Annotated in this window: 46 protein-coding genes (1 of these 46 running past the window's edge); 20 read left to right on the top strand and 26 right to left on the bottom strand. The window is 66.0% G+C overall.

Annotated elements, in window-relative coordinates; genetic code table 11:
- The 4 genes in view from AD89_RS0103255 to AD89_RS0103240 are tightly spaced (each overlapping or abutting the next) and all read left to right on the top strand, a layout consistent with a single transcriptional unit that may run on beyond the window.
- Positions 1–526, top strand: partial view of a DUF4129 domain-containing protein gene (locus AD89_RS0103255; protein ID WP_025777173.1) — the 3' portion only. It extends 158 nt beyond the left edge of the window; 526 of the gene's 684 nt are visible here — the last part of the coding sequence; its start codon lies beyond the left edge, outside the window; the stop codon is at positions 524–526.
- A complete protein-coding gene (locus AD89_RS0103250) occupies positions 523–1,782 on the top strand; it encodes a DUF4350 domain-containing protein (protein ID WP_025777172.1) in 1,260 nt (419 codons plus the stop codon). Before AD89_RS0103255 ends, AD89_RS0103250 begins: the two co-directional genes overlap by 4 nt.
- Positions 1,779–2,804, top strand: coding sequence for an AAA family ATPase (locus AD89_RS0103245; protein ID WP_025777171.1), 1,026 nt, complete (start codon positions 1,779–1,781; stop codon positions 2,802–2,804). Before AD89_RS0103250 ends, AD89_RS0103245 begins: the two co-directional genes overlap by 4 nt.
- Positions 2,805–4,091 (top strand): DUF58 domain-containing protein, encoded by a 1,287-nt coding sequence (locus AD89_RS0103240; RefSeq protein ID WP_025777170.1) that lies wholly within the window; start codon positions 2,805–2,807, stop codon positions 4,089–4,091. It abuts the gene before it with no gap.
- A 31-nt stretch (positions 4,092–4,122) separates the two neighbouring features.
- Here the strand turns inward: AD89_RS0103240 and AD89_RS0103235 are convergent, their stop codons facing one another.
- On the bottom strand, positions 4,123–5,121 hold the full coding sequence (locus AD89_RS0103235) for a stage II sporulation protein M (RefSeq protein ID WP_025777169.1): 999 nt from the start codon (positions 5,119–5,121) through the stop codon (positions 4,123–4,125).
- A gap of 112 nt (positions 5,122–5,233) precedes the next feature.
- On the opposite strand from AD89_RS0103235, the gene AD89_RS0103230 reads away from it, so the two are divergent.
- A complete protein-coding gene (locus AD89_RS0103230) occupies positions 5,234–6,070 on the top strand; it encodes an RDD family protein (RefSeq protein ID WP_025777168.1) in 837 nt (278 codons plus the stop codon).
- On the opposite strand, the gene ahcY is transcribed toward AD89_RS0103230, so the two are convergent.
- From ahcY to AD89_RS0103215, 3 genes are all read right to left on the bottom strand, one after another.
- Positions 6,064–7,524: an adenosylhomocysteinase gene (gene ahcY, locus AD89_RS0103225; RefSeq protein WP_025777167.1), complete on the bottom strand. Its 1,461-nt coding sequence runs from the start codon at positions 7,522–7,524 to the stop codon at positions 6,064–6,066. The two genes, AD89_RS0103230 and ahcY, sit on opposite strands and share 7 nt — an antisense overlap.
- Before the next feature lie 95 nt (positions 7,525–7,619).
- Positions 7,620–9,104, bottom strand: a complete 1,485-nt coding sequence (gene manB / locus AD89_RS0103220; protein WP_025777166.1) for a hypothetical protein — start codon at positions 9,102–9,104, stop codon at positions 7,620–7,622.
- Positions 9,101–9,478, bottom strand: a complete 378-nt coding sequence (locus tag AD89_RS0103215; protein ID WP_081770318.1) for a DUF3499 domain-containing protein — start codon at positions 9,476–9,478, stop codon at positions 9,101–9,103. Before AD89_RS0103215 ends, manB begins: the two co-directional genes overlap by 4 nt.
- Positions 9,479–9,566: 88 nt before the next feature.
- Here AD89_RS0103215 and AD89_RS0103210 point away from each other — a divergent pair, with 88 nt between their 5' ends.
- Positions 9,567–9,929 (top strand): metallopeptidase family protein, encoded by a 363-nt coding sequence (locus tag AD89_RS0103210; protein ID WP_025777164.1) that lies wholly within the window; start codon positions 9,567–9,569, stop codon positions 9,927–9,929.
- Between the two features lie 66 nt (positions 9,930–9,995).
- Here AD89_RS0103210 and AD89_RS0103205 read toward each other — a convergent pair whose 3' ends face one another.
- Genes AD89_RS0103205 through AD89_RS20630 form a run of 3 tightly spaced genes read right to left on the bottom strand, consistent with a single transcriptional unit; the run spans position 9,996 to position 14,988 of the window.
- Positions 9,996–11,453, bottom strand: a complete 1,458-nt coding sequence (locus AD89_RS0103205) for a DUF5719 family protein (RefSeq protein ID WP_025777163.1) — start codon at positions 11,451–11,453, stop codon at positions 9,996–9,998.
- On the bottom strand, positions 11,450–14,551 hold the full coding sequence (locus tag AD89_RS0103200) for a glycosyl transferase (protein WP_025777162.1): 3,102 nt from the start codon (positions 14,549–14,551) through the stop codon (positions 11,450–11,452). The genes AD89_RS0103205 and AD89_RS0103200 overlap by 4 nt, the downstream gene beginning before the upstream one ends.
- Positions 14,548–14,988: a WhiB family transcriptional regulator gene (locus tag AD89_RS20630; RefSeq protein ID WP_369864242.1), complete on the bottom strand. Its 441-nt coding sequence runs from the start codon at positions 14,986–14,988 to the stop codon at positions 14,548–14,550. The genes AD89_RS0103200 and AD89_RS20630 overlap by 4 nt, the downstream gene beginning before the upstream one ends.
- A gap of 349 nt (positions 14,989–15,337) precedes the next feature.
- Here AD89_RS20630 and AD89_RS0103190 point away from each other — a divergent pair, with 349 nt between their 5' ends.
- From AD89_RS0103190 to AD89_RS0103175, 4 genes are read left to right on the top strand one after another with little or no spacing between them, the layout of a single operon-like run.
- On the top strand, positions 15,338–16,465 hold the full coding sequence (locus AD89_RS0103190; protein WP_025777160.1) for a coenzyme F420-0:L-glutamate ligase: 1,128 nt from the start codon (positions 15,338–15,340) through the stop codon (positions 16,463–16,465).
- A 44-nt stretch (positions 16,466–16,509) separates the two neighbouring features.
- Positions 16,510–17,202, top strand: coding sequence for a hypothetical protein (locus AD89_RS0103185; RefSeq protein WP_025777159.1), 693 nt, complete (start codon positions 16,510–16,512; stop codon positions 17,200–17,202).
- The gene (locus AD89_RS0103180; RefSeq protein ID WP_025777158.1) at positions 17,190–17,960 is read left to right on the top strand and encodes a CoA transferase subunit A; all 771 of its coding nucleotides are present in this window, start codon (positions 17,190–17,192) and stop codon (positions 17,958–17,960) included. The genes AD89_RS0103185 and AD89_RS0103180 overlap by 13 nt, the downstream gene beginning before the upstream one ends.
- 12 nt (positions 17,961–17,972) lie before the next feature.
- Positions 17,973–18,635, top strand: a complete 663-nt coding sequence (locus AD89_RS0103175; RefSeq protein WP_025777157.1) for a CoA transferase subunit B — start codon at positions 17,973–17,975, stop codon at positions 18,633–18,635.
- Positions 18,636–18,807: 172 nt separating this feature from the next.
- Here AD89_RS0103175 and manA read toward each other — a convergent pair whose 3' ends face one another.
- The 8 genes from manA to AD89_RS0103135 form a co-directional block, all read right to left on the bottom strand.
- Positions 18,808–20,127: a mannose-6-phosphate isomerase, class I gene (gene manA / locus AD89_RS0103170; protein ID WP_025777156.1), complete on the bottom strand. Its 1,320-nt coding sequence runs from the start codon at positions 20,125–20,127 to the stop codon at positions 18,808–18,810.
- A gap of 291 nt (positions 20,128–20,418) precedes the next feature.
- Positions 20,419–23,223 (bottom strand): NlpC/P60 family protein, encoded by a 2,805-nt coding sequence (locus tag AD89_RS0103165; RefSeq protein WP_231488396.1) that lies wholly within the window; start codon positions 23,221–23,223, stop codon positions 20,419–20,421.
- A gap of 265 nt (positions 23,224–23,488) precedes the next feature.
- Entirely contained in the window at positions 23,489–25,009 is a 1,521-nt protein-coding gene (locus tag AD89_RS0103160) for an LCP family protein (RefSeq protein ID WP_025777154.1), read from the bottom strand.
- Positions 25,010–25,344: 335 nt separating this feature from the next.
- Positions 25,345–26,493 (bottom strand): acyl-CoA dehydrogenase family protein, encoded by a 1,149-nt coding sequence (locus tag AD89_RS0103155; protein WP_035319754.1) that lies wholly within the window; start codon positions 26,491–26,493, stop codon positions 25,345–25,347.
- Between the two features lie 38 nt (positions 26,494–26,531).
- Complete coding sequence (gene purE, locus AD89_RS0103150; RefSeq protein ID WP_025777152.1) at positions 26,532–27,059, bottom strand: 5-(carboxyamino)imidazole ribonucleotide mutase; 528 nt, start codon at positions 27,057–27,059, stop codon at positions 26,532–26,534.
- A 67-nt stretch (positions 27,060–27,126) separates the two neighbouring features.
- The gene (locus AD89_RS0103145) at positions 27,127–28,329 is read right to left on the bottom strand and encodes a 5-(carboxyamino)imidazole ribonucleotide synthase (protein ID WP_081770317.1); all 1,203 of its coding nucleotides are present in this window, start codon (positions 28,327–28,329) and stop codon (positions 27,127–27,129) included.
- 14 nt (positions 28,330–28,343) lie between these two features.
- Positions 28,344–29,534 carry an alkaline phosphatase family protein gene (locus tag AD89_RS0103140; protein WP_051505008.1) on the bottom strand — a complete coding sequence of 397 codons (1,191 nt, stop codon included), beginning with the start codon at positions 29,532–29,534 and terminating at the stop codon, positions 28,344–28,346.
- Positions 29,534–30,121, bottom strand: a complete 588-nt coding sequence (locus AD89_RS0103135) for a DUF5998 family protein (protein ID WP_025777149.1) — start codon at positions 30,119–30,121, stop codon at positions 29,534–29,536. The genes AD89_RS0103140 and AD89_RS0103135 overlap by 1 nt, the downstream gene beginning before the upstream one ends.
- 80 nt (positions 30,122–30,201) lie before the next feature.
- Here AD89_RS0103135 and AD89_RS0103130 point away from each other — a divergent pair, with 80 nt between their 5' ends.
- The 3 genes from AD89_RS0103130 (at position 30,202) to AD89_RS0103120 (ending at position 36,598) form a co-directional block, all read left to right on the top strand.
- Positions 30,202–32,874, top strand: a complete 2,673-nt coding sequence (locus AD89_RS0103130; RefSeq protein WP_025777148.1) for a bifunctional acetate--CoA ligase family protein/GNAT family N-acetyltransferase — start codon at positions 30,202–30,204, stop codon at positions 32,872–32,874.
- A gap of 277 nt (positions 32,875–33,151) precedes the next feature.
- Entirely contained in the window at positions 33,152–33,706 is a 555-nt protein-coding gene (locus AD89_RS0103125; protein ID WP_025777147.1) for a TetR/AcrR family transcriptional regulator, read from the top strand.
- Positions 33,707–33,853: 147 nt separating this feature from the next.
- Positions 33,854–36,598, top strand: coding sequence for a DNA gyrase/topoisomerase IV subunit A (locus AD89_RS0103120; protein ID WP_025777146.1), 2,745 nt, complete (start codon positions 33,854–33,856; stop codon positions 36,596–36,598).
- A gap of 6 nt (positions 36,599–36,604) precedes the next feature.
- Here the strand turns inward: AD89_RS0103120 and AD89_RS0103115 are convergent, their stop codons facing one another.
- Positions 36,605–38,161: an adenylate/guanylate cyclase domain-containing protein gene (locus AD89_RS0103115; protein ID WP_025777145.1), complete on the bottom strand. Its 1,557-nt coding sequence runs from the start codon at positions 38,159–38,161 to the stop codon at positions 36,605–36,607.
- The gene (locus AD89_RS0103110; protein WP_025777144.1) at positions 38,161–39,033 is read right to left on the bottom strand and encodes a biotin--[acetyl-CoA-carboxylase] ligase; all 873 of its coding nucleotides are present in this window, start codon (positions 39,031–39,033) and stop codon (positions 38,161–38,163) included. Before AD89_RS0103110 ends, AD89_RS0103115 begins: the two co-directional genes overlap by 1 nt.
- Before the next feature lie 67 nt (positions 39,034–39,100).
- On the opposite strand from AD89_RS0103110, the gene AD89_RS0103105 reads away from it, so the two are divergent.
- Together AD89_RS0103105 and AD89_RS18030 are read left to right on the top strand one after the other, a co-directional pair.
- Positions 39,101–40,681, top strand: a complete 1,581-nt coding sequence (locus AD89_RS0103105; protein ID WP_025777143.1) for an acyl-CoA carboxylase subunit beta — start codon at positions 39,101–39,103, stop codon at positions 40,679–40,681.
- Positions 40,678–41,052: a hypothetical protein gene (locus AD89_RS18030; protein WP_025777142.1), complete on the top strand. Its 375-nt coding sequence runs from the start codon at positions 40,678–40,680 to the stop codon at positions 41,050–41,052. The genes AD89_RS0103105 and AD89_RS18030 overlap by 4 nt, the downstream gene beginning before the upstream one ends.
- Before the next feature lie 8 nt (positions 41,053–41,060).
- On the opposite strand, the gene AD89_RS19180 is transcribed toward AD89_RS18030, so the two are convergent.
- From AD89_RS19180 to AD89_RS0103085, 3 genes are all read right to left on the bottom strand, one after another.
- The gene (locus AD89_RS19180) at positions 41,061–41,756 is read right to left on the bottom strand and encodes a TetR/AcrR family transcriptional regulator (protein WP_025777141.1); all 696 of its coding nucleotides are present in this window, start codon (positions 41,754–41,756) and stop codon (positions 41,061–41,063) included.
- A gap of 60 nt (positions 41,757–41,816) precedes the next feature.
- Positions 41,817–42,614, bottom strand: a complete 798-nt coding sequence (locus tag AD89_RS0103090; protein ID WP_025777140.1) for a carbon-nitrogen hydrolase family protein — start codon at positions 42,612–42,614, stop codon at positions 41,817–41,819.
- A gap of 152 nt (positions 42,615–42,766) precedes the next feature.
- Positions 42,767–43,963 (bottom strand): MFS transporter, encoded by a 1,197-nt coding sequence (locus tag AD89_RS0103085; protein WP_025777139.1) that lies wholly within the window; start codon positions 43,961–43,963, stop codon positions 42,767–42,769.
- Between the two features lie 118 nt (positions 43,964–44,081).
- On the opposite strand from AD89_RS0103085, the gene AD89_RS0103080 reads away from it, so the two are divergent.
- On the top strand, positions 44,082–45,755 hold the full coding sequence (locus AD89_RS0103080) for a DUF885 domain-containing protein (protein WP_025777138.1): 1,674 nt from the start codon (positions 44,082–44,084) through the stop codon (positions 45,753–45,755).
- Between the two features lie 13 nt (positions 45,756–45,768).
- Complete coding sequence (locus tag AD89_RS0103075) at positions 45,769–46,533, top strand: GntR family transcriptional regulator (RefSeq protein ID WP_025777137.1); 765 nt, start codon at positions 45,769–45,771, stop codon at positions 46,531–46,533.
- Here AD89_RS0103075 and AD89_RS0103070 read toward each other — a convergent pair.
- The 6 genes from AD89_RS0103070 to AD89_RS0103045 form a co-directional block, all read right to left on the bottom strand.
- The gene (locus AD89_RS0103070) at positions 46,434–47,249 is read right to left on the bottom strand and encodes an aspartate/glutamate racemase family protein (protein ID WP_025777136.1); all 816 of its coding nucleotides are present in this window, start codon (positions 47,247–47,249) and stop codon (positions 46,434–46,436) included. The two genes, AD89_RS0103075 and AD89_RS0103070, sit on opposite strands and share 100 nt — an antisense overlap.
- A gap of 13 nt (positions 47,250–47,262) precedes the next feature.
- Positions 47,263–48,780 carry an NCS1 family nucleobase:cation symporter-1 gene (locus AD89_RS0103065; protein ID WP_025777135.1) on the bottom strand — a complete coding sequence of 506 codons (1,518 nt, stop codon included), beginning with the start codon at positions 48,778–48,780 and terminating at the stop codon, positions 47,263–47,265.
- Between the two features lie 330 nt (positions 48,781–49,110).
- The gene (locus AD89_RS0103060; protein WP_231488393.1) at positions 49,111–50,601 is read right to left on the bottom strand and encodes an MFS transporter; all 1,491 of its coding nucleotides are present in this window, start codon (positions 50,599–50,601) and stop codon (positions 49,111–49,113) included.
- A gap of 143 nt (positions 50,602–50,744) precedes the next feature.
- Complete coding sequence (locus tag AD89_RS0103055) at positions 50,745–52,028, bottom strand: MFS transporter (RefSeq protein WP_025777133.1); 1,284 nt, start codon at positions 52,026–52,028, stop codon at positions 50,745–50,747.
- 88 nt (positions 52,029–52,116) lie between these two features.
- Positions 52,117–53,496 (bottom strand): LLM class flavin-dependent oxidoreductase, encoded by a 1,380-nt coding sequence (locus AD89_RS0103050; protein WP_025777132.1) that lies wholly within the window; start codon positions 53,494–53,496, stop codon positions 52,117–52,119.
- A 57-nt stretch (positions 53,497–53,553) separates the two neighbouring features.
- Positions 53,554–54,885, bottom strand: coding sequence for an MFS transporter (locus AD89_RS0103045; RefSeq protein WP_025777131.1), 1,332 nt, complete (start codon positions 54,883–54,885; stop codon positions 53,554–53,556).
- Between the two features lie 294 nt (positions 54,886–55,179).
- On the opposite strand from AD89_RS0103045, the gene AD89_RS0103040 reads away from it, so the two are divergent.
- From AD89_RS0103040 to AD89_RS0103030, 3 genes are read left to right on the top strand one after another with little or no spacing between them, the layout of a single operon-like run.
- A complete protein-coding gene (locus tag AD89_RS0103040) occupies positions 55,180–55,710 on the top strand; it encodes a flavin reductase family protein (protein ID WP_051505006.1) in 531 nt (176 codons plus the stop codon).
- A gap of 58 nt (positions 55,711–55,768) precedes the next feature.
- The gene (locus tag AD89_RS0103035; RefSeq protein ID WP_025777129.1) at positions 55,769–56,845 is read left to right on the top strand and encodes an Rv2578c family radical SAM protein; all 1,077 of its coding nucleotides are present in this window, start codon (positions 55,769–55,771) and stop codon (positions 56,843–56,845) included.
- A gap of 46 nt (positions 56,846–56,891) precedes the next feature.
- Positions 56,892–57,614 (top strand): DsbA family oxidoreductase, encoded by a 723-nt coding sequence (locus tag AD89_RS0103030; protein ID WP_025777128.1) that lies wholly within the window; start codon positions 56,892–56,894, stop codon positions 57,612–57,614.
- Positions 57,615–57,671 lie beyond the last annotated feature (57 nt).

The following is a 57,671-nucleotide window of genomic DNA, read 5'->3' as shown; positions in this document are numbered from 1 at the left end:
TGCCGCCCTCGGCGCGAACTCTCCTTGGCTGCTCATCGTCGTCGTCCTCGCACTCGCCGTGCTCATCGCCGGAATCGTCTGGCGCGTTCGTCGGGCAGGATTCCGTCGTGTCGGCGTCCCGCTGTCAGCATTCGATCCGGTCGTGGCCCACCCTGAACCGGGCCCGTGGCGCGAGAGCGCGGCCCGGGCCGCCCGCAGCGGGGACTTCGAGACCGCGGTCATCGATGAATCCCGTGCGATCTTCGCGGTCCTGTCTCTCAAACAGATCGTCTCGCTCGAGTCCTCTGCCACGGCGAGTGAGATCGCCCGCTCCGCCGAGGCGGCCCTGCCCGAACACGGTCCCGCCGTCCACGGGGTGGCCGAGGTCTTCAACGACCTCCGCTACGGAGAGGCGACCGAGAGGCAGGCCCGTGCGAACCGCCGCCTCGACGAGGTCTTTGCGGATCTGTGCGCACTCGACCGGAGGCTGAGCGCCCTGCCGATCCGCCACCGCCAGGACGCAGGCCGGCAGGAGGCACCGGCATGAGCGCACAGTTGGACCTCGCCGCCCGCGGCACGCGCTCGACCGTGCGGATCCCGCTGCGTGCTCGACTGCGTTCGGCTTCGGTGTGGATCGTCGCGGCCTTCGTCATCCTCATCACCGTCATCGCGCTCGTGCTGCTGACCGGTGATGACGAGTCCGCAGAGCCCCTGCACTACGACTCGACGGAGCGCACCGGCATGAAGGCCCTCGTCGAGACCCTGCGCGACCATGAGGTCGATGTCACCACCACCGAGGATCAGGAGCAGGCCCGCACGGCCGCGGCCCGCCCCGACACCACCCTGCTCATTCCCACGAACACCGCTGCCCTGTCGCCCGGAGACATCGACGGCCTCCAATACGCCCTGCGCACCCACGGCAACCGGCTCGTCCTCGTCGACCCGGGTCCGACGATCTCGGAGTTCACCGACCGGATCACCGTCAACGACAATCTCAGCCCGCTGGCGAACCCGGATGCCACGTCCCCGGCGGCCTGCGACTCTCCGCCGGCCCGCAGCGCCGGTGCCGTGACCACTGGCGAAACCGAGTACGCGGAGACGACGAAGGGCACCGACGGGATCACCGCCTGCTACCCGTTCACCGGTCCCGGGGTCGATGAGATCGACGGCGCCGAGGTGGCCCCCGGGTCCGCGCGCGGACAGTTCGTCACCGATACCGGCAGTTCCGCGCCGCTGACCGTGCTCGGCAATCGCAATTGGGTGACCAACGAGCACATCGACGACGAGGGCAACGCCTCCCTCGTGCTCTCGCAGCTGTCCCAGACGCAGAACCTCGTCGTATATTATCCGACCTTCGGAGGCTCCGGTCAGCAGCAGACACCTCCGTCGACGATCGATTTCGTGCCCGGCTGGTTCCTCGCCGGAGTCCTGTGGCTGGTGCCCTGCCTGGTCGTCCTTCTGCTCGTCATCGGGCGCCGATTCGGACCGCTGGCCCTCGAGCACCTGCCGGTCATCGTGCCCGCTGTCGAGACCGTGCACGGCCGGGCCGCGCTGAGCTCTCGCAGTCACGATCGCGACGGGGCTCTGCACACTCTGCGGACCGGTGCGCTGCTGCGCATCGGCCGACGGCTGAGCCTCGGCCCCGATGCCCGCACCCCTGACATCCTCGCCCGTATCGCAGCCGCCACGGGAGCCGACCCGGGCCGACTCCACCACGTCTTCGTCTCCGCGTCGGCGCACACCGACGCCGAACTCACCGACCTCGTCCATCAGCTCACCCAGATCGAAAGTGAGATCCCATGACCGAACAGCCTCAGGAACCGATCGCGCAGCAGACTCCGGCCGTCGACCACGCGCAGACCCCGCCGGCGGAGCCGGACCCGGTCCGGGAGGCGTTCACCGGTGTCCGCGCCGAGATCGCCAAGGCCGTCGTCGGCCAGGACCAGGCAGTGACGGGGATGCTCATCGCGCTGCTGTGCCGCGGGCATGTGCTTCTCGAGGGGGTTCCCGGAGTGGCGAAGACCCTGCTCGTGCGCAGCTTCGCCGCCGCGGTCAGCCTGGACAGCTCGCGTGTGCAGTTCACGCCCGACCTCATGCCCAGCGATGTCACCGGGTCGTTGGTCTACGACGCGTCCGCCTCCGACTTCTCATTCCGGCCCGGCCCGGTGTTCACGAACATCCTCATCGCCGATGAGATCAACCGCACTCCGCCGAAGACCCAATCGGCTCTGCTCGAGGCGATGGAGGAACATCAGGTGTCCGTCGGCGGCCGCTCCCGGAAGCTGCCCGAACCGTTCCTCGTCGCGGCCACACAGAATCCCGTCGAATACGAAGGCACCTATCCGCTCCCGGAGGCCCAGCTCGACCGGTTCCTGTTCAAACTCGTCCTCGACCTGCCCGAGCGGGATCACGAATTCGAGATCCTCGACCGTCATGCCAGGGGCTTCGATGCCGGGTCCCTGACAGCGGCGGGTCTGCGCCCGGTCGCAAACGCCGATCTCATCGCCCGGGCTCGCGACGCGATTGCCACGATCTACATCGCCCCGCAGATCATCACCTATATCGTCGATCTCGCCCGAGCCACCCGCCAGACCCCGTCTCTGGCACTGGGAGTCTCGCCCCGTGGAGCGACGAGGATGCTCGGCGCCGCCCGGGCGCATGCGTGGCTGAGCGGCAGGCACTATGTCACCCCCGATGATGTCAAGGCCCTGGCCCATATGTCGCTGTCGCACCGGGTGATTCTGCGCCCCGAGGCGCAGATGGACGGTCTGGACGTCGGTCAGGTGCTCGATTCGATCATCGCCACCACCGAAGTGCCCCGCTGAATGACACCCCGCCTGTTCCTGCTCGCTGTCGTCGGCCTCGTGCCTGTGATGCTGGTGCCCACATGGCCGACGGCATCGATCGTGGCCGGGGTGATCGTCCTGGCCGCGGTCCTCGACTTCGTCCTCGTTCCCCGGATCCACGGCTTGGAACTCCAGCGCACCCCGGGACCGATGGTCCGCCTCGGCGATGGCACCCACTGCACTCTGACCCTGATCAATGGGACGAACCGCCGCCTGCGCCTCCACGTCCGCGACGCCTGGGCGCCGAGTGCCGGGGCCGTCGCGACCCGCTCCCACCATGTGCTCGAACCCGGTGAGTCGGCAGAGGTGACCACCGAGCTGGAGCCGACGAGACGAGGTGCACTGCCCGGCGATCTGGTGACGGTGCGCAGCCGCAGTGTGCTCGGACTGATCCACCGGCAGAAGAGCATCGATGTTCCCGCCTCGGTGCGGGTCCTGCCGCCGTTCGTGTCTCGGCGGGAGCTGCCGTCGAAGACCCAGAAGCTGCGCGAACTCGAGGGACGGTCCGCGGTCATGATCCGCGGAATGGGCACCGAATTCGATTCGCTGCGCGACTATGTCGACGGTGACGATGTCCGGTCCATCGATTGGCGGGCCAGTGCTCGCGCTCAGGACCTCGTGGTCAAGACCTGGCGACCGGAGAAGGATCGACGCGTCGTCATCGTCATCGATTCCTCCCGTTTCGCCGCCCGTCGCTGTGGCGAGGGCACGGTCTTCGACGCCGCTTTGGAAGCATCGCTGCTGCTGACGGCTCTGGCCACCGGCGCCGGAGACCGGGTCGATGTCATCGTCGCCGATGCCCGGGTGCGTGCAGCCGCATCGAGCCATCGCGCTCACGATCCGGTCCATGACCTGTCGGTGGCTCTGACGCCGGTGCATCCGGAGCTCTACGACGCGAACTGGGAATCGATCGCCGCAGCAGTTCTGCAGACGTCCAGGCAGCAGGCGCTCGTCGTGCTGGTCACGCAGCTCGACGAAGCGACGGTCGCCGAAGACATCCTGCCCGTGCTGCCGACCCTGACGGCTCACCACCGCGTCGTCGTCGCCGGAGTCGACGATCCGGCATTGTCAGCGCTGGCTGCCCAGCGCGGCGATGTCGACGACGTCTACACGGCTGCGGCCGCCGAGGCAGAGATGCTCGCGACGGCATCGCTGCGGACTCGCCTGCGCGGGCTCGGCGTCGCTAGCGTCCACGCTCTGCCCGAGAAGCTTCCCGGAGCATTGGCCGACCTCTACATCCGACTCAAGGTCACCGGCGGGCTGTGACCGGAACGCCCGTCAGGGGCGGGTACGCAGGTCAGCGGTCGGTCGAGATGACCGAGTATCCGGCCTGGTGATCGTCCAGATCAGCACTGAGTCCGGCTGCGGCAGCGCGCTTGCCGAAGTACCGGGCATAGACGACGACCGCGGCGGTGTAGGCCACGCCGATGGCGATCTTGAGCGCCGGCGGAATCGGGTTCGGGGTCACGAACCCTTCGATGAGCCCCGAACCCAACAGCAGCAGCACGAGGCCGCCGGCGACGACGAGCAGCGACCGGGCCTCACCGGCAAGCTTGTCACGGCGCAGCCTGGGCCCCGGCACCACCCAGGCGAAGAAGAGACGCAGACCCGCGGCAGCGGCGAGGATGATGCAGCTGATCTCCGGAATCCCGTGCGGCAGGATGTAGAGGAAGAAGTCGGAGGCTCTGCCGAACTCGAACATCATCGCCCCGGAGAAGCCGACGTTGACCGCATTCGAGAACAGTCCGACGATGACGTAGCCGCCGGTGATGCCGAGGAGGACGAACTGGACGGCGATCCAGGCGTTGTTCGTCCACACGCCGACGGCGAAGAAGCCGTTCGGGTTCTCCTTGTAGTAGTCGACGAAATCGTGTTCGGCGAACTGTCGTCGGAACTCCCGATCGCCGAAGGTCTCGAGCACTTCCGGATGCGTTCCCGCCCAGATCCCCGACACGACGGCGACGGCGAGGAATCCGGCGGCCACGATGACGAAGTCCCACCGCAGCCGGTACAGCGACAGCGGCAGACTGATGACGAAGAACCGTGACAGGCCCGACAGTCCCCCGCTGGGCACGGACGAGAGATGATTGCGACAGCGGTGGACGATCGCCGAGAGCCGTGCGGCTTCGAGAGAGTCGGGGGCCACGGTCGTGATCCGTGAGAGATCCTTCGACGCGGTCCGGTAGAGCTCAAGGAAACGGGTCGTCTGCTCAGGTGTCAGCGTGTTCTTCTTCGCCAATGCCGACAGTTCCAGCCAGTCATCGCCGTGCAGCTGGGCCAGCAGGTTCGGATCCATCCCTCCAGCCTATCGGAGACGACGCACAGGCACCTCCGACGTTGCGAGAGGCACCCGCATGCTCTCGGCGAAACGTCCGCCTCGGAACGCGGCGATGTGACACGATGGGCGGGTGAGTACTCTGATCACCGGTGAAGCCGTCGAACTCAATGTCCAGCCCGCCGCTCTGGCGGCTCGGGCGTTGAGCGCTCTGATCGACTACATCGTCTATTCGCTGGTGAATATCGGATTGCTCATCGCGATGTTCTGGTTCATGCTCAAGGTCCTCGATCTCAACGGACTGCTTCTCGGCTCACTCATCACCGTCATGACGATCTTCGTCTTCGTGCTGCTGCCGATGCTCGTCGAGGTGCTCAGCCACGGTCGTTCGCTGGGCAAGCTCATCCTCGGGCTGCGGGTCGTCCGCGACGACGGCGGTGCGGTGCGCCTGCGGCATTCCTTCATCCGCGCCCTGCTGTGGCCGTTCGAGTTCGTCTCCTCGGGCGGCGGCATCGCAGCCCTGTCCGGGCTCCTCTCACCGCAGGCCAAGCGCCTCGGCGACTATCTGGCCGGAACCATCGCCGTGAGCGAACGCAGCCGACCTCTGCCGCCCATGCACACTCACGTGGCTCCGCATCTGCACGACTGGCTGGGCCGCACCGATGTGACGTCGCTGCCCGACGGCCTGCATCGGCGCATCGTCCGGTTTCTCGCCATGGCGCCCCAGCTCGGAGCGGAGTCGCGGTGGCAGCGAGCCATCGAGCTCGCCACCGAGCTCAATGTCTATGTGGCTCCGGCCCCGCCGGAGGGTACGTTTCCCGAACAGTTCCTGTCCGCAGTCATCCACCGGCTGCGCATCGCCGAGATCGAGAAGCAGCGCCGACGCACGGCTCGTGCGAACGCGTTCCGGTCCGGAGTCGACGCGCTCCCCTACGGTCTCAGCCTCACCCGCCGCCGGTCCGATCAGTAGCGGTAGTGCTCGGGTTTGAACGGTCCCGCCACGTCCACACCGATGTATTCGGCCTGTTCCTTGCTCAGTTCGGACAGCTTCGCCCCGAGAGCCGGCAGGTGGAGGCGCGCCACCTTCTCGTCGAGTTCCTTCGCCAGGCGGTGCACCGTGTTGCCGTAGTCGTCGTGAGCGTTCCACAGCTCGATCTGGGCGAGCACCTGATTGCTGAACGACGCACTCATCACGAACGACGGATGTCCGGTGGCGTTGCCCAGGTTGAGCAGCCGTCCTTCGGAGAGGACGAGGAAGTCCGTGCGGTCACGGTCGAGTCCCGCCTCGGCGGGCACGGGTACGCTCCACTCGTGGACCTGGGGTTTGATCTCGATCTTCTCCACTCCGGGCAGACGGGACAGCCCGGCCAGATCGATCTCCTCGTCGAAGTGGCCGACGTTGCCGACGATGGCACCGGGTTTGAGCGTCTGCAGCACATCGACATCGAGGACCCGGGTGTTGCCCGTCGTGGTGATGATGATGTCAGCCTGGGCAGCCGCCTCGGCGAGGAGATCGACCTGGTAGCCGTCCATCGTCGCCTGCAGCGCACAGATCGGGTCGATCTCGGTGACGATGACGCGCGCACCCTGTCCGCGCAGAGCCTCGGCGGCGCCCTTGCCGACGTCGCCGTAGCCGATGACGACGGCGATCTTTCCGCCGATGAGGACGTCGGTGGCGCGGTTGAGTCCGTCGGGCAGCGAATGGCGGATGCCGTAGCGGTTGTCGAACTTCGACTTCGTCACGGAGTCGTTGACGTTGATGGCGGGGAACGGCAGTCCGCCCTGTTCGGCGAGGCGGTAGAGTCGGTTGACTCCGGTCGTCGTCTCCTCGCTCACCCCCTTGATCCCGGCAGCCAGGCGGGCGAACCGGCCGGGAGTCGCCGCGATGGACGTGGCGATCTGCTTGAGCAGGACTGCGTATTCCTCCGAGTCCTCGACTCCGGCGGTGGGCACTCCCCCGGCGGCTTCGAATTCGGTGCCCTTGAGCACGTACATGGTGGCGTCGCCGCCGTCGTCGAGGATGAGGTTGGGACCGTCTGCGAAGTCGAAGATCTTGTCCGCAGCCCACCAGTACTCGTCGAGGGTCTCGCCCTTCCACGCGAAGACCGGGACACCGGCCGGGGCGTCGGGAGTGCCGGATCCGACGACGACGGCCGCCGCGGCTTCGTCCTGGGTGGAGAAGATATTGCAGCTGGCCCACCTGACGTCTGCACCGAGTGCGACGAGGGTCTCGATGAGCACCGCGGTCTGCACGGTCATGTGCAGGCTGCCGGCGATGCGCGCCCCGGCCAGCGGCAACGTCGACGCGTACTCCTCACGCAGCGCCATGAGGCCCGGCATCTCCCTTTCGGCGAGGCGGATCTGGTGCCGGCCGGCCTCGGCCAAGCTGAGATCGGCGACCTTGAAGTCAGTGGAATCGAGCACGGTACCTCCATACGGCGGGCTGTCTGATCGGCTTCGAGTCTATTGCCGGGCAGGCGGCTTGTCGCGTCGTGCCCGATCTGCGGACAGCGCCGGCTTCAGGCGCGAGCGGTGACGAAGTCCGTGACCTGGCGGGTGAGTGCGTCGACCTGCGCCGGATCGGCGGCCTCGACGTTGAGACGGACGAGAGGTTCGGTGTTGGACTTGCGCAGGTTCACCCACCAGTCCGACCCCTGCAGACCGATTCCGTCGAGGTCATCGACGGTGCTGTCGGGGAACTCTCCGGCGTGGGCGGCGAAGGCGGCGAGCACGGCGTCGGGATCGGAGACGGTGAAGTTGATCTCGCCGGACTGTTCGAACCTGTCATAGTCGGCGACCAGACGAGAGGCGGGAGCCTGTGACCCGGCGAGGGCGGCGATGAGGTGGCAGGCGGCGAGCATTCCCGAGTCCGCGCCGAAGAATTCGTCGAAATAGAAATGTGCGGAGTGTTCGCAGGCGAAGACGGATCCGGTTTCGCGCATGAGCGTCTTGATGCCCGAATGACCGACCTTCGATCTCAGTGCATGGCCGCCGGAGGCTGTGATCGTCTCGGCCACACTGCGGGAGGTGATGAGGTTGTGGATGACGGTCGGGCGGTCATTGCCGAGTGCTCGGGCCCGGGCGATCTCCCGTTCGGCGACGAGTGCGCCGACGGCCGAGGCCGACATCGTCGCCCCGGTCTCGTCGATGAAGAAGCACCGGTCGGCGTCCCCGTCGAAGACGAGGCCCAGATCGGCGCCGTTGTCGACGACGGCGCGTGCGGCGTCGACGAGGTTCTCGGGTTTGAGCGGGTTCGCTTCGTGGTTGGGGAAGGTGCCGTCGAGTTCGGTGAAGAGGCCGATGACGTCGAAGGGCACCGAGGCGGCTCCGGCGTCCGCGCCGAAGACCTCCCCGAGGAGGCGCCCGGCCATGCCGTTGCCGGCGTCGAGCACGATCGTCAGACCCTGCACCTCATCGACGTGCGTGAGTTCGCGGATCCGGGCCACGTACTGCTGCCTCATCCGTGTTGCCGCAGCCGCATCCTCGGCGACTCTGCGGTCGTCGCTCTGCGGTGCGGTGATCGCGAGTTCCCGGACCCTCGAGAGACCGGAGGCGAGGCTGACGCCGGCGGCGCTGGGCCCGCAGATCTTGATCCCGTTGTAGTCGGCGGGATTGTGGCTGGCGGTGATCATGGCGCCGGGCAGGTCGAAGATGCCGGAGGCGAAGTAGAGCTGATCGGTCGAGCACAGTCCCAGCAGGACGGCTGTCGATCCGGACGCGTCGACTCCGGCGGCGAAGGAGCGGGCGAACCCGGGAGAACTCGGTCGCATATCGTGACCGATGACCACCTCGGTGGCGGCGTGGATCTCTGCCATGGCTCTGGCCGTCGCCCAGCCGAGTGCGAACAGGATGTCCTCGTCGAGCTGATCGGGAATGCGACCGCGGATGTCATAGGCGCCGACGGCGGCATCGAGCGCGGCCGCCCGGGCTCGCCCGAGGTCGGAGTCAGTCAGGATCTGCGGTACGGGATCGGTGCCGGTCGAGCTCGGTTCGGGCAGGGTCATGAGTCGCCGATGATGCGCAGGTGACCGTGTCGGCGTCCTGCGGCCGCCGGGTCGTCGGCCGGGGCCGACTCGGGCCCGGCCGGGGCCGACTCGGGCCCGGGCGGGGTCCGATCGGCACGGTCGGCGGCTTCACGGACGGCGTCGGCGATGGCCAGCAGGTCATCGTGGCTGCGTTCGGGCGGGGCCTGGCCGGAGTCGATGCGGATGAGCTGCCAATCCACGGGTGGGGTCAGCTTCGCCGCATGTTCGGCGCACAGGTCATGAGCGCCCGGCTCGGCTCGCCTGCCCAGAGGTCCGATGACGACGGTCGCATCGGCGTGCACGTACGTCATGGTGGCGGCGGCGGGGCGCGAACAGCTGACTTTGGAACACATTCTCACGGCTGACACAGTCCCACACTCTACACGCCGCGACCCGCCGATTCGCTCAGGCGCGGCGGCCCCGCACGTAGAATGAGAGGCTATGAGACCACGGCGACATCGCGACCGACACGGGCGGGGTCTGCGGTCTCCGCTGCACCGGGCCGAGGTGCCTGCGCGGCTGAGTCGGGCGGAGAGTTTCACCGCGGTCGCGGCCGCCGAGTTCGCCCGGATGCGCAGACGCGAGCCCGATCTCCTCGCCGAGGTGGTGCTGGCCGTCGATTCCGTCCCGCCGGCGAGTTCGACCGAACCGAGCTTCGGTCGCGTCTTCCCGTCGGCCGGGGATCGGCCCACCCATATCGTCCTCTACCGGCGGGTGATCGAAGACCATGCCGGCAGCGAGGCCCGCGATGCGCTCATCGCCGAGGTGGTGGCCGACCAGATCGATATCCTCCGTCGCACCTGAGACCCCTCGGCGGGCCTCCCCGGCGCGGCAGGTCGAGCAGGCCCGCCCACAGCAGGTCGCAGGATCTCAGCCGAGACGGATATCCCGGTAGGCCACCCCCGCCGGGGCCGGGGCCGGAACGGCAGTGGAGATACCGTCCTCTGTGGTCACGACGAGAGTCGCATGCACTCCATCGGCCTGCGACCCCGAAGCTTGGGATCCTTTGAGGACGAGCGCGCGCACCGGCTCCTCGGAGACCTCGCTCGGGTTGAACACGGTCGTTCCCGTCGGGTTGAGATCGATCGACTGCGGGTCGGTAAGCGTTCCGTCGTCGAGCATTCCCTGCACCTGCACATGCCCCTGACCGGGCGAGAGATAAAGGGAGGACTCACCCGTGCGCGGAAGCGCCAAGATCTGGGTCTCGGCGAGAGTGTCGGTTGACGGGATGCTGCCGAAGTCGGCCGCACCCTTCTGACCGTCCTTGCCGATGAAGGCCCCCGCCTGCACACGCTGCGACGATTCGACGACGAGGCTCGTGGCATCGAGATCGCCGAGCTCGGCCTCGGCGACACCGCGGCCGACGACGGTCATGGACGAACGGCGAATGGCGATCTCGCCGTCGGGTCCGTACGCCCTCAGGGACACCTCGGCGAGATCGCTGCTCGGGTTCGCCACCCGCACCCGCACATCCTTGCCGCTGAGTCCGGTGAGCACCTGCTGGCGATCGGCTCCGGCACCACCGGCGGCGAGGTCGATGCCCTGCGGTTCGAGGCCGTCGAGGACGGTCTCCTGGATCGAGCCGGCCAGCACTCCACCGTCGACGGTGACGTCGACGGCCAGGGCTTCGGCTCCTCCGGCCAGACCGCCCAGCGGGACGGCACGCTGCTGACCGGCCTTGATGCTCAGTTCGGTCGGTTCTGCAGTCTCACCGCCGGGAGTCATGAGGGCGACCTTCGCCTGGACGGGAACGTCTCCCGGATTGCTCAGCAGCAGCTGCGAGTTCGAGCCGGTGGCACCGGATCCGGCGACGATCCGGAAGCTGCTCGACGCCTGGGCACAGGTGAGTGTGGCGAGGCCGGTGAGGTCACCGGAACTGCCTTCGACGGTCTCGAGACCGGTCGTCAGTGCAGGGGCGCCGGGACGGGCGAAACCGGTGACGAGCTTTGTCGAGTCGATGCTGTCATCGCCGGAGACGAAACCCTGGCCGGAGGGATTGTCGAAGTCGATCGAACCGCCCAGATCGGCGACCTGCAGGCGAGCCGAGGAGGTCGAGCCGTCTGCAGCGCCGATCGGAGCGGACGCGGAGACGACCCGCGTCGAGACCTTCGAATCATCGACGAACTCGGCATCGGTGCCTTCGGCTTCCCCGGCTGTGAGCAGGGGACCCGGGCAGACGACGCGGGTATCCGCGGTGGGCATGCGCACCTGCTCGGGGCTGCGGTTCAGCGTGCCGGGGGTCAGCGGAGTGAGGAACGAGGTCGTGGCCACGAGCACTCCGGGCACGGCGATGGCCGCGAAGGTGACGATGCTGCGCTGATGCTTCATGCTCTCTCCTCGGCGCGGCCGGGCGTGCTCGTCGTGTTCCCTGCCCGACCGAAGGGAATGGCCACGATGAGGCTGAGCAGTCCGAGGACCCATCCGACGATGACTCCGACCGGGTAGAGCGGCGAGTTCAATGTGATGTCCACCGTCCCTCCGGACGCGGGGAGGTCGAATTCGCGGGCCCACTCCTCTGCGTCGGGTTTCGGCTGCGGCAGCGGCTCGCCGTCGATGCGCGCGGTGATTCCGTCTGAGGCGTCGGCGATCGTCAGTGTGCGCCCCTCCTGGCCGGCCGGCACCGTCGCGGTGGTGCCCGTCATCGCCGCGGTGGAGACCTGCCCTTCGGAGTCGCGGATGAGGAACCGTCCGCTGTAGGGCTTGTCGACGCGCCACAGCTGTCCCGACGAGGTGGGGCCGACCGGCAGGAGACCCTCCGAGACGGACACGGAGTTGGTCAGGCTGCCGGCGTTCGGGCCGATGAGGACGAAATCGACCCCGAGCTCGCCGAGGATGCTGCCGACGTCACCGGCGTCGTCGGCCGACAGCGCGGACGCGGCCTGAGCCACGAGCACCTGGTCGGAGGTGATCGGCAGCGGACGACGCTGCCACGGCCACCCGCCGACGGTCTCGGCCGAGGTCACGGTCGAGGTGCCCAGAACCGTGCCGTCGGCAGAGGAGACGAGAGTGGCCAGAACCTCTCCGTCGACATTGTCCAGACGGAGAGTGCGCGCCTGGGTCGCCCCTTCTGCGCGATCGGCGGCCAGAGCGGGGACAGTGCTCTCGGATGTCGCGGTGACCGGGTCCGACGAGGACGCGGCCTGTCCGGCACCGATGGCGATGAGCCCGATGGCCGCCGCTGTCACGAGCCCGACGAGGACGCGCATGGGCGCACGACCAGCGGTCGCGGAGCTCGCCTCGGCACCGCTCTTCGGGGTCGTCGCACCGGCGGTCCGGCCGCGCCGGGGACGTCGTCCGGCCGCGCGGTCGGCACCGAGGCACAGCAGCAGGATCGAGCCGAGGCTGACCAGGGTCAGTCCTGCTGCGGGGTAGGACTCGATGAGATGGAACGGCCCCGTCTGCGCGGGCAGATGCACTTGGACCGTGGCAAGGACGAGACCGCCGAGGTAGAGCCCGACCGCCCAGGTCAGGCGGGAGAGTTCGAGCCGGGTTTCGATGAGGGCGAAGAAGGCCAGGATGAGCATCGGCAGCATGAGGACCGGTGCCCAGAGCTCGAGAACGTCGGCAGAGACCTCGCCGAGACCGAGGTCGGCGATGAGGTTCGCCAGCCAGGTCATGTCGATGGGAGCGGGGAAGCCGACGGCCAGAAGATACGTCGGCGCAGAGTCCGTGGCCGTGGTCTGCCCGGGCATGGTCAGCAGCGTTCCGGGTTCGCGGACCACGGCCCACAGCCATGGCCAGCCCAGGAACACGGTCGGAGCGAGCAGCCACAGATGACGCAGGCCGCGACCGGCGACCAGCAGCACCGCTGTGCCGAGGATCGTGACCAGCAGGAGGAGCGGAACTCCGGCGGTGATGACGTACAGCAGCAGCCCGGTGCCGGCCGCTGCGGCGACCGATCCGGTGGCCAGGCTGCGGCGCAGAGTCAGCACCGTCAGCGGTGCGCAGATCCACACGAGGATCACACCGAGGCGGCCGTCCGACAGCGCGGTCGTCAGCAGCGGGGACGCGATCCACAGCAGAGCGGCGAGGCCGCGCACCCAACGCTTCGCCAGCACGCTGCCGGTACCCGCGTAGGCGGTGACGGCGGCCAGGATCGGCGCGGTCAGAAGCAGGGAGCGGACCATGACGTCGACATGGCCGAAGAAGAGAAGGGAGAGAGCGCCGATGACGAGATGATAGGGGTCGGCAGGCACTGCTGCACCGGTCGAGACATCGAGGTGGCGGCCGAGCAGGCGGTCGACGATCTCACCGAGGCCGATATCGGTCGAGCCCAGGGCGCCGCCGTCGAGGTGACCGGGGCCGAAGAGTCGAAAGCTGATGACACCGCTCATCACCACGGCGGCAAGGATCACATAGGTCAGGGGTGCGCGGAGCAGACTCGAACCGCTGGAGATCTCCAGACGGGAGAAGGAGTCGATTGCCTCCTCGGTGTCGCCGACCGGGTTGAGTTCGGCATCGGCGTCGGGCTCGCCGGCGGGCACCTCTGCCGGGCGCGGTTCGTCGCTGTCCCTGCTCATCGTCCGGCGCTGGACGGCGAGTTCTTCGTCGTCGGCGTAGAGAGCGGCGACGTGGGCGGTGTTCGATCGTCTGGCGACTCGGTTGCGACGGGCGTTGGCTCGGCGCAGCGGAGCAGTGGTCGACACGTCGGCGGGTAGGCCGAAGAGCGCGGAGAGATGCCATCCGGCAGGCTTGAAGTTGTTCGCCAGCAGCCCGCCGACGATTCGACCGAGGTGTCCGAGAGCGAGCAGGCAGAACAGTGGGAACAGCCCCTGTCCGGCGAGGCTGAGGCGGTAGCGCTGCTCGGCCCTGATCTGGGCCTTCGACCTCGGCGGGTGGGGTGAGGAGCCGAGCCGGGCGGCGGAGGCCGATGCGATCTCCATCCGCGCGCGCGGCGCCAGCAGAACTCGAGCGCCGAGGTCACGGAGACGACGGGAGTATTCGAGACCGGAATAGGCGGGGCCGAGCACGCGGGACGGTGCTCCGATGCGTTCGAGTTCCGTGGTGGACATGAGCAGGCCGGGCAGGTCGAGACCCAACGTTTCGACCTGGCTGTCGCGCTGCCCCTGGTCGATCTCCCCGGCGCCCACGGGGTTGAAGCGCTCCCCCGCCGAGGCGGTGCTCACTCCTGCGGAGACGATGCGACCGGAGCACATGAGCTTCGGTCCGACGGCGGCGATGGATTCGGTCTCCCCGATGGCGTCGAGCAGCTCATCGAGGCAGTCGGGTTCGGGACGGGAGTCAGGGGTGAGGAACCACAGGAAATCCGAGTCCGCGACGTCCGGCATCTCGCCGGCTTCGCGGACCGTCCGACCCCCGAGATCCACCACGGGGATCTCGGGGAAGTGCGGACGAAGAGCTGTTTCGAGCTCGACCTTGCTGGCATCGTCGCCGGAGACGACGACGATGGTGACGGATTGACTCACACGACCTTTTTCTTGAGCCGGCGGCGTTCGCGTTCGGACATTCCGCCCCAGATGCCGAAGCGCTCATCGTTGGCGAGAGCATATTCGAGGCATTCGGAACGGACGTCGCAGGAGGCGCAGACCCGCTTGGCTTCACGAGTCGATCCACCCTTCTCCGGGAAGAACGCCTCGGGGTCGGTCTGAGCGCAGAGGGCCTGGTCCTGCCAGGACAGTTCGCCGTCGTCCGCGGCTCCCAGGAGCAGCGACAGCGGAGACACCGCGGAGTTGTCCGGCTGCAGCGGTGTCAGATCACTCGGATCGACGGCCAGCGGATCCGGCAGCGTCTCGGGTGTGCGTGCTCCCGGTTCGATGAACCAGTCTTCGGCACGGCGGGAGGTGACTCCCGGTGCGGCGGTGAAGTCTTCTCTCTCCCGCCATTCTCTCTGTGCACTTTGCACGGTTTTCCCCTTTCTCACGCTCGAGCAGGTCCAGTACCGTGACTGAGGCGATCAGTCCGATGTACGGTCGAATCCTGAAGGATCCCTGCTCGGCGCGTTCCCCTTAGGTATAAATTACACGCGTGTCATTACCGCCCCGTCAAGCCCTTATGGAGTACTGAGACACCCCATGAGACGCAATTCGAACACGCATTCACATGCACACGCACCCAGAACCCCATATATAGGTCACGGTCCGGTCATAGGGCACAACCTGTGGGATCCGCCTGAACAAACCTGGAGAATTTAGAAAGTGGGGACCCGCAATGGGATTATGGAGGAATGAGAGTGGAATCACCGGCGGCCCGGCATGAATGATCGTCTGCTCACCGTCTACGCGCCTCCCGTCGAGGAAGAGATCGGGCAGGGTTCCGACCTCTCTGCGATCCTCATCAACGCACTGCGGCGCAACCGCATCGACCTCAAGGACGGCGATATCCTCGTCGTCGCGTCGAAGGTCGTCTCCAAAGCCGAGGGCCGCCTGCGCACGGTCTCAGATCGCGCCGAGTTCGAAGAACTCGTCGCGGAGATCGGCACTCACCTCGTCGCCGAACGCTCCTATCGCTCCGGCACCACCGTTCAGGTCGTGCGCACTCCGGCGGGCACCGTGCAGGCCGCAGCGGGTCTCGACCAGTCGAACTCCGGCGGCGCCGTCATCCTCCACCCCCTCGACAGCGACCGGTCCGCCGATGGTCTGCGCCGACGGGTCGAGCAGGCCTTCGAGGTGCGCATCGGTCTGGTCATCTCGGATACGAGTTCGCGGCCGTGGCGGGTCGGGGTCGGCGATATCGCCATCGGACTGTCCGGGTTCTCCGGCCTGGACGACCAGCGCGGGCGCCCCGACGACGACGGACGCGTCCAGACCGTGACCGTGCGCGCTGTCGCCGACGAGATCGCGGCGGCAGCGGACCTGGTCAAAGGCTCCTCCCGCGGACTGCCGATGGCGTTGGTCCGCGGGGCCGGCGGATACCTCGACAACGGCAGCGACGGCGCCCGGGCACTGTCCCGCGATCTCGGCGAGGACTGGTTCCGCCACGGTCACGTCGAAGCCATCCAGCGCGGGCTGGGCGTCACCGACCTGCCCGGCAGCGCCCCTGCCGGCGACAACAGCGACGACATCCTCGAACGCGTCTCTCGAGCGATCCGCGTCGTCCGCGCCGGGCAGTCGCGGACTCCCGGCCATGCGGCATGGCGGATGCGCATCGAAGGCTCCGGATCGCGGATCACGCTCAGTCCCTCTGATTCACCGGCGACCGCTCAGTCGGGCGGTCCTCCGCTGCTCGAGGCGATGGTCGGGCTCGGGTCCTTGGTCGAACGGCTCCACACCGCGCTCTTCGCCGAGGATCTCAGTGCTTCCACCCGCTATCACTGGGTCGACGGTGAGCTGGGGGCCTTCCCCCGCGGGGTGACGATCGACATCGGTCTCATCGTGCCCTGATCTGCCCGGCCGACACCACACAACCGACACCGAAGAAAGCGGCTATGGATCTCTCAGTCATTGCGCACACCGGCGGACCTGTCCTCATCTGGCGCGGCCCCGATTTCGATCGCCTAGACCTCACCGGCCCGGTCGTCTCGAACTGGGTGAATAAGGGAGTCGGCCTCTTCGGCGACTACGACCTCGGCCCGGACTTCACACTCTTCGCTCCGCTGCCGGAGGGGCTGCACTGGCGTGAACTCGTCGCGATCCTCAGCGTCCTGCTGGCCGGAGGCCGCGTCACCATCGCCGCAGAACCGCCGGCGGATGACTTCAAGGCTCTCGTTCCCGTCGGTCATGAGGATGATGACGCGGTGGCCGATGCCGACGAGGTCTTCGTCTTCAATCCCCCGGCCCTGGCGCTGAGCACTCCGGTCGATACCGATTTCATCGACGTCAATTCCGCGATCCGCGCCTACCCCGATGTCACTGCACGCCGCCTCGACGCTTCGGGAATCCTCGAAGTGGACGGACAGGCCATCGGCTGGACGAGCTCGGAGACGACCGCCGAGGCCCGCCCGCAGGGACTGCTCGTCGCGAACTCGACCCCGCTGCCGGGCGAGTGGCCGCGCTTCCTGCAGCACCTCCTCGGTGGTGGTGAAGTCCTGCTCACCAGCAGAGTCGACGATGCTCGCATCACGGACCTGGCCGCCGGGCTGGGAGTGGTCCATGGCACACTGGGCACATGGACAAAGTAGTTGATACCCCCGCAGCAGCGGTGGCCGACATTGCAGATGAATCATCGATCGCCGTGGGCGGCTTCGGTGTCGTGGGCGTGCCCGAATTCCTCATCCGGGCGCTCCAGGATCAGGGAGCGAAGGACCTCGAGGTGATCTCGAACAACGCCGGCGTCGACGGCCGCGGTCTGGGCATTCTGCTCGCCGACGGGCGGCTTCGCCGCATCATCGCCTCCTACGTCGGCGAGAACAAGGAATTCGCCCGTCAGTACCTCTCCGGTGAACTCGAGGTCGAACTCACCCCGCAGGGCACCCTGGCGGAGAAGCTGCGTGCAGGAGGCGCCGGAATCCCGGGCTTCTACACCATCACCGGCGCAGGCACCCAGGTCGCCGAGGGAGGCATGCCCTGGAAGTACGACTCGGACGGCAACGTCGTCACGGAGTCCCCGGCCAAGGAGACCAAGGTCTTCGACACCTTCGGCGAAGAGAAGGAATACGTCCTCGAGAAGTCCCTGGCCCCCGACTACGCACTTGTGCGTGCGGCAATCGGCGACCGGCACGGCAATCTCGTGTTCCACTCCTCGGCCAGGAACTTCAATCCCCCGGCCGCACAGTCGGCTCGCATCACCATCGCCGAGGTCGAAAAGCTCGTCGAACCCGGCGAGATCGATCCCGACATGGTCCACGTGCCGGGCGTCTTCGTCCACCGCGTGGTGCCGCTGACACCTGAGCAGGTGGCGGACAAGCCCATCGAGAAGCGCACCGTACGAGAAGCCTGAGGAGACACAGAAATGTCATTGACACGCAATCAGATGGCGGCCCGTGCCGCCCAGGAACTCGAGGACGGCAGCTACGTCAACCTCGGCATCGGCATGCCGACCCTGGTTCCGAACTTCCTGCCCGAGGGCGTCCATCTCGTCCTCCAGTCGGAGAACGGGCTGCTCGGTGTCGGCCCCTACCCGACCGAGGACGAGATCGACCCCGACCTCATCAACGCGGGCAAGGAGATCGTGACGATGAACCCGGGCGCCGCGTACTTCGACTCGGCGGCGAGCTTCGGCATGATCCGCGGCGGCAAGATCAACGCCGCGATCCTCGGCGCCATGCAGGTGGCCACGAACGGCGACATCGCGAACTGGATGATCCCGGGCAAGATGGTCAAGGGCATGGGCGGCGCGATGGACCTCGTGCACGGCGCCCAGCGCGTCATCGTCATCATGGACCACGTCGCCAAGGACGGCTCGCACAAGCTGCTGAAGTCCTGCGACCTGCCGCTGACCGGAAAGGGCGTCGTCGAACGCATCATCACCGATATCGCAGTCCTCGATGTCAGCGGTGACGCCTTCACCCTCGTCGAACTCGCCCCGGGTGTGACCGTCGACGAGGTCAAGGAGAAGACCGGCGCCGAGGTGATCGTCCCCGCCGACGTCCCCACCGTCGAGGTCGCCGCCTGAGTTCCAGGTGACCGGCAGGCGGCTCTGCCGTACGCGAGCAGTGTCCGAACGAGGACACCTGCCGATCGAACAGTGGTCACGTTCGGATGCTGTGAACGCTCAGAAGCATCCGTTTGTGACCACTGTTCTGTGTTCTGCCGCCCGAGAGGAGTCCGGTCCGTTCGCCGCAGACTCAGCGGCCGGCTGCTCCGGAGTTCAAGCCGGTGGTCGCCACGAACAGGTCGCCGTGGCCGTCTGCCGTCACTGTCGGTTCGTTCGCCGCGATGAAGGCGCTCTGCCCACGCTCGAGGGTGAGCGTCGAACCGAGCGAGCTGAGAGTGACAGTTCCCGCGGTGCACAGCGCGATCGCCGCACCGCGCCGCTGCACGGTCGTCATGCGCGGACACCGCAGCGCCTGCAGAGCGAAATCATCGGTGGGTCCGAGCAGCATTCCCGAGTGGTCGGGCTCGACCATGCGCGGGGTGCCGGCGCGGAAGTCCGTGATCGTCGCCAGCTGTTCGATGTCGATGTGCTTCGAGGTCAGCCCGCCGCGCACGACGTTGTCGCTCGAGGCCATGACCTCGATGCCTGTGCCGAAGAGGTAGGCATGCAGCACCCCGGCGTCCATGGTCAGCGCCTCACCCGGCTGCAGGTGGACCCGGTTGAGCATGAGTCCGACCAGAGTGCCCGGATCGTGGGGGTAGTCGGTGACGAGCTCACAGAACGTCTGCGCCGGGTCGACTTCGCTGCCGGATCGGCTGATGTGCCCGACCGGCTGTTCGTCGATTCCGTGGGCGGCCACCTCGTCGACGAGCCCGGGCGTCCGTGGGTCGCTGAGGATGATTTCGACGGCACGGGACAGAGCCTTGGACTCGCTGAAGGACTTCAGAGCGCCGATGATCGCGCCCAGGACGTCCAAGGACGGCGGAGTCAGCGGTTGAGAGAGCATCCGTTCGAACGTCGCCCGCACAGCCTTGCGCGGGCGGAATCCCGTGAGCGCGTGGAAGTCCGTGAGCGCGTAGATGAGCTCAGGTTTCGCCGAGGCGTCCTTGAAGTTCCGGTCGGGAGCGTCCAGAGCAGGACCGTTCGCTTCCTCGGCTGCGAATCCTGCCCGCGCCTGCTCGCGATTCGGGTGCACCTGGATCGACAGGGCCTTGCTGGCCGAGAGCACTTTGAGCAGGAACGGCAGTCGCGAGCCGAAGGATTCGAGGGAATCGTGGCCGAGCAGGCCCTCCGGGTCCCCCGCCAGATACTCGATGAGGTTGGGCCCGAGCCGAGGTTCGGCCTCGGTCGCGATACCGCCCGCCGTCCCCTGAGCGCCGAGGCGGTTCTGATGTTCCAGCGGAGCCTGGGTGCAGGTGCGACTGACGTCGAGCCGAGAGGGGCTGACCGGGTGAGCCCCGAGCCAGAGTTCAGCGCAGGGGGTGCCGTCCGGGACAGTGCCGAGGATCGCAGGAATCGCGTCGGTGCTGCCCCATTCGAAGTTCTTCACCGTGTTGTGCAGACGATGCACGCCGGGCCCCCTTCTGACAGTTGAGAGTCGTGACCACATCCGGTGTGTATCCGGGTATGCTTCGCCCAGCCTAGCCCCACCACCACGCGTGAGGGCGGCACTTCACTGACTGTTCAACCGAAGTCACGAGCAATTCATCGCTTGTCACCTGCGCTGATGCTTTCACACCGGTCACCATCGCCCGCAGGATCGTGGGGAGAACCAGACAGTGCCCCGAAGGCGATCCGCAGTGGGATCGTCCTCGGGGCACTGGGTCGCTGACGCTGTCCGCCCTGTCCTCGAAGCCGGGTGTCAGCCGACGACGCGGATGACCTTGGCTCCGCGGTCCAGCATCCAGCTGTAGCTGCGCTTCGTGGTGTTCGTCCGCGACGACCCGGCGTCGTACATCTGGCCCTTGGTCTCGGAGATGATTCCGATGTGACCGGGGATCCAGATCAGATCGCCGGCCTTGGCGTCCTTGAGTGAGATCTCCTTGCCCGCGTAACGCTGCTGGCTGGTTGTGCGCGGCAGTTTGATGCCGTTCTTGCCATAGACGTACTGGGTGTAGCCCGAGCAGTCCCAACCGGTCTTCGGCGAGGTGCCGCCCCAGACGTACCTGACGCCGAGGTTGGCCTTCGCGTCCTTGATGATGGAGGCACGCTGGGCCGCGATCTTCTCGGCCTTGGACGGCGTGTCGTCCTTCTTGGAGTCGTCCTCGGACTTCTCGTCCTCCTTGGAGTCATCCTCCTTGGAATCGTCCTCGGACTTCTCGTCCTCCTTGGAGTCATCCTCCTTGGAGGAGTCGTCCTCCTTGGAATCGTCCTTCGCGGAGTCATCCTCGGACTTGTCGTCTGTCGAGTCCTTGTCGTCTGCAGAACCTTCCCCGGAGTCTGCAGGCGACTTGTCATCGGTGGAATCGTCTCCTGGCGGTGTCGTGCCGTCCGGAGAATTGTCGTCGCTGACTCCGCCTGCGATCGACCCCTTGGCAGAGAACTCGGTGGTTCCGTAGCCTTCGGCCCAGACCAGACGTGCGCCCTGGAAGAGCTGCTCACCGCGGCCCTTCTTGTAGACCACGTCATCCTTGGGGTAACCGAGGTGACCCTTGACGGTCCCCTTGTCACCCCAGTACTTCATGATGGTGCCGGAGGTGTAGTGAGCGCCGGTGTCCTTCGACCAGTAGAACGAGCCCTTTTGGAAGCGCTGCGCGGCGCCCCCGCCCTTGAGGCCGCCCTTCTCCGCAGAGGTGGGCAGCCCCAAGTCGGTGACTGCATCGCCCTTGTACGCCGAAGCGATCGCTCCGGACAGGTGGTAGGCGCCGGTCTTCTTGGACCAGTAGACGGTGCCCTTCTCGAACTTCTGCGCCTTGGCGCCCGAGATGCCCTTGACCTCATATTCCTTGCCGAGAGCCTTGCCGAGCTTGTGCTTCTCGGCGTACTTCTCGATCGTGGTCTTCTTCTCTGTCTTCTTGTCGTCGTCCTTCTTGTCGTCGTCCTTCTTGTCGTCGTCCTTGCTGTCGCTGGGCTGCTCGCCGGTCTTCAGGATCGAGTTGACAGTCGAACGCATCTCGCCCAGCTTGGCGTAGAAGGCATCACCCGGGCACTCGGTCTGTCCCAGATCGCGGTGTCCGACCAGGTTCGACTTCGTCGCCTTCGAGATTCCGTTGATCGAGAACTTCCACGCGATCGCCGAGGCGACGGCATCGCGGGTCTTCTTCGGCGGAGCCGCGCTGTTGTAGGTTCCCAGTACGGAGATGCCGAAGGTTCCGGTGTTGTGTCCGGCGACGTGTGCGCCGATGACGGCCTTCGAGATGTCTCCGCCGCGGGCCTGCCAGAGGCGACCGTACTTGTCTGCGACGACGTTGTATCCGATGTCGTTCCAGCCGCGGCCCTGCTGGTGGTAGGCCTGGATACCGCGGATGATTCCGGGGACGTCGGCTGCTGAGTAGCTGTTCGAGCCGGAGGTGTGGTGGACGACGGCCTGCTTGATGCCGCTGGCGTAGTCGGGGCTGCCGCGGTAGGCCTTGGCACCCCACGAGCTGCGTGAGCCGATCTTCGGCTTCGACACCTTCTTCGCCACGGTCTCGACCGTCGACGATCCGGGCACGTAGTTCTGATTGGTCACCGTCGCACCAGCGGCCGCGTCGACGTTCTCCGCGGATGCCGCCTCGGCGTCGGTCGAGTCCTCGGTCGACTCTTCGGGCGCGGTGTCCGTGCCGGTAGAGTCGCCGCTGACCTGATCGTCGAGTTCGACGGGATCGTTCTCGGCCACGGCCTGAGCGTCGCCGGCGTCCCTCTTCGGGTCGACGAGTACGAGTTCGGCATCACTCGGCGCGGAATCACCGAGGATGCGCATCTGCACAGCGGAGGCGTTGGACACCGTCAACGGTTCCGAGCCCTTGTTCTGAGCCTCTTCCTGCTGCTCTTCGTCCAGGGTGTTCCACGTGCCCCATTCCGAGCCCTGCTTGGTGCGGACCTGGATGCGGATATTGGACTTCGCCTGGGAGAACGTGAAGCCGATGAGGCTCGGGTTGTTCGCGGGGACGTCGAGGACATCGGAGATGAGCGCGATGTTCACTCCGTCTTCGGTCTTCTGACGGACCGAACCGGAGATGTCGTCTTCTCCCTCGGACTTCGTCTCGTCGGACGAATCCTTCGCACCCTCGTCCGCCGCATCGTCGGACTTCACGTCCTCGGACTTCGGGGACTCGCTCTCTGCGCCTTCGGCGGGAGCCTGCTCGGACTCGGTCGGAGCCGATCCCTCAGACGGCACAGCCTCGTCAGCTCCGGAGGTCAGCCCGGCGGAGACGTTGTTGACCGTTGCCGCCGACGCAGACGCCGAGGCAGTGACGATATCGGGCACCTTGGCCGATGCCAGGGCAGTCTGCGACTTGAAGATGTTCGGCAGATTGCTCATGGCGCTCTGGTTGGCGGCGGTGGCGGTGGAATCACTGGAATCGCGGGCACCGGGGACGTTGAGTCCCTCTTTGCTGACGTTCAGCGCCTCTTTGGACACATCGGGCGACGTCGTGGCTGCGGTAGCCGACGGTGCCGTGACCGCTAAGGTGCCGACCAGCGCAACAGAAGCGCAGCCCGCAACAGTGGGCAATAGATATTTCATCGTTACAGCCTTTTCGAGGAAGACAGGGAAGTTCAGGCCTCGAGGTCTCCTTCACCGTTGGCAGAACGGTGGGCAACCCCAACATCTCAAAATTGTTACACATTTTCGGCGTGTCAGACTAGCCACAGAGCAGAATATTCTAATTACACGAGTGTGGTTCCCAGTATTGGCAAGGGACACACCGAGCAAAAGATTTTCCCGGAACGGTCATGGGATCGATCGATTCGGTCATCGGACTCGTCGCGACCAGGCCCACAGCAGCGCCTCATGGCACGTAGCAGATCGCCTTTGCGTCGGCTTCTTCGCCGTTGTCAGAAGAGGAGTCGCCGGCACCCTGTGCCAGCAGCTGCGGCCCTGAACCGGGGTTCGGATCGAGTTCCGCATCGACTCCCGCAGCAGCTGACAGATCGCTTTCGGGAACCGAGAACGCGCCGTTGTCCTCGGCCGAGGATTTCGACGACTCCTCGATCTTATCGGCTACCAGCTGATGTGCCACATCGAAGTCGGGCCGCGACGGAGTGATACGCGGCGGGGTGAGATCAATTGATTCGATCTTCTGCGACTTCACCTTGAGTGCGAGGTCGACGAACGAATCCACCTGAGACGACGGGATGTCCGTCGACACGGCCCCCGGAGTGGCTTTCGCGATCGACTGATAGCGAGTGAGCACGGTGGCCGGGTCGAGCTGTTTGACCATCGCCGTCTGCACGCAGCGCTGACGGATCATCCGCTCATAGTCGCTGGAGAATTCCCGGGAGCGCGCGAACCACAGCGCGTGGAAGCCGTCGAGCTTCTGCTTGCCCGGTTCGATCCACCCCTTGACCGGCCCATGCTGGCCCGTGGTCGGATCGACCTTCGACGAGATCGGCACCCGCTTGCCGGAGACGAGGGTGATTCCACCGAGGGAGTCGATGAGGTTCTCGAACCCCTTGAGATTGATCATCGCGTAGTACTGGACCTCGAGACCGGTGACACCCGAGACGGCGTCCATCGTCGCCTGCTCGCCGGCTGTCTTCGGATCCTCGAACTCGTCCTTGTGCTGCTCGCCCTGCTGGAAGACGGCGTTGAGCAGACATTCGTCTCCGCAGTTGTACCCCTGCGGGTAGTGCTTGTGCAGCGGAGAGTCGTCGGGGAACGGCACATTCTCCATATTGCGGGGCAGACCGATGATGACGGACTTGCCGGTCTTCGCATCGATCGAGACCAGCGACAGGGAATCCGGGCGGATACCCGTCCGCCCCTTTCCGGCATCCGATCCCAGCAGCAGGATGTTGTACCGGCCGTCGACGGGCTTGAGCGCCTTGCCCGAGGCGAACAGGTCGCTCATCAGACCGCGCTGCGAGTTGAGAATCGTCGTCCCCCAGGCCAGGGGGCCCACAACGATGAGCAGGAGGGCGCAGAAGGCCGCCACGAAGCGTTTGCGTGCCTTCCGGGAGATCGTGACGATCCGGATGCGGCGCAGGGTGTCCAAGAGACACACCGCCCAGTTGATCGCGATGACGGGCACCCAGATGGTCAGGAAGGTGAGGATGAAGAGGTTCGTGCCGATCGTGAAGAGGAACGTCCGATTGATGAGGACGATCACACCGGCGATGAGAGCCAGGATCCAGCTGATGGCAGTGATCGACAAAGCGATCTTCGCCCAACGGCGGTTGCCGAAGAGAAGCTGCACTCCCCCGGGCACGAGGGCCGTGACGAGCAGCAGAAGCCACGCCCGCACATCACGCGTCGGCTGCGAAGCATACGACGGGTGGCGGATCGGGTCCACATATCTCGTTTCGGCCACTGACTTCCCTTCGCTTCGGGCTCTGCTCACGGACTGATTCCGGCGTCGACATCCGCGCGAAGCCACGCACAGGTCGCCTCGCCCCGTCGAATGCCCACAGCAGACAACTGTGCCAAAGTCACTTCAGAGTCCACTGTGTTCACCTATTGTGTCGCGTGAGAACCGGCGTTTCCGGCACATCCGCGCCGCGCATGTCGCATTCTTCGCGTGTGCGATTCTTCACAGGCAGAAGAGCGGGCGCGACAGACTCCCACCCGGGGAATCTGCCACGCCCGTTCGTCACCGACCGGCCGACACCGTACACGGCCTGCGGCGAAGAGTTCGGAAAATCCGACTCAGGCGAGGAGCTTGCGCCCCATCACCATGCGCTGGATCTGGTTGGTGCCTTCGTAGATCTGCGTGATCTTCGCATCCCGCATCATCCGCTCCACCGGGTGGTCGACGACGTAGCCGGCTCCGCCGAGCAGCTGCACGGCATCCGTGGTGATCTCCATCGCGGCATCGGAGGCGAAGGCCTTCGCGGCGGCACCGAAGTAGGTGAGGTCGTCATCGCCGCGTTCGCTCTTGGCGGCGGCGGTGTAGGTGAGCTGACGAGCAGCCTCGAGCTTCATGCCCATATCGGCGAGCATGAACTGGATCGCCTGATTGTCGGCGATCGACTTTCCGAACTGCTGCCGGTCCTTGACGTAGGCAAGGGCGTAGTCGAGCGCGCCCTGAGCGACGCCGACGGCCTGCGCGGCGATCGTGACACGGGTGTGGTCAAGGGTGCGCAGGGCGATCTTCAGCCCCTCCCCGGGCTCGCCGACGATGCGATCACCGGGCAGGCGGACATTGTCGAAGAGGAGCTCCCGGGTGGGCGAGCCCTTGATGCCGAGCTTGCGCTCCTTCTCGCCGAAGGTGAAGCCCTCATCGGACTTCTCGACGACGAAGGCGGAGATGTTGCGCCCGCGTGCTCCGTCGGGGTCGGTCACGGCCATCACCGTGTAGTAGTCGGAGACTCCGGCATTCGTGATCCAGGTCTTGACGCCGTTGAGGATCCAGTCGTCGCCGTCGCGTTCGGCACGGGTCTTCATCGATGCGGTGTCGGATCCGGCTTCACGCTCGGACAGCCCGTAGGAGAATCCGGCTTCCCCGGCGGCCACGGACGGGAAGTACTTCTTCTTGATCTCTTCGCTCCCGCCGAGCTGGACTGGCATGCTGCCGAGCTTGTTCACAGCCGGAATGAGCGATGACGAGACGCAGCCGCGTGCGACCTCTTCGATGATGATCGCCACTGCCAGCGCATCGGCGCCCATGCCCCCGTATTCTTCGGGGATGTGCGCCGCGAAGAAGTCCGTCTCGACGAGGGCCTCGTGCGCTTCCTGCGGGTAGCGGGAGTCCGCATCGACTTCGGCTGCGAACGGCGCGATCTTCTTCTCGACGACGTTGCGGACCGCGGCGCGGATCTCTTCGTGCTCGTCGCTGGGCTGGTACAGGTCGAACATCATTCTCCTCAGACTTATCAAACGTTCAGCAAGCTCTATTATTCCTGCAGCGCCCGCCCTTTGTCGAGAGCGACCTGCCGCAGCTGGCTCCGATAGTCGTCGAGCCGGGTGCGCAGAGCCTCGGCTTCGACACCGTGACCTGCCCCGAGGATGCGCGCCGCCAGCAGGCCGGCGTTCTTCGCGCCGCCGATCGATACGGTGGCCACGGGAACCCCGCCGGGCATCTGCACGATGGACAGCAGCGAGTCCATTCCATCGAGGTGCTTCAGGGGCACGGGAACACCGATGACCGGAAGCGAGGTCATCGACGCGATCATCCCGGGCAGGTGCGCCGCTCCCCCGGCACCGGCAATGATCACACGGATGCCGCGGTCGGCCGCGGATTTCGCCCAGGCGACCATGTCCTCGGGCATCCGGTGAGCGGAGACCACCTCGGCACTCGAGTCGATGCCGAGCTCGTCGAGGGCATCGGCGGCGGCCTTCATCGTCGGCCAGTCCGAGTCCGAGCCCATGACGATGCCGACGGCAGCCGCCTTGTCAGTGGAGCCTTCGTTCTCTGTGGTCATCTGTGCTTCCTTCGTTGCAGGCGGTTGGAATCCGTCGGTGCGGATGGGTGGCGGGTGATTCCGGAACTCAGCGTGTGCCGGATTCGCCCTCGGCCCGGAGGTCCTCCGGAGCGGGCATCTGCGGGTGCGGATCGACATCGACGCCGGCGATGAAGTTCGCGGCATGCCGCGCACGGGCGAGCACGAGCTGCCGATCCTCGCCGTAGGCATTGACGTGGCCGACCTTCCGCCCCGGCCGTACGCCCTTGCCGTAGAGGTGGACCTTCACAGCCGGATCGTGGGCCATGACGTGCAGGTACGGCTGATAGAGGTCGTCGTGATCGGCGCCGAGGATGTTGACCATCACGGACACGTCCTCCCGTGCCGCGGGGCTGCCGAGGGGAAGGTCGAGGACCGCGCGGAGGTGCTGCTCGAATTGGCTCGTCACCGCTCCGTCCTGGGTCCAGTGCCCCGTATTGTGCGGGCGCATCGCGAATTCGTTGATGAGGAAGCCCTCCTCGGTCTCGAACATCTCCATCGCCATGACGCCGGTGACCTCGAGGGTGCCGGCGACGGTGAGGATCGCTTCGGTGATGCCCCGCGCCTTCTCCCCGGACAGATCCGGCGCCGGGGCGATGGCCTCCTTGCACACGCCGTTCTGCTGCCAGGTCTCGACGACCGGCCACACGGCGGTCTGCCCCATCGGGGAGCGCCCGACCATGACGGCGAGCTCGCGGGTGAAGTCGACCTTCTCCTCGGCGAGCAGCTGAGGAACCTCGTTCAGCCATTCGACGGCCTCGTCGAGGTTGTCGATGACGCGCACGCCCTTGCCGTCATAGCCGCCGCGGGGTGTCTTGAGGATGAAGGGGTATCCGACGCGAGCTGCGAACGCCTCGACATCGGCGGCCGAGGTGACCTCCGCCCAGGCGGGGTTGGGCAGACCGAGTTCGTCCATCCTCCTGCGCATCCGGATCTTGTCCTGGGCGAAGATGAGGGCATCGGGCCCCGGGCGCACAGCGTGTCCGGCCTCGACGAGGGCCTGCAGGTGCTCCGGCGGGACGTGTTCGTGGTCGAAGGTGATGACGTCGACGGTCTCAGCGAAGGCCTTGAGCGTCGGATAGTCCGTGTAGTCACCGACGGTCACCTCACTGATGACCTGCGTGGCGGGGGCGTCGGCGGTCTCCGCGAGAACGGAGAAGCGGACGCCGAGGGCTTCTGCGGCGGGGGCGAGCATGCGTGCCAATTGACCGCCGCCAATGACACCGATTCGAGGAAAAGTCACGTGCGCCATCCTATCGTGGGGGTTCAGACGAAAAGGAGCGGGATCTGCAGTTCCTGCTCCGTGGTGGAGCCGTGGTGGCCGATGAGCGCCAGCGCCGAGGCGGATTCCACATCCGAATCGACCACGGCGAAGCCGTCGGTGCAGATGACGAGGAAGTCCCCGATCCGCGGTTGGACGTGCGGGGCGACGGGCCCGAAGTACCCGCGGGCGATCGCCGCGGACTTCGACAGAATGAGCCCGCGGTCGCCGATCGTCTCCTGCCAAGCCGAGAGCACGTCCGCCTCGGCGCCGTCAGCGGCGTAGAGGTGCAGTGCTCGCGGCTCTCCGCCGACGTGGCGCAGACCGGCCTTGAGCTCGGGAAGCTCGGCGAGGTCGAGACGACGTTCGTGGTCGACGTCGACCATTCCGTGGTCGGCGGTGATGAGCATGGTCGCGTCGTGCGGCAGGTCGGAGGCGAGTCGGGACAGAGCGAGATCGACGCGTTCGAGCTCTTCGGTCCAGGCAGCGGAGTCCGCACCGTGCACATGCCCGGTCTTGTCGAGGTTGCCCCAGTAGAGGTAGACGAGGCGGCGACCGGGAGCCTTCGCCTCGGCCAGGGCCTGGGCGCAGCGTTCTTCCAGGGTCTTCGAGTCCCGGAATCGGCCGCCGCGCAGCGATGCCCGGTTGAGCCCGCGCCCGGCGAACTTCTTCTCGCCGAGGCTGACCACATCGATCCCGGCATCCGTGAGGCGTTCGAAGAGCGTCGCATCGGGAACCCAGGCGACCGGGTCGACGTCGAGGTTCCACGTCAGCTGGTTGAACACCGCGTCCTTCTCCGGGTCGAGCACACGGTAGCCGACCACTCCGTGTGCACCGGGCAGGCGCCCCGTGGCCAGAGATGACAGGGAGTTCGCCGTCGTCGACGGGAACCCGGCAGACAGTGTCCGGCGAGTCCCGGCCTGTGACCGGAAGAAGGGAGTGTATCCGCTGTAGCGGCGCAGCTGCTGCTCGCCGAGACCGTCGATGAGCACGACGATCGTCGCCCGGGATTCCCGGTCGAGCCCGAGTGCACGGGCACGATCGGACATCGGCCCGTCGAGGGCCTCGGCCGCACCGAGTCCCAGCGCCGCAGCGGGGACGACATCGGAGAGCATCGGTCCGGCATAGTCCGGAGGCCCCAATGGCTCAGCATCGGATGGGGACGGCAGTCCGTGCCGCGTCGAGTCCTCGATCATCAGCGACGCGACCGCAGCCGGGCGTGGAAGACCGCGGCACGCAGCTTCCCGGCGAAGTCGGTCATGCGGTCGACGGCGGCCTGCCCCTCGGCTTCGGCCGAGACCCGGAGCATGACATCCTCGGCGAAGATCGATCCGCCGTATCCGTGATCGCCCACGCAGTTGGGATCTCCGCAGGTCTCGGGGAACGCCTCGAAGCGCTTCGACGCGCCCCAGGACATCGTCAGCGAGACCTCGACTGGCTTGTCACCGGGTTCGAAGGCGGCGGGATCGGCGAAGGTGCGGCCGACCATCACGGTGCCCAGGCGATCGAGTTCGATGTCCTCGCTGCTCGTGACCGCGCGCGGCTTGGAACCGGGTTCCGCGTTCGGATCGTCATCGACATGGGCCAACAGCAGTCGGGTCTCGGTGAGCACGAAGGCGGTCACATGCCGGTGGATGGATTCGATGTCGACATGGGTGTCGATGTGGACGAAGTGAGCCAGCACCGGTTCGTCGTAGAGAGAGTCGGCGAGTATGCCTTGAGTGAGCTGCGGGTAGTAGCCGGCCGACTGCAGATCGTGAACGAGAACCTCGGGTAATGCCATGCCCACCATTGTGCCCCACTCCCCTGACACATCCCAGCGAGGACCGCCATAACCGGGCGTCCGACGCATATGCTGGAACCATGGAAGACTATCCTGCCGGGTGGGAAGCCGATGTCGTCCTCCGTGACGGCGGCACCGCCCATCTGCGTCCGATCACCCCCGACGATGCCGCTGCCCTGGCCCGCATGCACGAGGCCCAGTCACCGGAATCCGTCTATCTGCGCTTCTTCGCTCCGCTGCCTCGGCTGCCGCAGCGCGATCTCGATCGCTTCGTCAACGTCGACCACCGCGACCGGGTGGCTCTGATCATGCTCATCGGCGATGACATCATCGGCGTCGGTCGCTTCGACCGGATCAGCGACACCGACGCCGAGGTGGCGTTCAACATCGCTGATGCCCACCAGGGCCGCGGGATCGGTTCGATCCTGCTGGAGCACTTGGCCGCGGCCGCGCGCGAATCCGGGATCCAGCGCTTCACCGCCGAGGTGCTGCCCCAGAACCGTTCGATGCTGCAGGTCTTCCAGGCCGCCGGCTACGAAGTCTCCCGCGGATTCGACGACGGCGTCGTAGCCGTGAACTTCGATATCGATCCCACGGCACGGTCCATCGAAGTGCAGGCGTCTCGGGAGCACAGGGCCGAGGCCCTGAGCGTGCGCACGGTCCTCCACCCCACCTCGGTGGCGGTGATCGGCGCCAGCCGCAAACGCAACTCCACCGGCCATCTGCTCATCCGCAACATCACGGCCGCGAAGTTCACCGGCGACCTGTGGGTCGTCCACCCCGAAGCCGATCAGATCGCCGGAGTCCAGGCGTATCCGAGCCTCGACGCGCTGCCGGGCAAGGCCGACCTCGCGGTCATCGCCGTTCCGGCCGAATCCGTCACCGAGGTGGTCAAGGACTGCGCCGTGCACGGGGTCAAAGCCGTGCTCGTCATCTCCTCCGGATTCGCCGAGACCGGTCCCGAAGGAGCCGAGCTCCAGCGCCGCATGGTCGCAACTTCCCGCGCCTACGGAATGCGTGTGGTCGGGCCGAACTCCTTCGGGCTGGTCAACGAGGCCGTCGACATCTCGCTCAACGCCTCCCTGGCCCCGTTCCTCCCGGCGTCCGGTACGCTCGGCCTCTTCAGCCAGTCCGGGGCGCTGGGCACCGCCCTGCTCGCGGCAGCGAAGACTCGCGGCTTGGGCATCTCCACCTTCGTCTCCGCAGGCAACCGCGCCGACCTCTCAGGCAACGACCTCCTCCAGTACTGGGAGGAGGATCCAGCCACGCAGACCGTCGGTCTCTATCTCGAATCCATCGGCAATCCGCGCAAGTTCTCGCGCATCGCCCGTCGAGTCTCCCGCGTCAAACCCGTCGTCGTCATCAAGTCCGACCTCACGGGGCGGGAGCTGCCGCCCGGGCATATCGTGCGCACCTCGTCCCTGGCGCCGAACACCCTCGACCAGGTGCTCGAGCAGGCGGGAGTGATCCGCGCGGATACGATCCACCAGCTCTTCGACCTCACCCAGGTGTTCTCGACTCAGGAGCTGCCGCCGGGCCGACGGGTGGGGGTCATCGGTAACTCTGCGGCTATGAGCACCCTGATCATGCAGCGCGCCCGTTCTGAGGGTCTGCGCGTCGACACCGAGCCCGTGTCCCTGCACCCCGAGGTCGATGCGGAGACCTTCCGGACCGAACTCGATGCGATGTATGCCCGCGACGACGTCGACTCGGTCATCGTCACCTTCACCCCGTCGGCGGGAGCCGAGGAGTCGGAGATCGCCGCGCTGCTGTCCGAGGCCGCCGCACAGTCGGAGAAGACCACTGTGGCCTGCTTCCTCGGCATTCAAGGTGTCCGCGACGAACTGACCAGCTACCTCAAGGACCAGGACGGCAACCGCGTCTCCCGCACGGTGCCCAGCTACATCGGCCCGGAGGATGCCGTGTGGGCGCTGGCCAGGGCGACAGACTACTCGCGTTGGCGCGCCGCCGACCACGGTCGGTACGTCGAACTCGACGACATCGACGACAAAGCGGTGCGTTCGATCATCGATTCGGCTCTCGACGGGGCGCCGCTGGGCACACCGGTTCGCCTCGAACGCGATGCTACGAGAGAGCTGCTCCGCGCCTACGGGATCGAGGTCCTGCCTTATATCACTGCTGCCTCGGTCGACGAGGGGCTCGCCGCCGCCGAGAAGATCGGCTATCCCGTGGCGCTGAAGGCGGTGACGAACGTGCTCCGGCACCGCATGGAGCTCGGCGGGGTGCGCCTGAACATCGATTCGCCCGAAGAACTGGCCGAGGACTTCGCTGCCGTGCAGCGGATCATCACCCAGGTGATCGGCGACGACGAACCCCTCGTCGACGTTCAGGCCATGGCCCCCCACGGTGTCCCGTGTGTCATCCGCGCCGGCGAGGACCCCCTCCTCGGACCGCTGCTGTCCTTCTCTCTGGCCGGGGACACGACCGAGCTGCTCGGCGACGTCTCGCACCGGGTCGCGCCGCTGACGGATCGGGAGGCCGACGACATGATCCGCACGGTCAAAGCCTCCCCGCGCCTGTTCGGCTACCGTGGTCTTCCGCCGATGAACATCGACCCGCTCATCGACGTCCTCGAAAGGCTCTCGGTGCTCGTCGAACGTCATCCGCAGATCCTCGAACTCGTCATCCATCCGATGATCGCTACGGAGACCGAGGGGCATGTGCTCAGCGCCCGTGTCGATCTGCTGCCCGACCCCACCCGCATCGACGGCACCCGCCGACTGCTGAGCTGAGACGGGTCGGAGCAGACACCCGCCCAGCTGAAAGGAGAATCCACGCCCGCCGCAGGCTGTCTTCGAATTTCACCGTCAGAGCGCTGTATTGGCGCGTCTTATACCAATTCGCAGACTTGACGGGTAGTGTCTGTATCCGTTCACCACGAAATGTTATGAATTCGTGTTTTAATGAGTGGCCGCTCCAGTGGCCACTGTCTGTGGCCAGTCACTGGCCATCCACCGTCCCAGGCGTCCGCGGTCAGCGGGTGTCCCACGAGAGCGAGGCCTCACAGTCATGATTTCGCGCAGAGACGTCGTCACCGACTCCGCGATCGCCGTAGTCGCCGAACAAGGAGTCCGCGGACTCACACACAGGGCGGTCGACGCCCTGGCCGAACTGCCGGTGGGGTCGACTTCGAATGTCTACCGCACCCGCGATGCCCTGATCACCGGAATCATGGAGCGCATCGGAGAACTCAACTCCCAGCAGCTCGAACGCCTGCCGGAACTCGTGGCTGCCCCGGGCGCCGATGCCATCGAAGTCGCCATCGACTTCTGCATGAACTGGCTGACCACCGACCGCAACCGGTTCTACACGATGACGATGCTCAGCCTGGATCCGGCGCTGCCGCCCGAGGCAGTCGTCGCCAAGGAGAAGAACCTCCGCGCGATCAAGGAGTTCATCATGCGGTTCGCCGGCATCGACGCCGAATACGCCCAGCGGGTCAACAGCTCGGTCGCGGGCATGATGGTCAGCGAACTCGTCGCCGGCACCGCGGATCGTTCGCATGTCGAGGCGTACCTCAAGGAGTTCTTCCAGTGGCTGCGCGGCAGCCGCGACAGTGCCTGAGCTCCGACACGGACCCTCCGGGATCGCTCGATTGAGCGGGAGTTCGCAAATCGAACGCTAGAATCGACGGGTGCCCTCCCCCGCTGAGGTCCGGCTTCGGCGCGGGCGGGTGTTCGAATCGAACAGTTCGTGCGTCAAAGGAGTTCCATGCCCGAAGGCAGAGTCATCGAAGTCGACGTCTCCTCAGAGATGGAGAGCTCGTACCTCGAGTATGCGTATTCGGTCATCTACTCCCGTGCTCTGCCCGATGCCCGAGACGGTCTCAAACCCGTCCAGCGTCGAATCGTCTACCAGATGGGCGATATGGGGCTGCGGCCGGACCGCGGACATGTGAAGTCCTCCCGCATCGTCGGCGATGTCATGGGCAAGCTCCACCCGCACGGCGATTCGGCGATCTACGACGCTCTGGTGCGACTGAGCCAGGACTTCATCATGCGTGTGCCGCTCGTCGACGGCCACGGCAACTTCGGTTCCCTCGACGACGGTCCCGCTGCCCCGCGCTATACGGAGGCCCGGCTGACGACGGCGTCGATGCACATGATCGCCGGACTCGACGAAGATGTCGTCGACTTCGTGCCGAACTACGACAACACGCTGACCCAGCCGGAGGTTCTGCCCAGCGCCTTCCCGAACCTGCTCATCAACGGCGCCTCGGGCATCGCTGTGGGCATGGCCACGAACATGGCCCCGCACAACCCCGGGGAAGTCATCGCCGCCTGCGCCCACCTCATCCGCAATCCCGACGCCGGGCTCTCGGAGCTCATGCGCTTCATCCCCGGCCCGGACCTGCCCACCGGCGGACGGATCATCGGTCTCGACGGAGTGCGCGAGGCCTATGAGACCGGGCGCGGCACGTTCCGCACCCGCGCCACCGTCTCCATCGAGAACATCAGTGCCCGCCGCAAGGGCATCGTCGTCACCGAACTGCCCTATCTCGTGGGACCGGAGAAGGTCGTGTCGAAGGTCAAGGACGCGGTCGGGGCGAAGAAGCTGACCGGAATCGCCTCGATCGACGACTATTCGGACCGCAAGAACGGACTGCGGCTGGTCATCGGCATCAAGAACGGCTTCAACCCCGAGGCGGTGCTCGCCGAGCTCTACCGGCAGACTCCGCTCGAGGAGTCCTTCGGCATCAACAACGTCTGCCTCGTCGAGGGTCAGCCCTCGACCCTGGGACTGCGCGATCTGCTCATGGTCTACCTCTCCCACCGCATCGACGTGGTGCGCAGGCGCACGGTCTTCCAGCTGCGCAAGGCCAAGGATCGACTACACCTCGTCGAGGGTCTGCTCATTGCGATCCTCGACATCGATGAGGTCATCCAGCTCATCCGCTCCTCGGATGATGCGGCCACGGCGCGCACCCGCCTCATGGACGTCTTCGAGCTCTCCGAGCTGCAGGCGACGTACATCCTCGATCTGCAGCTGCGTCGACTCACGAAGTTCTCCCGTCTCGAACTCGAGGCCGAACGTGACGAGCTGAAGAAGAGAATCGACTACCTCGAATCGCTGCTGGCCGATGAGGCGAAGCTGCGTGAGCTCGTCGCCGCCGAGCTCGAGTCCACCGCCGAGATCATCGGCTCGCCTCGCCGCACCGTCCTCATCGAGGGGTCGATGAAGGAGCTGACGGCCAAGGGCAAGAAGGCTCCGACGAACCTCAAGATCGCCGATTCCCCCTGCCGGGTGCTGCTGTCGACCTCCGGACGCATTGCGCGGACCTCGGATGCCGTTCCGCTGGCACGCGAGGGTCGACGCTCCAGCCATGATGCGCTGGTCTCCGAGATCGTCACCACCACCCAGGGCAAGGTCGGTGCCATCACCACCACCGGTCGTCTGCACATGGTCGATGTCGTCGATCTGCCGGCCCTGCCGCCGGCCGCGGCACGACCCAATGTCGCTGGCGGAGTGAAGATCGCCGAGTACGCGGCGCTGGAGAAGAACGAGAAGATCATCGGCCTGATCGACCTCGACCGCGAATTCGTGCTCGGCACCGCCGAGGGCGTCGTCAAGAGGGTGTCGGTGGCCGGTCGGCCGAACAAGAACGAGTGGGAGACCATCACGCTCAAGGGCAAGGACTCGGTCGTCGGAGTCGCTCAGCCCGAGGACATCGACGATTCCCTCTCCGTGTTCGTGACCTCGAATGCTCAGCTGCTCGCCTTCGATGCCTCCGGCCTGCGTGCGCAGGGCTGGAACGCCTCCGGTGTGGCCGGGATCAAGGTGGCCGCCGAGGCGAAGGTGATCTTCTTCGGAATGACCCCGAAGGCGGCGAAGTCCGACGAGGACGGTGCCGCGGATGCCGAACTCGGCAGTTTCGCCGTCGTCACGATCGCCATCGGTGAGAATTTCTACGGCGCGCCGTCGTCCTCGATCAAGGTCACCGAATTCTCAGAGTTCCCGACCAAGGGCCGAGCCACCTCCGGGGTGCGTGCCCACAAGTTCCTCAAGGGCGAGACCGAGCTGTCGCTGGCCTGGGTCGGCGACTCTCCCCAAGCCGCGGCCACCGCCGGCGGTGCACGCAAGCTTCCGGCAGAATTGTCTCGTCGCGACGGAACGGGATCGCCGCTGGAGTCGAAGATCGATGTCATCGGCACCCTGCCCCGCCTCGGCGGCGCAGAAGCCCACGACCATTCTCCGAACGCCGACGATGACGCCTCCGCCGAGGCGACCGCAGAGGCCGCTTCCGGAACCGGCCACAAGGCGGCGACGTCAGGCGGAAAGCGATCGACCGGCAAGGGTCAGCGTGGTCAGCAGGGACTGGCCACGAGCCTCGATGAACTCGACCTCGACCTCGATGAGGCCAAGGATGAGATCGCCCGGTCGAAGTTCGACACCGAAGGCGCCGTGATCGTCTCCCATGACGAGGACGACGGAGACGACGACTCCGCCCTGTTCTGAGTTCTCTCAGCTCTCGGGTTCGTCGTCGAGGTCGAGGCGCATCTGAGCTGCGGTGCCGCGCTTCATCTCACCGATGGCGGTCTCACCGAGTCCGTGCAGCGAAATCGAATCCCGCGGTTCGAAGACGTAGTCATCCGAGGCCGAGAGCACCCGTGCGGTCTCCTCGTCGGTGAAGATCGTCCCGGGATCGGCCACGGCCGTCAGACGCGCGGCGAGGTTGACGCTGGATCCGAAGATATCGCCGAGGCGGGAGAGCACCCTGCCCCAGACGAAGCCGACGCGGGCCTGCGGCAGATCCTCGGCGGCGGTGACACGTTCCATCAGCGTCATGGCGATCTCGGCGCCGGCCAGCGGGGTCGACGCGGCGAAGAACACTTCATCGCCGACGGTCTTGATGACCCGTCCGCCGCCGGTGGCGACGATGTTGTAGGCCATGCCCTGGAACTCCTGGACCATGTCCGCCAACTGGCGCGGCTCCATCTTCTGCGACAGACGGGTGAAGGAGACGAGGTCGATGAACCCGACGGCGCGAGCCAACGGCATCGACGAGTCATACCAGCCCTGTCTGTTGTCCATGGCCAGTCCGTCGGAGACATTGACGTTGAGACGGCCCATGACGTCGGCGAGATTGCGCCGCCAGGAGTAGGTGAGCATCTTCTGCAGCGGGTCGATCATCTCCTCGACGACCGCCAGGGCGTCCCGTCTCGCTTCCGGGTCGGTCAGCCCCTTCTCCTCGGTGAGGAACTCGACGAGGGTCTCCATCTGCCAGACGACGAGGCGGTCCGTCGTCTGTCCGATGGCCCGGGCCAGGGACAGTGCGGTGGTCTGGTCGATGAGACCGTCGGCGACGGGTTTGGCCCAGATCCGCAGGGCATGCGCATCGCTGACGGTGTAGGCCTTGTCCGTCGGCTTCGCCTGGGACATGCCGAGTGCCCGCCACATCTTCCGGGCCGAGACCGTGGAGATCCCACCGAGTTTCGCGGCCTCCCGTCGGTCGAGCACGCGCTTGCCGTCGAGCAGGATCTCTTCGAGCCGTTCGGCCGCGGTCCTGGTCTCATAGATCGTGTCGTCGAAATCGGGACCGTCATCATCGACCGCATCGTCGGGGTCGTCGATGATCGGCAGCGCTGTGGTGCGCGGATCCTCACGCAGTCCGCTGAAGAAATCCTCATCGACGTCGACGCCGGGTTCCGCGTCGGCGGAACCCGTGTCGGCGGGAGCCGCATCGGCGGACGCCGGGTCCGGATCGGCCGTGACCTCGTCGGCGAGCTCAGCCCCGACCTCACCCGCCTGCGGAGCGGAGCCTGTCAGACCGCCGACAGGTTCGTCGTCGGCGACGTCGTCCAACAGGGCATCCGCGCTCGACTCGTCGTTTTCGCCGGTGAGGGCATCCGCGGATCGGTCGTCCGCCTCGGTGCGGGCTGGGGATTCGCGCTCCGGCTGTGCCGCATCGTCAGACAGCTGGCCGTCCGTGGAGGCGCCTTCGCCGTCGGCGACCTCAGCGCTGCCCAGCTGGTCGGGTTCGACGATGTCGAAACCGGCGGTGAAGTCCGAAACCGCCATCAGCGATCGCTCCTTCCCCGAGCTGTCGGGGACGCTGCGGGACGCAGATGATGGACGTCTCCGGCGCTTAAGCACACACGATCGTCGATGATGAGGTCGGCACCGGAGTCCAGCCCCGTGGCGATGCCGATGATGTCGGAGCCGTCGGGCTTCTCCACGCGGACCTTCGAACCGAGCGTCACCATATGATCACGCACTCTCCGCGCTGTGCGGCTGTCGCGGAAATCCTCATCTCCAAAGTCGATCAGCTCTCTGTAGCAGGGGATCAATGTGCTCAGAATTGAGACTAGCAACGCTTCATGATCAATTTCTGAACCGTCGACTCCGGTTTCGATCGCCAGAGAGCTCGCGTCCTCCCGCGGCAGATCCGCCGGCTCCGAACGGGTATTCAGCCCCATCCCCAACACGATCTGCGGTCCGCCGGCCAGGGGTTCGACGCGTGCGAGGATCCCGCACAGCTTTCTGCCCTCGGCGGTGAGCACGTCGTTGGGCCATTTGATCGCGGCGGGCACCCCCGCCTCGGTGACGGCGGAGTGCACGGCCTCACCGGCGATGAGCGGGATCCATCCCCACTGGGAGAAATCGGCCGGTGGAGTGAGGAGTATCGACCAGGTCAGGGACCGGCGGGCGGGCACCGTCCAGGTCCGGCCCAGACGGCCGTGTCCGGCGTTCTGAAAATCTGTGCCGCGGATGGTGAACTCGGCCACGGGTGAACCGGCCTCGGCTCCTTCTCGGACCACTCGCGCAAGTTCGTCATTCGTCGAAGCGCAGGTATCGTCCCAGATCAGCGGCGGGAGCGAGAGACCACGATCCGCAGCGGTGCGGCGCACTGAGTCGACGTCGACGAGAAGAGAAGTGTGTTGGCTGTTCACCAGTCCACTCTAGATTCTTTTGGTGAGAGTGCACAATGAAGTCTCACGTCATCGTTATTGTGGAGACATGACGGATACTCCACGGACCACAGCCGAGCGCATCGACGCTTTCACCCAGCGCAGGGAAGCCGCCCACACGGGCAATCAGCGCTCGGTGGACAATCAGCACGAGCGCGGCAAGCAGACCGCCCGTGAACGCATTGCGGATCTCCTCGATGCCGACTCCTTCCAGGAGATCGACGAATTCGCCCGCCACCACAATCACCAGTTCGGGATGCAGGACAACCGCCCCGACGGTGACGGAGTCGTCTGCGGCCTGGGCACGATCGAAGGCAAGACAGTTGCCGTCTTCGCGCACGACTTCACGGTCCTCGGCGGGTCGCTGGCCGAGGCGAACGGACGCAAGATCGTCAAGGTCCAAAAGCTCGCACTCAAGCTCGGCTGCCCGATCATCGGCATCAACGACTCCGGCGGTGCCCGGATCCAGGAGGGCGTGGGATCGATTGCGCTCTTTGCCGAGATTTTCCGCCTCAACGTCGCCTCGTCCGGCGTGATCCCGCAGATCTCACTGATCATGGGCCCCTCGGCCGGAGGCGCCGTGTACTCCCCCGCGCTGACCGACGTCACGATCATGGTCGATCAGATCAGCCACATGTACATCACCGGTCCCGACGTCATCAAGACCGTCACCGGCGAATCGGTCGGTCATGAGGAGCTCGGCGGCGGACGGACGAACAACACCGTGTCCGGAAACGCCCATTACCTGGCCTCCGATGAGGACGATGCGCTCAACTATGTGCGCGATCTGCTCTCGTTCCTGCCGCAGAACAACCTCGACCCGGCCGATGCCGACGAGTTCGAGTCCGATCTGTCGGTGACTCCCGAGGATGAGGCCCTGGATACGCTCATGCCGGATTCGCCTTCGCAGCCCTACGACATCCTCGACGTCGTCACCACGATCCTCGACGATGGTGAATTCCTGCAGGTCTCTGAACTCTTCGCTCCGAACATCGTCACAGGCTTCGGCCGCGTCGAAGGTGTGAGCGTCGGCGTCATCGCCAACCAGCCCATGCAGCTGGCAGGCACCCTCGACATCGACGCCTCGGAGAAGGCCGCACGCTTCGTGCGCCTCTGCGATGCCTTCAACCTGCCGATCCTCACCTTCGTCGATGTGCCCGGGTTCCTGCCGGGCACCGACCAGGAGTACGGCGGCATCATCCGCCGCGGCGCCAAGCTCATCTACGCCTACGGCGAGGCCACCGTTCCGCTCGTCACCCTCATCACCCGCAAGGCCTACGGCGGCGCGTACTGCGTGATGGGGTCGAAGCAGCTCGGTGCCGATATCAATCTCGCCTGGCCGAGCGCGCAGATCGCGGTCATGGGTGCCCAGGGTGCTGCGAACATCGTCTATCGCCGCAAGCTCAAGGCCGTCGAAGAGGCCGGAGAGGACGTCGAAGCGGCACGCGCCGAACTCATCCAGGACTACGAGGATGCGCTGCTCAACCCGTACCTGGCCGCCGAGGAAGGCTACATCGACGCCGTCATCAAGCCGAGCGAGACCCGCAGCCGAATCGTGCGTTCCCTGCGTGCGCTGAAGAACAAGCACGTCGACGCTCCCGCGCGCAAGCACGGTAACATCCCCCTATGAGCGATGATCTGCAGACCGACGCCGAGGCGCTCCTGCCCGGCGAAGTCGATGCCGGGGTGACCGTCCCCGGTGAGGGTACCGCCACCGAGGTAGCCCCGACCTTGGACGAGACGCTGCGGGTGCCCTCGGTGGAGGGGCGGTCACAGGTGCACGCCGACGACGGCGAACCGATCAGTGACGAGATGGCCAGTGCCGCCGCTGTGGCCGCGGTGGTGGCGATCCGTCAGGTAGCGATCGCCTACGCAGCCCAGCAGGCCAGCGCGGAGGCCGAGTCCGAAACCCGCAAGGGCGATCGGGCCGGCTTCCGGGCTCCGCGTCGCAATGTGCGCAAGCGCCTCCCCCAGACCTGGGACCAGCACCTGGGTCGGTGACCTGAGTTCTAGTCGGTCTCTTCGCGGAAGAGTGCGCGCAGTTCGTCGAACAGCGTGTCGACCACGGGTCCCGGATCGCCGTCGACGCTCCGCATCCGGGTGAACGTCGTCTTGAGCACCATCATCGACAAGGCGGCGACAGCCTCGGCGCGCGGAGAGACGACGATGTCATCGTCGGGATTGTTACCGGAATGAGTCCCCATGACATCCACCGGCGGCAAGACGGCCCCGTCGAGCCGTCGTTGGATGATCTGCCGGAAGAGCCGTTCGCTGTTGCCCATTCGCGCCATCTGCAGCGGAATCAGCGACGGATCCTGTTTGAGCATGAGGTGGTACTGGTGCATATCGTCGAGCTTCTTCATCCGTGTATCGACGATGAATGCGAGCAGATGCTTGAGGTCGGAGACGAGGCGCCCATGGGGTCCTCCGGCTTCGAATTCCTCGATAGCCGGTTGGTCCTCTTCGTCGAAGACGGTGTCCACGCGCCCGAGCAGCGCCTCTTCCTTCGATGAGTAGTAGTTGAAGAACGTCCTCCGGGAGACTCCGCAGCGCTCACAGATGTCTTCGACGGTGACGTTGGCGTAGCCCTTCTCCAGTGCGAGGTCGATGGCGGCACGTCGCAGGGCCTGCCCGCGCTCGCGCTTCTTGCGCTCACGCAGACCCTCGACCGGCGGTGACGCTTGGACCTCTGAACCAGAACTCATGGGAACAGTATTGCAGTCAGTGTATTTTTACCGGAAATGGGCGGCAGACCCGAACCGAGGTCAGTACCCGAGTTTGGCGTTCGTGAGCACCGGAACCGTCTCCGCCGCGGTGTCGGCTGCACCGAGGTCGACCTCGACGATCTCGAGGCGTTCGGCACCGTCGAGTGAGTTCAGCACCTTGCCGAGCGGGTCGGAGACCAGGCTGTGGCCGACCCCGGTCGGTCCCTTCTTCGGGACGGGAACCCCGGTCACCTCGGGGTCGGCTTGGCCGAGCGCGGCGATGAACATGTTCGAGTCCAGCGCCCGGGCGCGGGCCAGGATCTCCCACTGTTCGGCCTTGCGCGGTCCCGCACCCCACGAGGCGGCGACGACGGTCAGGCGTGCGCCGCGACGGCTGAGTTCGGCGAAGAGCTTCGGGAAGCGGATGTCGTAGCACAGCGCCAGGCCGATGTCCTCGCCGTCGACGGTGAAGAGCACCGGCTCCTCCCCCGCCGCGACGGTGTCGGATTCCTTGAAGCCGAAGGCATCGTAGAGGTGGATCTTCGCATAGTCGCTGCGCCGGCCGTCAGGGGAATAGACGGCGAGCAGGTTGATGACCTTGTCTTCCGTGGCCGCGAATTCGCCGACGACGACGGTGATCCCGGTCTCGACGGCGAGCTCACTCAGCGCCTGTCTCCACGACTCGGTGTGCTCCTCGGCGATGGCGCGCAGTCCGGATCCGAAGGCCGACATCGTCGCTTCTGGGAAGACGACGAACCGGGCTCCCGTCGCAGCCGCCTGACGGGCATGGGAACGGACCTTCTCGAGGTTGTCGGCCACCTCGGTGGTGGTGTTGATCTGAGCGAGCGCGAACTTCATCCTCATCCTCCCGGGGCGGCAGACTTTGGGGACTCAAGCCTATCGCGATCCCACCACCCCCAACACTCCCCTTATTGCTACCTGACGGGGGCCCAGCAACCTCGCGCGAGGTTGCTGGGCCCCCGTCAGGTAGTTCGGAGAGGGCGGGAGCCTCAGCCGAGGTATTCGCGGCCGGGACGACCGCCGCGGCGACGCCCGTGCACCCAGACGTACACGCCGATGGCGAGGACGACGAGTCCGGCGCAGACGAGGAACATCCCGTTTCCGCCGGTGAACGGGTAGAGGAAGCCGAGGATGACGGGGCCGATGCCGGACCCTGCGTCGAGGAGGAGGAAGAACGAGGCGGTGGCGACGGGCACACGGCTCATCGGCACGGATTTGACGGTGATGGCCTGCATGCACGGCATGAGAGAACCGAAGCCGAGGCCGATGAGCACTCCGGCCAGGACGATCCCCGGCATCGTCGGCCACAGTGCCAGCAGGACGTTGCCGGCGATGTCGGCGATGAAGACGGGGAAGATCACCGCATTGTCACCGAAGGTGTCCTGCAGCCGACCGACGAACAGACGGGCGAACAGCGACGCCACGGCGAAGGCCACGAAGAACAGGGACGCGGCGGAGGCGACGCCGTGTTCGGCTGCATAGCCGGCGAGGAACACCAGCGCTGCGGCGTAGGCGGTGCCGGCCAGAAGCATGACCGAGCCGATCCGCAGCCCGTCCCGGTCGACGAGGGTGCCGAGTTTGAGATGCCATTTCGTGCGCCGCTGAAAGTCGCTGATCTCCTGCACCGGCAGGCGGATGAGGAAACAGCAGATGAGAGCGAGGACGGACATGAACGCCGAGGCGACGAAGAGCATGACGAAGTCGAACTCGCGGGGCAGGATGACTCCCAGATACGGCCCGAGCGCCGTCGACAGGGTCGTCGCAGTGCCGAAGTACCCGGTGCCCTCTCCCCGGCGAGAGGCGGGGATGATGCTCTGGATGGCCGTCATGATCGCGGTGTTCCCGGCCCCGAATGCGATGCCGTGGACGATGCGCAACGTCAGGAGCACAGAGAGGTCGCCGGCATAGATATAGGCGAAGGAGGCGAGCACGGAGATCGCCATGGTGATGATGAGCAGTTTGCGCCGACCGATGAAGTCGAGATACTTCCCGGTCAGCACGCGAGCGACGACGGCACCGACGACGAACGAGGACGAGGCGAAACCGGCGGCGGCCTCACCGGCGGAGAACCGTGCCACCGCGTACCCGGCCATCGACGTCATGAGCAGGTAGAAGACCATCGACATCCAGAGGTTGAGCCCGATTCCGACGATGAAGTCCTTCGTCCACAGCTTCGCTCGTGCCACGGGAGATCGGTCTCACTTTCTGTAGTCTGCGGGGAACAGTGACACATTAGCGGGTTCGCGCCGATTGCGCGGTCCGGTCCAACGCTGATGTGACTCAGCTCGCGATAGGGTGGTCATCATGACTGTGAAGAGAACCCCCTCCGCCGTCGATACGGTCGCTGAAGACTACGTCGATGACATGCTCGCCCTCTCCCCCTCTCTCGCCCTCTACCTCGGACTCGACGGTGCGCAGGGCTTCGACGACTTCTCGCCGGCCGGACTCGCCGCGATCAACGACGTCACCGTGGCGACCCTGTCCCGCCTCGATGAGGTCGCCGACCGCCCCGACCTCGACGAGGTCGACCTCGTGACCATCGATGCGATGCGTGATCGCCTCGGGGTCGACCGCGACTACTTCGCCGCCGGGATCAAGCACGCCAGCCTCAACGTCATCGAATCCCCGCTGCAGCAGGTCCGCGATGCCTTCGACCTCATGCCCACGGAGACCGTGGCCGATTGGGAGACGATATCGACCACGCTGGCAGCCGTGCCCGGCTCATTGGTCGGCTACCAGGAGTCCCTGGCGATGGCGCGCGACAACGGGCGCGTCGCCGCCCGCATCCAGGTCGAGAAGGTCATCGAACAGGCCCGTGCCCTGGCCGAACCCGGCAGCAACTTCGATCGTCTCGTCGCCGGTGCCGATGTTCCCGACGCTCTGCGTTCGGATCTCGACACCCACGCCGAGGCAGCTCGCAAGTCCGCCTCGGGACTGGCCGATTTCCTCGGCGAACAGGTACTGCCCGCCGCCGGAGATGACGAAGCGTGCGGTCGCGACGCCTATGCGCTCTACTCCCGGGACTTCCTCGGTGCTGAGGTGGACTTCGACGAAACGTACGCCTGGGGACTCGAGGAACTCGAGCGCATCGATGCCGAGCAACGCGAGGTGGCGGCGAAGATCATGCCCGGCGCAGACCTGTTCGAGGTCATGGACGCCCTCAACAACGATCCGCAGCGGACCCTGCACGGCACCGAGGCGCTGCGGACCTGGATGCAGGAGGTGGCCGATGAGGCCATCCGCGAACTCGGCAAGTCTCATTTCGATATTCCCGAACCCGTGCGCACGATCGAGTGCATGATCGCGCCTTCGGCGACCGGCGGCATCTACTACACGGGCCCGACCGATGACTTCTCCCGCCCCGGCCGCATGTGGTGGTCGGTCCCCGACGGCGTCACGGACTTCGCCACCTGGCAGGAGAAGACCACCGTCTACCACGAGGGTGTACCCGGCCACCATCTCCAAGTCGGCCAGGCCACCTATGTCTCCGACACACTCAACCGCTGGCGCCGCCTCATGTGCTGGGTGTCTGGCCACGGCGAAGGGTGGGCGCTGTACGCGGAGAAGCTCATGGCCGATCTCGGATTCCTCGACGACCCCGGCGATTATCTGGGCATGCTCGATTCGCAGCGGCTGCGTGCCGCCCGTGTCGTCCTCGACATCGGATTCCACCTCGGCCTCGAGGCGCCTGAGAGCCTCGGCGGTGGGACCTGGAACCGGGAGAAGGCCTGGCAGTTCCTCACGGACAATGTGGCCATGGACCGGTCGTTCCTGGCCTTCGAACTCGACCGCTACCTCGGTTGGCCCGGACAGGCGCCGAGTTACAAGATCGGCCAGCGGCTGTGGGAGCAGTACCGTGACGAGGCGAAAGCTGCGGCGGGTGCCGATTTCGACCTCAAGGACTTCCACACCCGGGCGCTGGGCCTCGGCTCGGTCGGGCTCGATACTCTGGGCCGTGCCATGAAGCGCTCACAGTGAGGTGAGGGACCGGATGAAGTCTGCCGAGAGTCCCCAGTCGGAGACCATGCGGGTCACCGAGGCGCTGCGCAATGAGATCATCGAAGGCCATCGTCGACCGGGTTCGCGTCTGGTCGAACGCAACCTCGCCACCGAGCTCGGCGTCTCCAGGGTGCCCATCCGCGAGGCGCTGAAGAAGCTAGCCTCGGAAGGGCTGGTGACGAACCGTCCGAACACCTGGTCGACGGTCAGGGAGTTCTCCCCCAGCGACATCGCCGACCTCAACGAGGTGCGCACAGTCTTCGACGTCCTCTCGTTCGAGCTCGCCGCTCAGCGCCATACCAGGGAGGGGCTGGCCCGGTTGGAGGCCACGATGCTCAAGGGCCGGGAGCTCGCCGACGCCGGGGACGTCGCCGGTGCCCATCGCTGTGCCGCGGAGTTCCATGCCATCGTCACCGAGCTCTCGGGCAATGAACTCCTCGGTGAGATCGGTGCCCTGCTGGATTCGCGGATGCGGTGGCAGCTGAGTCAGCATGATGACCTCGCGGTCGTCGCCACCGAGCATGCCGAACTCTTCGACGCCATCGCCCGCCGGGATCAGGCGCTGGCCGGATCACTGGCCGGCCGCCACCTGGGAACGAGTCAGGAGCAGCACGACAAGCATTCGAAGCGGTTGGCCCGATCCGGTCCCCTCGAGGGTCAAGCCGATCCTGCCGCCGGCGAAGATCCTGCCGCCGATCCCGCCGCCGGAGATCCCACTGAGGATTCGGCCACTGGAGATTCGGCCGGCGCCGGCTGACCGAACGGCCAGCCGCTGAGCTTCTTCTCCCGGGCAGGAGCAAAGGTGCGCACCTTCGACGTGCTCAGCCCCAGTCCGACGAGAGATTCGGCCAGGCGCACAGCGGCCGTGACTCCGTCGACGACGGGCACGGCACTGCGCTGCGTGATCGTCTCGCCGAGCTCCGCCATTCCCCCGCAGCCGAGCACGATGACTTCGGCACGGTCACGGTCGACCGCCTCGGCGGCCTGATCGGCGATCGCCTCGATCGCGGCCTGCGGGTTCTCCTCGAGCTCGAGCACGGCCATCCCCGATGCCCGCACGGACACGCAGTGGGCGTCGAAGCCGGCCAACAGCAGTCGGTCCTCGATGAGCGGAACGGTCCGATCGAGCGTGGTGACGACCGAGAAGCGACGCCCGAGGAACATCGCCAGGGCCGCCCCCGCCTCGGTAATGTCGATGACCGGCACGTCCAGCAGCTCCTGCAGGCCTTCGCGGCCGTGCTCGCCGTACCCGGCTTGGATCACGGCATCGAACTCGCCGGGGTATTTCAGAACCGCATCCATGACGCCGAGGGCTGCAAGATGGCTTTCGACGTTGCCTTCACAGGATTCGGCGCCGAAGTCGGGAGTCAGACCGATGATCTCGGTTCCCGCCGAGGCGGCCTGCCGTGCCGCGCGGGCGATGCCCTCGGTCATCGACTCGGTCGTGTTGACGTTGACGACGAGGATTCTCATAGGTCGGCTCCGATCAGTGGTGGGTCGGGACGGCGATCTCCTCACCGTCGACCTCGCGGAATGTGAAGTCGCGGCGGGCGATGACGAAGTAGATGAGGGCGGCGATCGCGGCCCCGGAGAACCAGGAGAACTCGGAGATGCCGGAGAAGGCGGGCACGAGAGCGAAGACGAGTGAGATCGCCGAGGCGGGGATGAAGGCTCCGATGGCTCTCCAGTTGACCCCGCGGTGGTAGAAGTACTCTCCGTCGCCGGCCTCGGTGTAGAGCTGGGGCACGTTGACCTTCGTCTTGCGCACCACCCAGTAGTCGACCATGATCACGCCGAACAGGGGTCCGAGCAGGGCGCCGAGTCCGCCGAGGAAGTAGACGATGACCACCGGGGAGTCGTACAGGTTCCACGGCAGGATGACGAAGCCGATGACGGCGGAGATGATGGCGGCGCTGCGGAAGTTCAGGTGCCGCGGGAACAGGTTCGTCAGCGCGTAGGTCGGAGCGACGAAGTTCGCCATGAGATTGACCGCGACGGTGAGCAGGAGCAGCGACAGGGAAGCCAGCACGAGCAGGACCGGGCTGCCGATGGTCTGGACGATATCGGCCGGTGAGGTGACGACGGTGCCGTCGATCTTGTACTGCGCGCCGGCCAGCGAGATGACGACAAGACCGAAGACGAGCATGTTCACCGGGATGCCCCAGAAGTTGCCGACGACGATCGATCCGCGCTTCTTCGCCGCCCTCGTGAAGTCGGAGAAGTTGAGGACGAAGGTTCCGTAGATGGACACCCACAGCGCGCCTCCGCCGAAGATGTGCGCCCACATCTGCCAGCCGCTGAGCGCGTCATCGGTCGACCACGCGATGGAGAAATCGACGCGGATGAGCATCCAGACGGCCAGAGCGAGGAAGGTCACGAGGATGATCGGTCCGGCGATGGCCTCGTAGCGGCGGATCATCTCCATCCCGTAGCTGACGATGATGACTTGGATGACCCACAGCAGGGTGAAGGAGAACCAGCCGAGCCCGGAGAGTCCGAGGAACTCGGCATCGGCCCAGGACTGCAGGCCCGAGAACATCGTCAGCAGCATGACGTTGAGGACGCTCGAGGCCAGATAGGTCTGGATGCCGAACCAGGCGATGGCGACGATGCCCCTCACCGAGGCGGCCAATTGGGCCCCATGGATGCCGAAAGAGATCCGGCTCATCACCGGATAGGGCACTCCCGTCTTGTATCCCATGAAACCGGAGAGGGTGAGCAGGAAGAACAGCAGAGCGGCACCGACGAGGAGCGCCACGAGGATCTGCCAGGCTCCGAGGCCGAGAGCGAAGAGTCCCAGTGCGAACCCGTAGTTGCCCAGGGAGTGGACATCGTTGGCCCACAGGGTGAAGACGCTGTAGGCCGTCCAGCTGCGCCCCTCCTTACGGGACGGGGCGAGGTCCGCATTGTAGAAGCGCGGACTGATGCGGTGAGCCGCCAGCTGATCGGGGCTGGGCCCCAGGCGGGTGGGCACGGGTGCCTCCGCCGACTCGGTCTTCCTCATGCAGTCCACTCCTTGGATCCGATCAATGCCCAACCGGGATACCAAAAAAGTAAACACAGCACTGCGGCACGGCCATCTGACGAATTCAGAGTAACCCAGCTCACATCCCGGTGGCAATGAATCGCGCCGGGATACTTCGCCTAGCCCCTCTATTCGGGCCGATCGGCCACGACCTCCTGGACGGGGACGCGATCGCACCACAGCCGATATGCCACTTCGTGTAATGGCATACCATTCATGCTCTGTTTGGCCGTTTCCCCTGGTCTTGGGCGTTTCAGCCGGTCGCCGGCGACAGACACAGTGGTGAGGCGAGAACACTCAGCGAGACTCTCAGCTCTCGTGTTCGACGTCCTTGGCGGTCGGGTCCCAGGCGACGATGCCGACGGCGATCGCGCCAGCCAGCGGTGCGCAGGCGACGATCCAGAACACTCCGGTGCCCAGGGACGCCGCGAGGATCGGGAACATGATGAGCGAGACGATCGAGAACGCGCGCAGGACAGACTGGTTGAATCCGATGCCGATTCCGCGCAGCCGCGTCGGATAGGACAGGGTCGCATAGTTCATGAGGTTCGCTCCCGGCCCGCCGGCCTGAGCGAAGACGAAGGCCGCGAGCATGGCCACGGCGACGAGGACGAGAGCCCCGTTCGGGATGCCCACCAGGGCCAGCGTTCCCAGAGCCAGAGCCTGGATGACGAATCCGATGAGGGTGATCTTCCGGGTGCCGAAGCGGTTGACGATGCTCATGCCCAACAGGCCGCCGATCGTTCCGAAGCCCAGGTTGATGACCAGTGAGGCGATGATCGTGATCAGCGGGGTCTGGTGGAAGAGCGTGGTGATGATGAGCGGGGTGCCGTAGGCGACGGCGTTGTAGCCGAAGGTCGAGAACACGGAGACGCAGAGCGCGACGATCGTGCGCACCCGGTAGCGCGGGGAGAAGAGTTCGGCGAAGCCGGCCCACCGTCCGCCCTTGACCGGGGCGGACGAAGCGTTCGGAGTCTCGCGGGCGTCGGCGGGAGCGAGTTCGACGTTGAGGTTGTGGTGGCTGCGCATGACTTCGACGGCGCCTCGCAGGTCGCCCTGGTTGGCCAGCCATTCGGGTGATTCGGCAAGGTAGCGGCGGCGGACGAGGAGGACGATGAGGGCGGGGACGGCACCGAATCCGACGACGATGCGCCACAGGATCGCATGCTGGTCATACGGCAGGGTGATGAAGATGATGAGCACGATGACGTAGCCCATGCCGGTGGCGAAGTACCAGGCCGGCGACCAGGCGTTGACCCGCTGTGAGCGATTGCCTCTGCCTTTGAGCTTCGAGAATTCGGCGAGGAACGCCATCGCCACCGGCAGATCGAGTCCGACGCCGATGCCCATGACGAAGCGGAAGACGATGAGGACCCATTCGTTCGGTGCCACGGCACAGCCGATGGCGGCGACGACGAAGAAGACCATATCGGCCATGAAGAGCCTGTAGCGTCCGAACCGATCGACGAGGTATCCGCCGAAGAGTGCGCCGATGACGGCTCCGACCATGATCGCGGCGTTGACGAGTCCGGTCATGAAGCCGGAGAGGCCGAACTGCTCCTGGATGGCGGTGATGCCGAAGGCCAGGGAGGAGAAGTCGTAGGCATCCATGAAGATCCCGCCGAGAGCGAGAATGATCACGGCCGTCGTCTTCGTCCCCTGGGAGCCGAATTCGGCGAGGATCGAGTGGATATCGGCTGCGGAGGAGACGATGCGCGGAGTCGGCATCGCCGCCTGCCCGTCACGAGTGGATGCGGATGGTGTCTGTGCCGCATTCGCGGCGGGATCTGTCGAAGTCACAGTCGACAAGTATGGTGTCGCGGCGGCCGGGTGCCGTCATCGTCTGTCACAGTTCGTCACGAGCACCGCGGAACGGTTCGGTGCCGCCGGGCGTCCTACCGACATGAGCACCGGCGGCAGGCAGAGCATGGTTGGCCCACCGGTCAGTCGAGACGGCGTCCGCGCCTGTCCGGAATGAGGAACATCGCGAGGAACTGGATGAGATAGATGAGCGGCAGCAGCGCCAGCGCGAAGCCGAAGCCGAGATGTCCTGCGAGCAGGGCGATGACGACCGGGGCCAGTCCCCCGATGGCACGGCCGAGATTGAAGATGACGTTCTGGGCGGTTGCCCTGACCGCCGTGGGATAGAGCTCGGCCAGCAGCGCCCCATGGCCGCCGAGCATTCCATTGGCGAAGGCGCCCATGAAGAACCCACCGGCCAGCAGCGCGCTCGGATCGGTGAACTGGCTGTAGGCGAGGATGGTGACGATGGCTCCGGCCTGGAAGATCCAGAAGGCGGGACGGCGGCCGAGACGGTCGGCGACCTGACCGAAGATGAGGATCCCGGCGAGCATCCCCATCACCGTTACTGCCGTCCACAGCGACCCCTTGGTGACACCCAATCCGATCTGCTCGGACAGATAGTTCGGCAGCCAGGTGATGATGCCGAAATAGCCGAAGTTCTGCACGCTGGTGAGGACCGTCAGCGCCAGGGTGATCGTCACCGTCTCCCGATCTCTGAACAGCGCGGCGATCTTCGCTCCGAAGGAATTCGGCACTCCGCTCGCCTCGTGTTCCCCACCGGCCGCCTCGGCGCCCCACTCCCGCTTCTCCTGGGCCCGGACGAAAGTCTGCGGCTCCTCGACGCCGCGCCGGATGATGAAGGCGAAGACAGCGGGGACGAGCCCGATGACGAACAGTGCCCGCCACCCCCACAGGGCGATGACGGGAGCCGAGACGACGGCTGCGGCGAAGACGCCGAGTTGGAATCCCACTCCCACCCATGAGGTGGCCCGGGCTCGCTGGTCGGCACGCACCGCCTCGGCGGCCAGAGCCATGCCGATGCCGAACTCACCGCCGATCCCGATTCCGGCGATGAACCGGTAGGCGGCGAGGTCCCAATACCCCTGCGCCAGCGCCGACAGCCCGGTGAATACCGCGAAGATGAGGACCGTCCAGGTGAGCACCCGCACGCGGCCATGCCGATCGGCAAGGGCGCCGAAGACGATTCCGCCGACCACGGCGCCGATCAGTGTGATCGTCGACAGGGATCCGGCTTCGACGGTGCTGAGTCCGAAAGAGGCGATGATGCCCGTCAGGGCGAAGCTGAGGATGAGGAGATCGAAGCCGTCGAGTCCGTAGCCGACGGCGGCGGCGACGAGCGCTCTGCGCCGGTATTCGCGATCCTCGGCAGTGTCTGTGGTGGTCAGCGGAGTCGATGCACTCATACGCGGTCTCAGTTCGGTTCACGGATCGGAAAACGGCCGCAGACCATTATGCCTCACGGCCGATCTCCGATTCGTCGAGCCCGTCCGATCAGACGCGGGCACCCTCGCCGAGGCGGTACCGGGCACCCGTGTGGTCCTCGGCCAGGCGGGGGCCGGCCCCGGTGAGCTGCTCGCGGACCGTGGCACCTGCGGTCGGTTCGGGCAGGAGTCCGCGGCGGCGCAGTTCGGGTGAGACATACTTCGCGAAGCGTTCGGCATCGGCCGGACGCACGGCCGCGGCGATGTTGAATCCGTCGATATCGGCTTCGGTCATCCAGCGTTCGAATTCGTCGACGATGGTCTCCGGTGATCCGGTGATGACCGGTCCGCGTCCGCCGAGGGCGACGAACTCCGCAAGGTCGCGGATCGTCCAGGCCCTGTCGCCGGCCATGGTGGTGAAGGAGGCGAGCGCCGACTGGTTGGCTTCGGTCGAGACGTATTCGAGGGTGTCCTCGGGGTCAGCTCCCGAAAGGTCGACCCCGGTCCATCCGCCGAACAGGGACAGCGCGGATTCGGTGTCGACGTAGCGGCGATAGTCGGCCAGGCGAGCCTCGGCTGCTTCGTCCGTGTCGTCGACGATGACGGTGGCCAGAGCGAAGATCTTCACCGCGTCACGGGCGCGTCCGCGCTCTTCGAGTCCGTCGCGGACCTTGTCGACCCAGCTGCGCAGGATCTCCGGGGTCGGTCCGGAGAAGAAGATCGCCTCGGCGTGGTCGAGTGCGAATTCCTGGCCGCGTTTGGATGCACCGGCCTGGAAGAGCAGCGGGGTGCCCTGCGGTCCGGGGACTGCGAGCGCCTGACCGGGGACGGTGAAGAACTTGCCGTCGTGGCCGATGTCGTGGACCTCGTTCGGGTCGACGAAGACGTTGGCGTCGGCATCGGCTTTGAGCGCGTCAGGGGTGATCGAGCCCTCGAACAGCTTGTACATGACCTCCATGAACTCATCGGCCCGGTCGTAGCGCTCATCGTGCGGGATCTGGCCCTTGAGCCCGAGGTTGCGGGCGGCGGAGTCGACATAGCTGGTGACGATGTTCCAGGCCACACGCCCGTTCGTGAAGTGATCGAGGGTGGTCAGGGTGCGGGCGAGCAGGTAGGGCTTCTCATAGGTCACCGAGGCGGTCACGCCGAATCCCAGCGTCGTCGTGGCTGCGGCCATGGCGGGGACGGCGACGAGGGGGTCGAGCAGTGGGAACTGCACTCCCCCACGGTTCGTGACATCGGCGTTGCCGCCGTACACGTCATAGACGCCGAGGATGTCGGCGAGGAAGAGAGAGGAGAATCCGCCGTCCTCGAGGGTCTTGGCCAGGTCCGTCCAGAAGGACAGCTGGGTGAACTCGTCGACTCTCGATTCCGGGTGGCGCCACAGTCCGGGTGACTGGTGGACCGGGGTCATCATGTCGAAGGCATTGAGCAGGATCGGTTTCGTCATGGGAGTCTCCTAATCATGGTGGTGCGATGGGTGTGGCCGACGCATCGGCTGGTGGTTTCAGGCCGCGGTGCGCGCGAGCGTTCGGGCGGGATCTTTGGCGCCGATGGCGGCGATGAGCGAGAGCACGCACAGCAGGGTGAGGTAACCGCAGATCAGCCAGGGTGAGTGGCCTCCGGCAACGTAGAGCAGTGCCGCGACCATCGGCATGATTCCGCCGCCGATGACGGTGCCCAGCTGGTAGCCCATGTTCACGCCCGAGTAGCGGACCTCGATGGGGAACTGTTCGGCGAACCACGCGGCCTGCGGGCCGTAGATCGCATCGTGGGCGAGGTTCATGCCGAGGATGACGATGATGGGCAGGAATGCCAAGGGGCCCGAGTCGAGGAAGGCGAAGAAGATCCAGCCGAAGACGGCGACGCCGATGATGCCGCCGATGCTCACGCGTTTGCGACCGACCTTGTCCGAGACCCACCCCCAGAGAGGCCCGGTGACCAGGCCGATCGCCGAGGCGATCATGACGGCCGTGACACCCGAGGTCGAGTCGCCGCGGTTCTCCGACAGGTAGCTGAGCATGTAGACGGTGATGAGGTAGAAGACGCTGTTCTGCGCCAGGCGGAGTCCGATGGTGGCGAGGAGGACCCGTGGGTGTTTGGTCAGCACGTCGCGCAGCGGCGCCTTGGCGACATCGCCGGAGGCTTTGAGCTCCTGGAATTCCGGGGCATCGGAGACGCCGAGGCGGATCCACAGTCCCAGCGCGACGAGCAGAGCGGAGGCGAGGAAGGGGATGCGCCAGCCGAAGGCTTCGAACTGTTCGTCGGTGAGCAGGCTCTGGACGGCGAAGAAGGCGCCGGTGGCCAAGAGCATTCCCGCAGCCGAGCCGATCTGGGTGAAGGAGCCGAACAGTCCGCGCTTGCTCGCCGGTGCGTGTTCGACCGAGAGCAGTGCCGAGCCGCCCCATTCCGCTCCGGCCGAGAGTCCCTGCACGATGCGCAGGATGACGAGGGCAGCAGCTGCCCACCAGCCGATCGCACTGAAGTTCGGGACGAGTCCGATGAGCGTCGACGCGATTCCCATGGACAGCAGGGAGACGACGAGAAGAGCCTTTCTGCCCACCCGGTCGCCGAGATGGCCGGCGATGATGCCGCCCAGTGGTCGGGCGAAGAAGCCGACGGCGAGGCTGGCGAAGGCGGCGAGACTGCTGCCCAGCTCACTGTGGCTGGGGAAGAACTGGACATTGAAGATCAGGGCCGCGGCGGTGCCGTAGAGGTAGAAGTCGTACCACTCGATCGTCGTTCCGGCGAAGGCCGAAGCCAGCACCCGCTTCTTCCCCGACAAGAGCCGCTGCGGTGGGCCCTGGGTTCTCGGTGCGGTGACCGACGTCTGCGTCATGTGATGCTCCTCTGCGGCGGGGTTCGGTCGGCTCGCTGCCAGGCGAGTCCGTGTTTCGCTGAGCAATCTATGCCCGGACCTCGCAGGCACCTGCACTTTTGTGTCACGTCCCGACGCTCAGCTTCATATGTGGTCATAAGTCGTCTTCGTATGACCTTGGCCACGATGGAAACGGTTCCGATTTGCAATGATCGACTTCATAGGCACTCGCAGACGACCTCGTCGACCTTGTCTGCTCAACAGATCAGCAGGCGCCCGAGACTCCGACGACCACACGAAGACAGAGGTGAAGGAATGACGCTCTTGGCAGACCGCACCGCACAATCACCGGCCCCGGTGACCCCGGCAACACCCGAGGCTCTCCGCGAGGCCTTCTCCCATTTCCCGCAGGGGGTCGCGTTCATCGGGGCCGAGGTCAATGCGGCACCCGTGGGCCTTGTCGCCTCCACCCTGACCGTCGGCGTCTCCCTCGACCCGCCTCTGGTCAGCGTCGCGGTCCAGAACTCGTCGACCACATGGCCCACCCTGCGCCAGGCGCCCGAGCTTGGCATCTCCCTGCTGGGCTCCAATCAGGATCAGCTGGCCAGGCAGCTGGCGGCGAAGGATCGCAGTCGACGCTTCACCGGCGTCAGCCCCGAGGTCACGGCCGGGGGCGGGCTGACGATCCCCGGCAGCTCTGCCTTCCTCTGGACCAGGCTCTACGAGGAGGTCGCGGCCGGCGACCACACGGTGGCACTGCTCGAGATCCTCGGCACCCGAAACGATGGCGGGCCCGAGGCCCTGGTCTTCCACCGCAGTGAGTTCAAGGGGCTGCGCGTCTCCTGACCGCGCCCGACGACATTCCGTCCTTGACTCGCATTCGAACTCATGTTCGAATTGTGTCATGCGGTGGAACGAAGCGAGCGGCAGCACCGACCAGAGCACCCCGGTCCTCTTCGGGACGAAGGGACTGGTCCGGTCTGTGCAGACACCGGAGTTCTCAGGAATCACCTTCCACGAGGTGCTGGCGAAGTCGGCGCTGAATAGAGTCCCGCATTCCAGCTCGATGCCCTTCTCCTGGACCATCAACCCCTACCGCGGCTGCTCACACGCCTGCGTGTACTGCTTCGCCAGGAGCACTCACCGCTACCTCGATCTCGATTCCGGGACCGACTTCGATCGCCAGGTCGTCGTCAAGGTCAATATCGCCGATGTCCTCACCGCCGAACTGGCACGGCCGACATGGGCGAGAGACCATGTGGCCCTGGGCACGAACACCGACCCCTATCAGCGCGCCGAAGGCCGCTACTCCCTCATGCCGGGGATCATCAGCGCACTGGCCGAGCAGTCGACGCCGATGTCGATTCTGACCAAGGGGACGCTGCTGCGCCGCGATCTTCCGCTGCTGGCCCGTGCCGCAGAAGACGTTGCGGTGGAGATCAGCATGTCGATCGCCGTTCACGACGACGCTCTGCAGCAGAGCCTCGAACCGGGCACGCCGACGACGAAGGCCAGGCTGGCCACCGTGCGCGCGGCCGCCGACCTCGGATTCGATGTCACTGTGTTCATGATGCCGATCATGCCGAAGCTCACCGATTCCCGCGATCACCTCGAGTCCGCTCTCCGCGCGGTCAAGGACGCCGGGGCCGCGCGGGTCGTCTATGGGGCCCTGCACCTGCGCCCCGGTGCCCGCGAATGGTTCTTCGAATGGCTCGAACGCGAACGCCCGGACCTCCTCCCCCGCTACCGCACGATGTATGCCCGGTCCTCCTACGCGTCGAAGGAGTATCGACGGTGGCTCGGTGAGCGCATCAACCCGCTCATCGACCACTATGGTCTGCGTGGTCGCAGCGATGACGACTACCCGGCGACGTCGAGGATGCGCGGTCGCCGGGACTCGAGCCGAACCATGCAGAAGACCGGCGCAGCAGCGGCTCCGACGCAGCAGCTCGCCGCCCCATCGCAGCAGGCTCTGTTCTGAGACGGCACAGCGGAATAACCATGAGATGGGCACGGTTGGCATTGATATGAAGATTGAGATCTGGTCGGACATCGCGTGCCCCTGGTGCTATATCGGAAAACGTCGTTTCGAGCACGCTCTCGACGGCTTCGCTCATAGGGACGACGTCGAGGTCCAATGGCGCAGCTTCCAGCTCGACCCGAGCCTGCCCGATCACTTCGGCGGCACCGAGACCGAATACCTCAGCCAGACGAAGGGCATGCCCGCTGCTCAGGTGCGGCAGATGTTCGACCATGTCACGCAGCAGGCCGCCGCAGTCGGTCTGAACTACGACTTCGATTCGATCGTCGTGGCCAACAGCTTCACCGCCCATCGCTTCCTCCACTTCGCCAAGACTCACGGGCTCATGTCACAGGCCAAGGAAGCGCTGCTGTCGGGGCACTTCGAGAAGGGGCGCGACATCGGTGACATCGATTATCTCGCCGAGGTGGGGCGTGAGATCGGCCTCGATTCCGACGAAGTCCGTCGCGTCCTCGCAACCGATGAGTACTCCGAGGAGGTGCGGTCCGATATCAGCGAGGCACGCTCGCTCGGAGCGGGCGGCGTCCCGTTCTTCGTCATCGACCGCAAGTACGGCATCTCCGGGGCACAGCCGGCCGACGTCTTCACCCAGGCCCTCGAGACGGCATGGGATGAGGGCCAGAAGCTCACGGTGCTCGCCGGCCCTCCGCAGTCAGCGGCCGAGGACTTCGCCGACGGCGCCGCCTGCGGCCCGAACGGCTGCAGCTGACCACCACAACTCCCTCTAATTGCTACCTGACGGCGGCCCAGCAACCTCGCGCGAGGT

It is taken from the genome of Brevibacterium sp. VCM10 (assembly GCF_000583215.1).
GTDB classification, from domain to species: domain Bacteria; phylum Actinomycetota; class Actinomycetes; order Actinomycetales; family Brevibacteriaceae; genus Brevibacterium; species Brevibacterium linens.
Note: the sequence above shows the minus strand (reverse complement) of the source record. Positions and strands in the feature narration are given on the sequence as shown.

Excerpts from the sequence above, each read along its gene's own strand:
- AD89_RS0103130 (WP_025777148.1), top strand. The coding sequence starts at position 30,202 with ATGGAAGACTATCCTGCCGGGTGGGAAGCCGATGTCGTCCTCCGTGAC.
- AD89_RS0103090 (WP_025777140.1), bottom strand. The coding sequence starts at position 42,614 with ATGAAGTTCGCGCTCGCTCAGATCAACACCACCACCGAGGTGGCCGAC.
- AD89_RS0103050 (WP_025777132.1), bottom strand. The coding sequence starts at position 53,496 with ATGACGAAACCGATCCTGCTCAATGCCTTCGACATGATGACCCCGGTC.
- AD89_RS0103135 (WP_025777149.1), bottom strand. The coding sequence starts at position 30,121 with ATGGCATTACCCGAGGTTCTCGTTCACGATCTGCAGTCGGCCGGCTAC.
- AD89_RS0103185 (WP_025777159.1), top strand. The coding sequence starts at position 16,510 with ATGGATCTCTCAGTCATTGCGCACACCGGCGGACCTGTCCTCATCTGG.
- AD89_RS0103045 (WP_025777131.1), bottom strand. The coding sequence starts at position 54,885 with ATGACGCAGACGTCGGTCACCGCACCGAGAACCCAGGGCCCACCGCAG.
- AD89_RS0103120 (WP_025777146.1), top strand. The coding sequence starts at position 33,854 with ATGCCCGAAGGCAGAGTCATCGAAGTCGACGTCTCCTCAGAGATGGAG.
- AD89_RS0103215 (WP_081770318.1), bottom strand. The coding sequence starts at position 9,478 with ATGTGTTCCAAAGTCAGCTGTTCGCGCCCCGCCGCCGCCACCATGACG.
- AD89_RS0103040 (WP_051505006.1), top strand. The coding sequence starts at position 55,180 with ATGACGCTCTTGGCAGACCGCACCGCACAATCACCGGCCCCGGTGACC.
- AD89_RS19180 (WP_025777141.1), bottom strand. The coding sequence starts at position 41,756 with ATGAGTTCTGGTTCAGAGGTCCAAGCGTCACCGCCGGTCGAGGGTCTG.
- AD89_RS0103190 (WP_025777160.1), top strand. The coding sequence starts at position 15,338 with ATGAATGATCGTCTGCTCACCGTCTACGCGCCTCCCGTCGAGGAAGAG.
- AD89_RS0103070 (WP_025777136.1), bottom strand. The coding sequence starts at position 47,249 with ATGAGAATCCTCGTCGTCAACGTCAACACGACCGAGTCGATGACCGAG.
- AD89_RS0103075 (WP_025777137.1), top strand. The coding sequence starts at position 45,769 with ATGAAGTCTGCCGAGAGTCCCCAGTCGGAGACCATGCGGGTCACCGAG.
- AD89_RS0103245 (WP_025777171.1), top strand. The coding sequence starts at position 1,779 with ATGACCGAACAGCCTCAGGAACCGATCGCGCAGCAGACTCCGGCCGTC.
- AD89_RS0103180 (WP_025777158.1), top strand. The coding sequence starts at position 17,190 with ATGGACAAAGTAGTTGATACCCCCGCAGCAGCGGTGGCCGACATTGCA.
- AD89_RS0103125 (WP_025777147.1), top strand. The coding sequence starts at position 33,152 with ATGATTTCGCGCAGAGACGTCGTCACCGACTCCGCGATCGCCGTAGTC.
- AD89_RS0103165 (WP_231488396.1), bottom strand. The coding sequence starts at position 23,223 with ATGAAATATCTATTGCCCACTGTTGCGGGCTGCGCTTCTGTTGCGCTG.
- AD89_RS0103155 (WP_035319754.1), bottom strand. The coding sequence starts at position 26,493 with ATGTTCGACCTGTACCAGCCCAGCGACGAGCACGAAGAGATCCGCGCC.
- AD89_RS0103205 (WP_025777163.1), bottom strand. The coding sequence starts at position 11,453 with ATGAAGCATCAGCGCAGCATCGTCACCTTCGCGGCCATCGCCGTGCCC.
- AD89_RS0103175 (WP_025777157.1), top strand. The coding sequence starts at position 17,973 with ATGTCATTGACACGCAATCAGATGGCGGCCCGTGCCGCCCAGGAACTC.
- manB (WP_025777166.1), bottom strand. The coding sequence starts at position 9,104 with ATGACCCTGCCCGAACCGAGCTCGACCGGCACCGATCCCGTACCGCAG.
- AD89_RS0103055 (WP_025777133.1), bottom strand. The coding sequence starts at position 52,028 with ATGAGTGCATCGACTCCGCTGACCACCACAGACACTGCCGAGGATCGC.
- AD89_RS0103080 (WP_025777138.1), top strand. The coding sequence starts at position 44,082 with ATGACTGTGAAGAGAACCCCCTCCGCCGTCGATACGGTCGCTGAAGAC.
- AD89_RS0103235 (WP_025777169.1), bottom strand. The coding sequence starts at position 5,121 with ATGGATCCGAACCTGCTGGCCCAGCTGCACGGCGATGACTGGCTGGAA.
- AD89_RS0103140 (WP_051505008.1), bottom strand. The coding sequence starts at position 29,534 with ATGATCGAGGACTCGACGCGGCACGGACTGCCGTCCCCATCCGATGCT.
- AD89_RS18030 (WP_025777142.1), top strand. The coding sequence starts at position 40,678 with ATGAGCGATGATCTGCAGACCGACGCCGAGGCGCTCCTGCCCGGCGAA.
- AD89_RS0103250 (WP_025777172.1), top strand. The coding sequence starts at position 523 with ATGAGCGCACAGTTGGACCTCGCCGCCCGCGGCACGCGCTCGACCGTG.
- AD89_RS0103030 (WP_025777128.1), top strand. The coding sequence starts at position 56,892 with ATGAAGATTGAGATCTGGTCGGACATCGCGTGCCCCTGGTGCTATATC.
- AD89_RS0103035 (WP_025777129.1), top strand. The coding sequence starts at position 55,769 with ATGCGGTGGAACGAAGCGAGCGGCAGCACCGACCAGAGCACCCCGGTC.
- purE (WP_025777152.1), bottom strand. The coding sequence starts at position 27,059 with ATGACCACAGAGAACGAAGGCTCCACTGACAAGGCGGCTGCCGTCGGC.
- AD89_RS0103145 (WP_081770317.1), bottom strand. The coding sequence starts at position 28,329 with ATGGCGCACGTGACTTTTCCTCGAATCGGTGTCATTGGCGGCGGTCAA.
- AD89_RS0103065 (WP_025777135.1), bottom strand. The coding sequence starts at position 48,780 with ATGAGGAAGACCGAGTCGGCGGAGGCACCCGTGCCCACCCGCCTGGGG.
- AD89_RS0103240 (WP_025777170.1), top strand. The coding sequence starts at position 2,805 with ATGACACCCCGCCTGTTCCTGCTCGCTGTCGTCGGCCTCGTGCCTGTG.
- AD89_RS0103210 (WP_025777164.1), top strand. The coding sequence starts at position 9,567 with ATGAGACCACGGCGACATCGCGACCGACACGGGCGGGGTCTGCGGTCT.
- AD89_RS0103115 (WP_025777145.1), bottom strand. The coding sequence starts at position 38,161 with ATGGCGGTTTCGGACTTCACCGCCGGTTTCGACATCGTCGAACCCGAC.
- AD89_RS0103105 (WP_025777143.1), top strand. The coding sequence starts at position 39,101 with ATGACGGATACTCCACGGACCACAGCCGAGCGCATCGACGCTTTCACC.